The organism is Lysobacter sp. Root690 (genome assembly GCF_001427785.1).
In the GTDB taxonomy this organism is placed as follows: domain Bacteria; phylum Pseudomonadota; class Gammaproteobacteria; order Xanthomonadales; family Xanthomonadaceae; genus Lysobacter.
In genome coordinates, this window is record NZ_LMHM01000001.1 from 611,856 (window position 1) to 669,526 (window position 57,671).

40 protein-coding genes are annotated in these 57,671 nt (G+C 67.4%); 14 read left to right on the forward strand and 26 right to left on the reverse strand.

From position 1 onward, the window contains the following. Nucleotides 1-158 precede the first annotated feature (158 nt). The gene (locus tag ASD86_RS02700; protein WP_056106557.1) at nucleotides 159-968 is read right to left on the reverse strand and encodes a class I SAM-dependent methyltransferase; all 810 of its coding nucleotides are present in this window, start codon (nucleotides 966-968) and stop codon (nucleotides 159-161) included. A 328-nt stretch (nucleotides 969-1,296) separates the two neighbouring features. After that, a complete protein-coding gene (locus tag ASD86_RS02705; RefSeq protein ID WP_056106558.1) occupies nucleotides 1,297-1,686 on the reverse strand; it encodes a VOC family protein in 390 nt (129 codons plus the stop codon). Nucleotides 1,687-1,793: 107 nt separating this feature from the next. Here ASD86_RS02705 and ASD86_RS02710 point away from each other — a divergent pair, with 107 nt between their 5' ends. After that, nucleotides 1,794-2,078: a DUF4031 domain-containing protein gene (locus ASD86_RS02710; RefSeq protein WP_056107080.1), complete on the forward strand. Its 285-nt coding sequence runs from the start codon at nucleotides 1,794-1,796 to the stop codon at nucleotides 2,076-2,078. A 72-nt stretch (nucleotides 2,079-2,150) separates the two neighbouring features. Here the strand turns inward: ASD86_RS02710 and ASD86_RS02715 are convergent, their stop codons facing one another. The 4 genes from ASD86_RS02715 to ASD86_RS02730 all read right to left on the reverse strand — a co-directional run bounded on the left by ASD86_RS02715 (nucleotide 2,151) and on the right by ASD86_RS02730 (nucleotide 8,877). Continuing rightward, nucleotides 2,151-2,780: a LysE family translocator gene (locus ASD86_RS02715; RefSeq protein WP_056106560.1), complete on the reverse strand. Its 630-nt coding sequence runs from the start codon at nucleotides 2,778-2,780 to the stop codon at nucleotides 2,151-2,153. Between the two features lie 422 nt (nucleotides 2,781-3,202). Further along, nucleotides 3,203-6,268: an autotransporter serine protease gene (locus tag ASD86_RS02720; RefSeq protein ID WP_235567639.1), complete on the reverse strand. Its 3,066-nt coding sequence runs from the start codon at nucleotides 6,266-6,268 to the stop codon at nucleotides 3,203-3,205. 426 nt (nucleotides 6,269-6,694) lie between these two features. Further along, nucleotides 6,695-7,357, reverse strand: a complete 663-nt coding sequence (locus tag ASD86_RS02725) for a response regulator transcription factor (protein ID WP_056106563.1) — start codon at nucleotides 7,355-7,357, stop codon at nucleotides 6,695-6,697. Then, nucleotides 7,354-8,877, reverse strand: coding sequence for a HAMP domain-containing protein (locus tag ASD86_RS02730; protein ID WP_056106565.1), 1,524 nt, complete (start codon nucleotides 8,875-8,877; stop codon nucleotides 7,354-7,356). Before ASD86_RS02730 ends, ASD86_RS02725 begins: the two co-directional genes overlap by 4 nt. Before the next feature lie 127 nt (nucleotides 8,878-9,004). Between ASD86_RS02730 and ASD86_RS02735 the strand changes: the two genes are divergently transcribed. The 5 genes from ASD86_RS02735 to ASD86_RS02750 all read left to right on the forward strand — a co-directional run bounded on the left by ASD86_RS02735 (nucleotide 9,005) and on the right by ASD86_RS02750 (nucleotide 15,609). Then, nucleotides 9,005-10,219, forward strand: coding sequence for a DUF418 domain-containing protein (locus ASD86_RS02735; protein WP_056106567.1), 1,215 nt, complete (start codon nucleotides 9,005-9,007; stop codon nucleotides 10,217-10,219). A 369-nt stretch (nucleotides 10,220-10,588) separates the two neighbouring features. Further along, nucleotides 10,589-11,863, forward strand: a complete 1,275-nt coding sequence (locus ASD86_RS02740; protein WP_056106569.1) for an HlyD family efflux transporter periplasmic adaptor subunit — start codon at nucleotides 10,589-10,591, stop codon at nucleotides 11,861-11,863. Next, complete coding sequence (locus ASD86_RS02745) at nucleotides 11,860-14,016, forward strand: peptidase domain-containing ABC transporter (protein WP_056106571.1); 2,157 nt, start codon at nucleotides 11,860-11,862, stop codon at nucleotides 14,014-14,016. Before ASD86_RS02740 ends, ASD86_RS02745 begins: the two co-directional genes overlap by 4 nt. A gap of 79 nt (nucleotides 14,017-14,095) precedes the next feature. Beyond that, entirely contained in the window at nucleotides 14,096-14,269 is a 174-nt protein-coding gene (locus ASD86_RS26355) for a hypothetical protein (protein WP_157476049.1), read from the forward strand. 218 nt (nucleotides 14,270-14,487) lie between these two features. Next, nucleotides 14,488-15,609 carry a hypothetical protein gene (locus ASD86_RS02750; RefSeq protein ID WP_056106573.1) on the forward strand — a complete coding sequence of 374 codons (1,122 nt, stop codon included), beginning with the start codon at nucleotides 14,488-14,490 and terminating at the stop codon, nucleotides 15,607-15,609. A 53-nt stretch (nucleotides 15,610-15,662) separates the two neighbouring features. Here ASD86_RS02750 and ASD86_RS02755 read toward each other — a convergent pair whose 3' ends face one another. Further along, on the reverse strand, nucleotides 15,663-16,724 hold the full coding sequence (locus ASD86_RS02755; RefSeq protein ID WP_056106575.1) for a lipid A deacylase LpxR family protein: 1,062 nt from the start codon (nucleotides 16,722-16,724) through the stop codon (nucleotides 15,663-15,665). Between the two features lie 350 nt (nucleotides 16,725-17,074). Further along, on the reverse strand, nucleotides 17,075-17,476 hold the full coding sequence (locus tag ASD86_RS02760; protein ID WP_056106577.1) for a DUF3224 domain-containing protein: 402 nt from the start codon (nucleotides 17,474-17,476) through the stop codon (nucleotides 17,075-17,077). A gap of 352 nt (nucleotides 17,477-17,828) precedes the next feature. On the opposite strand from ASD86_RS02760, the gene ASD86_RS02765 reads away from it, so the two are divergent. Both ASD86_RS02765 and ASD86_RS02770 read left to right on the forward strand, forming a co-directional pair. Further along, nucleotides 17,829-20,045 carry a TonB-dependent receptor gene (locus tag ASD86_RS02765; RefSeq protein WP_056106579.1) on the forward strand — a complete coding sequence of 739 codons (2,217 nt, stop codon included), beginning with the start codon at nucleotides 17,829-17,831 and terminating at the stop codon, nucleotides 20,043-20,045. A gap of 1 nt (nucleotide 20,046) precedes the next feature. Then, nucleotides 20,047-21,432, forward strand: coding sequence for a PepSY domain-containing protein (locus tag ASD86_RS02770; protein WP_056106582.1), 1,386 nt, complete (start codon nucleotides 20,047-20,049; stop codon nucleotides 21,430-21,432). 221 nt (nucleotides 21,433-21,653) lie between these two features. Here the strand turns inward: ASD86_RS02770 and ASD86_RS02775 are convergent, their stop codons facing one another. From ASD86_RS02775 to ASD86_RS02810, 8 genes are all read right to left on the reverse strand, one after another. Continuing rightward, the gene (locus tag ASD86_RS02775; RefSeq protein ID WP_056106584.1) at nucleotides 21,654-28,253 is read right to left on the reverse strand and encodes an autotransporter domain-containing protein; all 6,600 of its coding nucleotides are present in this window, start codon (nucleotides 28,251-28,253) and stop codon (nucleotides 21,654-21,656) included. A gap of 715 nt (nucleotides 28,254-28,968) precedes the next feature. Then, on the reverse strand, nucleotides 28,969-29,394 hold the full coding sequence (locus ASD86_RS02780) for an organic hydroperoxide resistance protein (protein WP_056106586.1): 426 nt from the start codon (nucleotides 29,392-29,394) through the stop codon (nucleotides 28,969-28,971). Between the two features lie 139 nt (nucleotides 29,395-29,533). Further along, complete coding sequence (locus tag ASD86_RS02785; RefSeq protein ID WP_056106588.1) at nucleotides 29,534-30,007, reverse strand: MarR family transcriptional regulator; 474 nt, start codon at nucleotides 30,005-30,007, stop codon at nucleotides 29,534-29,536. A 203-nt stretch (nucleotides 30,008-30,210) separates the two neighbouring features. Then, nucleotides 30,211-31,254, reverse strand: coding sequence for a serine hydrolase domain-containing protein (locus ASD86_RS02790; RefSeq protein WP_157476111.1), 1,044 nt, complete (start codon nucleotides 31,252-31,254; stop codon nucleotides 30,211-30,213). 153 nt (nucleotides 31,255-31,407) lie between these two features. Further along, nucleotides 31,408-32,235: a M15 family metallopeptidase gene (locus ASD86_RS02795; RefSeq protein ID WP_082577991.1), complete on the reverse strand. Its 828-nt coding sequence runs from the start codon at nucleotides 32,233-32,235 to the stop codon at nucleotides 31,408-31,410. Further along, on the reverse strand, nucleotides 32,174-33,709 hold the full coding sequence (locus ASD86_RS02800; RefSeq protein WP_235567640.1) for a serine hydrolase: 1,536 nt from the start codon (nucleotides 33,707-33,709) through the stop codon (nucleotides 32,174-32,176). Before ASD86_RS02800 ends, ASD86_RS02795 begins: the two co-directional genes overlap by 62 nt. 116 nt (nucleotides 33,710-33,825) lie before the next feature. Then, entirely contained in the window at nucleotides 33,826-36,798 is a 2,973-nt protein-coding gene (locus tag ASD86_RS02805; RefSeq protein WP_056106590.1) for a TonB-dependent receptor, read from the reverse strand. A 45-nt stretch (nucleotides 36,799-36,843) separates the two neighbouring features. Then, nucleotides 36,844-38,385 (reverse strand): transglutaminase-like domain-containing protein, encoded by a 1,542-nt coding sequence (locus tag ASD86_RS02810; protein WP_235567641.1) that lies wholly within the window; start codon nucleotides 38,383-38,385, stop codon nucleotides 36,844-36,846. A gap of 325 nt (nucleotides 38,386-38,710) precedes the next feature. Between ASD86_RS02810 and ASD86_RS02815 the strand changes: the two genes are divergently transcribed. The 4 genes from ASD86_RS02815 (at nucleotide 38,711) to ASD86_RS02830 (ending at nucleotide 43,168) form a co-directional block, all read left to right on the forward strand. Then, nucleotides 38,711-40,126 carry an SH3 domain-containing protein gene (locus ASD86_RS02815; protein WP_056106594.1) on the forward strand — a complete coding sequence of 472 codons (1,416 nt, stop codon included), beginning with the start codon at nucleotides 38,711-38,713 and terminating at the stop codon, nucleotides 40,124-40,126. A 121-nt stretch (nucleotides 40,127-40,247) separates the two neighbouring features. Beyond that, on the forward strand, nucleotides 40,248-41,354 hold the full coding sequence (locus ASD86_RS02820; RefSeq protein WP_036113525.1) for a dipeptide epimerase: 1,107 nt from the start codon (nucleotides 40,248-40,250) through the stop codon (nucleotides 41,352-41,354). Between the two features lie 101 nt (nucleotides 41,355-41,455). Beyond that, on the forward strand, nucleotides 41,456-42,304 hold the full coding sequence (locus ASD86_RS02825) for a MurR/RpiR family transcriptional regulator (RefSeq protein ID WP_056106596.1): 849 nt from the start codon (nucleotides 41,456-41,458) through the stop codon (nucleotides 42,302-42,304). Nucleotides 42,305-42,439: 135 nt separating this feature from the next. Continuing rightward, entirely contained in the window at nucleotides 42,440-43,168 is a 729-nt protein-coding gene (locus ASD86_RS02830; protein ID WP_056107091.1) for a hypothetical protein, read from the forward strand. Nucleotides 43,169-43,415: 247 nt separating this feature from the next. Here ASD86_RS02830 and ASD86_RS02835 read toward each other — a convergent pair whose 3' ends face one another. The 9 genes from ASD86_RS02835 to ASD86_RS02875 all read right to left on the reverse strand — a co-directional run bounded on the left by ASD86_RS02835 (nucleotide 43,416) and on the right by ASD86_RS02875 (nucleotide 54,455). Next, on the reverse strand, nucleotides 43,416-45,248 hold the full coding sequence (locus ASD86_RS02835; RefSeq protein ID WP_056107093.1) for a DUF885 family protein: 1,833 nt from the start codon (nucleotides 45,246-45,248) through the stop codon (nucleotides 43,416-43,418). 171 nt (nucleotides 45,249-45,419) lie between these two features. Beyond that, a complete protein-coding gene (locus tag ASD86_RS02840) occupies nucleotides 45,420-46,778 on the reverse strand; it encodes a lipase (RefSeq protein ID WP_162253597.1) in 1,359 nt (452 codons plus the stop codon). A gap of 225 nt (nucleotides 46,779-47,003) precedes the next feature. Further along, complete coding sequence (locus ASD86_RS02845; protein ID WP_056106600.1) at nucleotides 47,004-48,218, reverse strand: Xaa-Pro peptidase family protein; 1,215 nt, start codon at nucleotides 48,216-48,218, stop codon at nucleotides 47,004-47,006. After that, on the reverse strand, nucleotides 48,215-49,804 hold the full coding sequence (locus ASD86_RS02850) for an aldehyde dehydrogenase family protein (protein ID WP_056106602.1): 1,590 nt from the start codon (nucleotides 49,802-49,804) through the stop codon (nucleotides 48,215-48,217). Before ASD86_RS02850 ends, ASD86_RS02845 begins: the two co-directional genes overlap by 4 nt. A gap of 1 nt (nucleotide 49,805) precedes the next feature. Further along, nucleotides 49,806-50,717 carry a dihydrodipicolinate synthase family protein gene (locus tag ASD86_RS02855; protein WP_056106604.1) on the reverse strand — a complete coding sequence of 304 codons (912 nt, stop codon included), beginning with the start codon at nucleotides 50,715-50,717 and terminating at the stop codon, nucleotides 49,806-49,808. A gap of 63 nt (nucleotides 50,718-50,780) precedes the next feature. Next, complete coding sequence (locus ASD86_RS02860; RefSeq protein ID WP_056106606.1) at nucleotides 50,781-52,166, reverse strand: FAD/NAD(P)-binding oxidoreductase; 1,386 nt, start codon at nucleotides 52,164-52,166, stop codon at nucleotides 50,781-50,783. After that, a complete protein-coding gene (locus ASD86_RS02865) occupies nucleotides 52,159-52,416 on the reverse strand; it encodes a 2Fe-2S iron-sulfur cluster-binding protein (protein WP_056106608.1) in 258 nt (85 codons plus the stop codon). The genes ASD86_RS02860 and ASD86_RS02865 overlap by 8 nt, the downstream gene beginning before the upstream one ends. Next, nucleotides 52,413-53,513 (reverse strand): FAD-dependent oxidoreductase, encoded by a 1,101-nt coding sequence (locus ASD86_RS02870; RefSeq protein ID WP_056106610.1) that lies wholly within the window; start codon nucleotides 53,511-53,513, stop codon nucleotides 52,413-52,415. The genes ASD86_RS02865 and ASD86_RS02870 overlap by 4 nt, the downstream gene beginning before the upstream one ends. 3 nt (nucleotides 53,514-53,516) lie before the next feature. Then, on the reverse strand, nucleotides 53,517-54,455 hold the full coding sequence (locus tag ASD86_RS02875; protein ID WP_056106612.1) for a 4-hydroxyproline epimerase: 939 nt from the start codon (nucleotides 54,453-54,455) through the stop codon (nucleotides 53,517-53,519). Nucleotides 54,456-54,619: 164 nt separating this feature from the next. Here ASD86_RS02875 and ASD86_RS02880 point away from each other — a divergent pair, with 164 nt between their 5' ends. Continuing rightward, the gene (locus ASD86_RS02880) at nucleotides 54,620-55,315 is read left to right on the forward strand and encodes an AraC family transcriptional regulator (protein ID WP_082578048.1); all 696 of its coding nucleotides are present in this window, start codon (nucleotides 54,620-54,622) and stop codon (nucleotides 55,313-55,315) included. 94 nt (nucleotides 55,316-55,409) lie between these two features. Then, nucleotides 55,410-56,246, forward strand: coding sequence for a hypothetical protein (locus ASD86_RS02885; RefSeq protein ID WP_056106616.1), 837 nt, complete (start codon nucleotides 55,410-55,412; stop codon nucleotides 56,244-56,246). Between the two features lie 118 nt (nucleotides 56,247-56,364). Here the strand turns inward: ASD86_RS02885 and ASD86_RS02890 are convergent, their stop codons facing one another. After that, complete coding sequence (locus ASD86_RS02890) at nucleotides 56,365-57,429, reverse strand: arginase family protein (protein WP_200957167.1); 1,065 nt, start codon at nucleotides 57,427-57,429, stop codon at nucleotides 56,365-56,367. Between the last annotated feature and the right edge of the window lie 242 nt (nucleotides 57,430-57,671).

Here is a 57,671-nt window from a genome sequence, read left to right on the forward strand (position 1 = left end):
TACAAGCGTCGCAGCGCTGGAAGGGGAGTCTGAAATCAGGCTCAAGCGAGAGGCGAAAAAGCAGAGTCAATGGCGACGGCGACAGCAACTGTGGTTAGGCCATTGCGCCAGACCTGCAGCAACAAGTTTCGTTAGACAGGCGCGAACACCCGGTCCGTTTAGAACCGATACCTCACCACCCGCCCCAGACTGCGCAACCAGCGCGAACGCCCGTACACCTTGAACAACCAACGTTGCATCCACGGCAGCGCCTTCATTTCAGGCAATTCCGCATAATCCGGTTCGTCGACCAACTGCAGCCGCGGATGCCAGGTGTCCAGTTCCGCCGCGCCGGCCGGCCCCCATTCGCCGATGCGCGCCTGGGTCGCGCGGATCATCCGCGCGTTGCGCAACAAGCGCAGCGCGAGACGGCCGTAGACGTCGCACAGCAACTGCCCGCCCTGCGGGAAGCGATCGATCAGGCGCCGCATCAGTTCGCGCGCGCGGTATTCGTCCAGATACGGAAACAGGCCCTCGGCGATCACCAGCACCGGGCGCTGGTTGTCGAGTTTCTCGATCCAGTCCGGCTCCATCACGTTGGTCGCCAGGGTGCGGTAACGACCTAGGCGTTGCGGCAGCAGGTCGCGGCGCAACTGGATAACCTGCGGGAAATCGATGTCGATCCAGTCCACGTCCAGGCTCGGGTCGACCCGGAACACGCGCGCATCCAGGCCGCAGGCCAGGTGCAGCACCAGGGTGTCGGGGCGCGATTGCAACGCGGCGCGGGTCCAGTTGTCGATGATGCGCGAGCGCAGCGCCAGCCCGCGGATGTCGTAGTCGCTCAGGCCGAAGCGCTCGAAGTCGTAATCGATGCGGCGGATCAGGTCGTCGGCCAAGGCGTCGTGCAGGATCGACGGCGTGGCCCGGTTGTCCATGGCCTTCGCGTACAGGGTGATCAGCAAGGTTTCCTGGCTGCCTTCCAGGCGCATCGGACACTCCGGCTACAAGAGGGGCGGCGTCTACCGCGGCAACGCGGCGCCAGTGTGCGACCGGCCGCGTGATGCCGGAGCGTAGAAACGGGTCGGCGCCGCATCGCGCCTATTCAGGGCGATGCCGGGTCCGACCACGCAGTCGTCACATCGTCGGAACGGACGATCGGCGTCGTTACTCCCGCCGTGAGCGCGGGCGGGCGATCCGTGGCGCGGGCGGATCGCTCCGCTCAACGCACCTGTCGTATTCCCGATCGCCGATCACGCGAGGTCGCCGCATCGGCATGCCTGCCGTTTCCGTTCCGCGGACTCATGCGCCCGCACACCGTCATTCGCGCTCGTAGAACTCGATCGGCAACCCGTCGGGGTCGGCGAAGAAGGTGTAGCGACGTCCGGTGTATTCGTCGACGCGCACCTCCTCGACCGCGATCGCCTGCGCCTTGAGCTCGGCCACGCAGGCGTCGATATCGGCGACCGCGAAGGCCAGATGGCGCAGGCCGCAGGCTTCCGGATAGGACGGCCGCGGCGGCGGATCGGGGAACGAGAACAGTTCCAGCTGGCCGCCGTCGGGCAGGGCCAGATCGAGCTTGTAGGAACCGCGCGCCTCGCGGTAGACCTCGGCGAGCACGCGCAGGCCCAGCACCTGGGTGTAGAACCGCTTGGAGCGCGGGTAATCCGAACAGATCAACGCGACGTGGTGGATGCTCGACAGGTGCATGGCGACTCCGGCGAGCGGCGGGGGTTCGCTCGCGACACCGCGATTGTCGGATACTGGGCCGGCCCTGTCGCGGATGCATCGTGCGACGCCCCGTCTTGGAGAACCGCGTGACCGTGTACGTCGACGATGCCGTCTGGCCCTGGCGCGGCGAGCGCTGGGCGCATCTCATGGCCGATACGCTCGATGAACTGCACGAGTTCGCGCAACGCCTGGGGCGGCCGCGGGTGTCGTTCCAGAACAAGCTCAGCGGCTGCCATTACGACGTCACCGCGCAGATGCGCGAGCGCGCGCTGGCGTTGGGCGCGGTCGCGATCTCGCGTCACCGCGACCGGGCCCAGGTGCGCGCGATCATCCAGCGCGCGCGCGATCAGGCCGCCGGCAGGGCGCCATAAGCGACGCGCCCGGTGGCGTGACTAAGTGATCTGTGACGCGCCCGGCGGCGCCTCAAGCGATCCGCGACGCGCTCAGCGGCGGGCGTCGACCGCCATGCGCACGGCCAGCGCCGACAACACGCCGCCCATGATCCAGCGCTGCGCGGCGACCCAGCGCGGCCGCCCGGCGAGGAAATTCGCGATCCCGCCCGCGCCGGCCACGATCAGCGCATTGACCCCGACACTGATCGCGATCTGCAGGCTGCCCAGCGCGAGCGATTGCAGCATCACGCTCTTGTGCGGGTCGATGAACTGCGGCAGCAGCGCGAGGTAGAACATCGCGACCTTGGGATTGAGCAGGCTGGTCAGCAGACCCATCATGAACAAGCGGCGCGGGCTGTCGACCGGCAGGTCGCGGACCTGGAACGGCGAGCGGCCGCCGGGGCGGATCGCCTGCCAGGCCATCCACAGCAGATAGGCCGCGCCGCCGATGCGCAGCGCGTCGTAGGCGTAAGGCACCGCGAACAACAACGCGGTGATGCCGAAGGCGGCGGCGAACAGATAGAAGAAAAAGCCCACGCCGACGCCGGCCAGCGAGGTCAGTCCGGCCTTGCGGCCCTGGCAGATCGAGCGCGAGACGAGGTAGACCATGTTCGGGCCCGGGGTCAGCACCATCACCAGGGCCAAGCCGGCGAAGGCCAGTAATGCCGAAAGTTCGAACACTTTTCTTCTCCGGGAGGGGTCAGGGTGCGTGCGCTGTTGCGCGGCGGGGTCTCATCATCGCCGAAGGCGGGACCGGGGATAAGCCGCGCGGTTCGCAACACTGTGACGTAGCAGCGTCGTGGCTGTGGAAAAAGCAAATCCCCCCTGCCCCCCTTTTTCAAAGGGGGGAACTTCGATGGAAGTGGCTGGGATTTGTAATAGCCCGGGCTGACGGCTGTCCGATGCTTCGCACTCAACCGAAGTCGAACAACCGCAATCCTCGCCGCCCCCACAAAACGGGTTCCCCCCCTTTGAAAAAGGGGGGCCAGGGGGGATTTGCTCTTGCCCGCAAGAACTAAGCGCCCCCCAAAGAAAAAGCCGCGACGGCCCAAACCGTCGCGGCTTCCTCATCGCTCACTACCGCCCACGAACGGGCGCCAACCTCAGAACCGCAATGAATACCGCGCGTTGATGCCGTGATCGTGCGCCTCATCGGCGATCTGACCGCTGTAGTTCAACTCCAGCAACCCATTGGCGCTCAAGCGCGCGGCGATGCCGGCTTCGAGCAAGGTCGCCTCGTCGGCCAGCGGCGCGCCCTGCACGGTGAACGCATTGGCGCCGCGCCAGGCAACCGAAGTCTCCGGGTTCAGATCGCCGCTCGCATGACGACGGCCCAGGCCGCCGCGCAGGCTCAGCCAGCTGTCGTCCTGCTGCGAACCCTTGAGGTTGACGTTGAACCGCAGGCCCACGGTCGACAGATTGACCCGGCTGTCGGCGCCGCGGCCGGTCAGCGCGGCGGCGCCGCCGGTTTCCTGGAAGCCGTCGCTGCTCACCCGCACCTGGGCGAACTGCGCATACGGTTCGAACTCCCAGGCGCCGGCGTTGAAGCGGTAGCCGCCTTCAACGAAGCCCTGCTTGCTGTCGGCGTCGTACGACGCGCGGGTGCGGTCGCTGAAACCGTTGAAGCCGATGCGGCGCTCCAGGTCGACGTCCTGACGGGCGAAGGTGAAGCCCGCGCTCAGGCCGAAGCCGCCCCAGTTCTGGCCGGTGTAGATACCGATGTGACGGCTCTTGACCCGACCCTTGTCGAGACGATCGTCGTTGCTGTCGCTGCGCCCGCTGCCGCCGAGCACGCCGATGCGCCAGCCGCCGTCGAAGCGATAGTCGTAACCGACCACGGTCGCCGAACTGTTGTACTCGTTGCGCGCGGCATTGCCGTCGCCGTCGAGAGTACCGCCGGACTTGATCAGTTCGACCCACGCGCCCTGCGAGGATTCGCCGTCGGCATCGGCGGCGAACGCGCCGCGTCCAGCGCGCGCGCGCACCAGCGCCGCATCGCGGATATGGCGTTGATCGTCGACCATGATCGAACGCAGGCTGGCGAGGCCTTCGCCGCTGAGCGAATCCAGCGCCGCGACCGCCTGGGCCGGGAACAACTGAGTCAACGGCTGCGGAATGCCCTGGCCGATCGCGAGCTGATCGGCCGCGGCCGCCGCGGCGCGCTGGTTGTCGGTCTGCGCCGCCGACGCGAGGCTGGCGCCGCGGGTCACCGCCACGCCGACCTGGTTGGCCGCATAGCTCAGGCCGAACTTGAGGAACGGCGAAAACGCGGTCTGATCGAGCGCGGCGAACTGGCCGCTGACGCCGCCGGCGGCGCTGAGCAGATTGAACGACTGTCCGAGCAGGTACTGGCCCGGCGCGTGATGCACGACCAAAGTACCGCCTTCCAGCGTCGCCTTGCCGCTGACGCTGATCAGGTCGGACTGGCCGCCGGCCGACAGTTCGGCGTCGTAGATCGAGCCGGCCGCCTGGGTGTAGTCGCCCTGCACGCTCAAGGTACCGATCGAATTGCCCGGCGAGACCACGCCTTCGATGCGCGCGTTGCCGACGATGCGGCCGCTGCCGGCGAGGATGCCGCCGCTGCGCACCGCCAGGGTCTGATCGCTGCTCAGGCTGCCGTTGACGATCAACGCGCCGCCGGTGACTTCGGCCGCGTAGTTGTTGTCGCCGGTCAGTTCGAGCACGCCCTGCTGCACGGTCAGGCCGGCGAAGTCGTTATTACCGCTCAGACGCAGCCAACCCACGCCGGACTTGGTCAGGCGACCGGGGCCGCCGATGTCGTTGCGCCAGTCGTCCCAGGCCGCGCCTTCCCACACTTTCGCGCCGCCGGCGCGCTGGTTCATCACCACGTCGGTGTCGACGCGCAACTGGCCCGGACCGTCGATGGCCTTCTTCAGATCGAGCATGCCCCAACCGTAGATCTCGTCCACGCCCGGCGCGCCGATGTCGGTCGCGGTGGTCAGCAGCACGTCACGCACCTGCGCGCTGCTCAGGTACGGAAAGCGTTCGAACAACAGGCCGAGCGCGCCGGTGACGTGCGGCGCGGCCATCGAGGTGCCGGTAAGCAGGCCGTAGTCGTATTCGGGCGCTTCGGCGTCGATCAGGAAACGCAGATAGTCGTCGGTTTCATCGATACGTCCGTCGATGCGGCCGGCGATGATGGTGCTGTCGATGTCGGTACCCGGCGCGGACACGCACCAGTCCTTGCTGAAGCCGCAGATGCTCGAGCTTTCGTCGATGACGTAGCCTTCTTCGCCGTCGCCCGGCAGACGCACATTGGCGACGCTGAGCCAGTACGGCTCGATCTCCTTGTGCCAGCGCGGCAGGGTCGCGGCGATGCTGGCCAGGCCACCGGCCTGATTGCCGGCCGCCCACACCTGGATCAGGTCGGACGCGGGCTTGCCGTCCTTCGGTTGATAGATGCTGGCGAACACTTCGTAGCCCGCGCCTTGCTGCGCGTAGTACGCCTCCAGCTGCGCCTCGGTGGTGTTGCGGCGGGTCGGGCCCCAGCTGTGATTGATCGCGCGCGTGCCCAGTGCCTGCGCCTGATCGAACATGCTTTCGGTGGCCGGGTCTTCCGGATCGGTGCGGTACAGCGGACGCGGACGGTAGAAGCCGTCTGGGTCGAGGCGCCATTCGTTGTAGGTATCGCCGAACACGGTCGCGGCGGTGAGGTCGGCGCCGAACGCGACACCATGAGTACCCGTGCCGTCGCGATTCGCACCGACGGTACCGGCGACGTGAGTGCCATGTTCTTCATACACGAAGCCGTACGGCAGACCCGCGGCGATGAGACGCGCGGCCAACGCCGGCGGCACGCCCGGGCCGAGACCGTAGTACGACTTGCCCGGACGATCGCCGCGGGTCGCGCCGCACGCGCCCAGACCGGCCACCACCGACGGATCGGCGCACTCGGGATCGTTGCTCAGCGCGATGCTGGTGGTGTTGCGGCCGGAAAACTCCGGATGCGCGAGCGCGGTGCCCGAGTCGAACAGGCCCAGGCGTACGCCCTTGCCGGTGAGGCCGCGTGCGTAGGCGTAGTGGGCGTTGATCGCCTCCAGGCCCCAGTCGCGCTTGAATTCCTCGCTGCGCCAACTGTCGGCATCGCCGACTTGGCCCATCGTGTCCTGCGCGAACACCATCGGCGAAGCGGCCAGCAGGCCGCCCACGATCGCCAACGAAAGAAGAGAACGGGTATGCGTGCGGAGCGTGCGCGATTGAATGCGCGTAGCGCGGGTAGTGCCTTGCATCTGTCGATGAACCCCTGTCATGTCGAAGGCGCCGCGGTTCGGCGCCGGCAATGGCTCGATGCGCGTGTCGGCATCGTTGCTGCGTGGATCGCTAGGGCGACCTCTGTAATCACTAACGCAGCTTCACCATCGGCTCCCTACCTCGAGAGCGCGCATTGCTTGCATGACTTTCGACGCTTGCGTGCGATGAACGCGAGCGAGCGCCGACTTTGCCGAATCTGCTTTTTGGCCATAAACCCCGCGCAAACAGGGGTTTTATCGAATGACTCAACACATCGATAGACACGCTCGCCACGAAGGCGACGACACGCATGCGCACCACGATCGAATCGACCGCATGCGCGCTCACAGCGCGTCGTCGGCCTCGCCCGTCATCAATCCGCGCCGCCACGCGAACGCGACCGCTTCGGTGCGATCGGCCAGATGCAGCTTGGCCAGCACATTGCCCAGGTGCGACTTGACCGTCTTCTCGCCGATATTGAGCGCCGCGGCGATGCGCGCGTTGCTGCCGCCCTCGGCGAGCTTGCGCAGCACGTCGAGTTCGCGCTCGGTCAGGCACGCGAACGGGTCCTCGCGCGGTTCGCGCTTGCGCCGCACCGCCTTGAGGATGCGCTGCGCAACGAAGGGATGGATCACCGCCTCGCCGCCGGCGATGCGGCGCAGGGTCGCGAGCAGTTCGTCGCCGAGCATGCTCTTGAACAGCAACGACTGCGCGCCGGCCTCGATCGCGGCGAAGGCCAGATCGTCCTGATCGGTCGAGGTCAGCACCGCGATCGCGCTGCGCGGGCTCAGGCTCTTGATAGCGCGGATCGCGGTCACGCCGTCGACGTCGGGCATCATCAGGTCGATCACGATCAGGTCCGGGGCCAGATCGCGCGCCAGTTCGATCGCCTCGGCGCCTCCGCCGGCCTCGCCGACGACGTCGAAATCGTCGGTCAGCATCAACAGGCTGCGGATGCCCTTGCGCACCACTTCATGATCGTCGACCAACAACACCGAGGTGGTCATGCTTGTACTCCTTGCGGCGGGTCGAGCGTGAACGACACCGTGACCACGGTGCCGCTGGAGGAACTGGCGATGCGGAAACGTCCGCCCGGCAAGGTGCGCGCGCGCAGGCGCATGTTGGCCAGGCCCATGCCGGTGGTTTCGTGCTCGCTGAGCATGAAGCCGCAACCGTCGTCCTGGATGGTCCAACCGTAGCGGTTGCCGGAGTTGTTGAGCACCACCTCGATCCGGCGCGCGCCGCTGTGGCGCAGGCTGTTGGAGGCGGCCTCGGTGGCGATCAGCAACAGCTGCCCGGCGTGCTGCGGATACTCGCCCAGGCCGCGTTCGGCGACCCCGTCGAGCAACAGCCGCCATTCGATCTCGCTGCCGCCGAGCAGGTGCGAGAAGGTGTCTTCCAGCGCCTTGCGCAGCCCTTGTTCGGCCACGGTTGGCGCCGAGAATCGCTGGATCACGTCGGCCAGATCGCGCTGCAACTGCCCGGTCAGGCCGAGCGCGGCCTTGATCAGCGCGCGCTGGCGCGGATCGCCGCCGCCTTCTCCGGCGTTCTCGCCGGCGCGTTCGTTGAGATGATCGAGCACGCTCAACTGCAGCCCCAGCGCGAAGCTGCGCTGCTTGGCGGTGTCGTGCAGATCGCGCGCCAGGCGGTTGCGTTCCTCGGCCACCGCCAGCGCCTGGCGCACCTGGATCACTTCGCCCAGCGCATCGGCCATGCGATCGAACCGCTGCGACAAGCGGCCGAACTCGTCCAGGCCGTTGTCGTGGATGCGCGCGTCCAGCTCGCCCGCGGCCCAGGCGTCGGCGGCGCTTTCGGCGTGACGGATGCGCCGGGTCAGCAAGGTCGCGACCGCGATCGCCGACATCGCGCTGATCACCACCAGATAGATCATCAGCCCCTCGAACGCGCCCGAATCCATGCGCATGAAGCTCGCCAGCGAACCGCCGGCATGCTGGCCGACGCTCAAGGTCGCACCCGGCCGGTCGGTCAACGGTAAGGCGACGACGCTGATCCAGTCGCCCTCGCGCTCGTGCCGGCGCGGCACCGCGGCGCGGGTGGTCGCGGCTTCGTGTTCGCTGTCTTCCAACACCTGCTGCAGCGGCGCGCTGGGCCGCGCCGGAAACTGACAGACCCGGCCGTCGCGATCGCGGTAGCGGATCGCGATGCGGCCGTCGGCGGTGCCGCCGGCGAAACTGTACGAGGCCATCCATTTGGCCGAATCCATGCCGACGATCCGCACCAGCAACGCCTGCACCAGCGCCTCGCACTGCTCCGGCGCGACCCGGGCCTGCTCGGGCAGCGGGCCCAGACGTTGCAGTTCGCGCCGCATCGCGCTTTCCAGCAGCGGCGGCGCCATGTGCGCGCGCACCTCGCGGCGCTCCAGGTACAGGCCGAGCAAGGACAGCAGGCCGGTGCTGACCCACGAGGCGATCAGCATCGACAGCAGGCATTTCCAGAACAGCCCGCTCCACCAGCGCCGTACCGGTGCGCGCGCGGCAGGCATCGGGCGTGCGGCGGTATCGTTCATGCGCTCAGTATTCCAGTTTCCACGCGCGGCGAATCCGCCAAACGTCCCGGTCGCGTCCCAACGGCGGCCCGATGCGCGCGAGCGAGACCGCGCGGAGCATGGCGCAGCCTTCCCTTCGCCTCACGCCATGCCTTCCTCGTCCCGCGATGCGCAGCGCATCGAACATCTCGACGCCCTGCGCGGATTCGCCCTGTTCGGCATCCTGATCGTCAACATCGGCGTGTTCGCCTCGCCCTGGTTCGGCCTGGGCGCGGCCGATCCGGCCTTCGATGCGCCATCGGACCGCATCACACATGGGCTGATCGCGGCGCTGTTCGAGATGAAATTCTATCTGCTGTTCTCGTTCCTGTTCGGCTACAGCTTTCAGTTGCAGCTCGATTCGGCGCGGCGCGCGGATGCGGCGTTCGTGCCGCGCATGGTCCGGCGCCTGCTCGGTCTGTGGTCGATCGGCCTGATTCATGCGGTGCTTCTGTTCCATGGCGACATTCTCAGCACCTATGCCGTGCTCGGCCTGCTGCTGTTGGCGATGCGCGACAGCCCCGAGCAACTCGCATGGCGCCGCGCGATCCGATTGATCGGCATGACAGCAGCGGCCTGGGCTGGTCTGGCATTGCTGCTGTGGATCGGCGGCGACACCCGGCCTGCCGATGCCGATGCCGCGGCGCTCGCGCGAGCCGCGCAGGCCGTGCAATCCGGCTTCACTGGCGATCCGGGCGAGGTGATCGATGCGCGCCTACACGAACTGGGTTCGACCGCGATCGTACTCGCCTGCCTGCAGGCGCCGTGCGCGCTGGCGATGTTTTTGTTCGGATTGATCGCCGGCCGTCGCCAGGTGCTGGCGCGACTGGATCGCTATCAACCGTTGCTGCGTCGTGTGCGGTGGTACGGACTGAGCATCGGCCTGCCTGCGGCGCTGGTGTTCGCGGCGATCACCGTGCTCGCGCCGGGCGGGCCGCTGGAACTGCTCGCGCTCGCCCTGAGCGTGTTGACCGCGCCGTGGCTGAGCCTGGCCTATGCCGCCTGGGCAATGGCCGCATTCGACAGCGCACATGGCCGCCGCGCGGTCGCGGCTTTGGCGCCGGCGGGCCGCATGGCGCTGTCGAACTATCTGCTGCAGTCGCTGGCGTGTGCGTTGGTATTCACCGGTTACGGCTTCGGCTTGATGGGGCGCGTGTCGCCACTGGGCTGCGTGGCGATAGCGGTCGCGCTGTTCGGCGCGCAGTTGTGGCTGAGCCGTTGGTGGTTGCGACGCCACGCCTATGGGCCGGTCGAGTGGCTGTTGCGCGCGCTCACCATCGGCCACTGGCCGCGACTGCGCAAAGGCCTGCCCGATTCGCGATGAGCCGCGAATTCGCGCGGCGCTTTGGTGAGAGGCCTTTCGGCTCAACGCTTTCCTCCACGAACTGGATAAGCCCGCATCGGATCGATCGAACAATCCCGGACTGAAGCGCTTTGCGCAATGACGCCATGCAACGCAACGATTTTCCTGCATGGGCATATGAATGCGGCAGCGATGTACCGCCGATCGAATGACCCTTGTCATCTGTCGCGCAAACCGTGACCGACTTCGACAATGCCGTGTGGCCCGTCCCGCGGTCATGTACGACACTCAACGGCCGAACCTGATCGACCGGAGTGCGCGCAACGCCCGTGATCGCCTGGACTCGCCCGAACGCATCCATCGCGCGCGCAGCGCACGGCTGACGTCTTCATGCACGAAGACCTGTTCAGACGCGAAATGCTCGACGCCAGGAAACAACGCTGGCTCGGCAGCATCCGCTTGCCGGTTTCACGCATGGGTTGGCCGATGGCCGCGCTCGCGACGGCAGCCTTGATCGCGTTGCTGGGCCTGCTCGGCTTCGGTCGCTACACCCGCAGCGAGAGCGCGAGCGGCCAATTGATTCCGCGCGGCGGTCTTTTGAACATAAGCGCGCCGGCCGGCGGCCGCATCGCGCGCAGTCACGTGGTCGAAGGCCAAACGGTCGCGCGTGGCCAGACCTTGCTGGAGATATCGGCCGAACTCGACAGCCCGGCGCTGGGCGCCGGCGTCGGCCAGGCGGTCGGCGCCGAACTGGCGTTGCAACGAGAACGTTTGCTCGCCGAGCGCGACGCGATCGAACGCGAACGCGGCCGCGACACCGACTCCTTGCGCCAACGCATCGTCGACTCGCAACGCCGCCTCGACCTAGCCGACGCGCAACTGCAGTTGCGCCGCGAACAAGCCGCGCAGGCCGAACGCCTGTCGCAACAGGTGCAACCGCTGCGCGCGGCCAAGCTGCTCAGCGACGTGCAGTGGCAGCAATACGAAACCACCCGTATCGACAGCCTGAGCCGGGTCCAGGACGCGCAACGCGAACGCCTCGACGCCGCGCGCGAACTCACCGACGCGCGCGCCGCGCTGGCCGATCTGCCGCGGCGCCTGAGCGAACGCCGCGGCCGGATCGAACGCGAACTGGCCGACATCGCACAGGACGACGCCCACAACGAAGGCCGTCGCCGCATCGCCGTGCTGGCGCCACGTGCGGGCCGGATCAGCGGCTGGGCGCTGACTGAAGGCCAGACGATCGATGCGGGCCAACGGCTGTTCTCACTGCTGCCCGAACGCGCACCGCTGCAAGCCGAACTGTGGCTGCCCGATCGCGCAATCGGCCTGATCGCCGCCGGCACGCCGGTGACCTTGCGCTACCCGGCGTTTCCGTATCAGACCTACGGCCTGCAGCGCGGCCGGGTCGCGCAAATCGCGCGCGGGCCGCTGTCGGCGCAGGACATCCGCGAGCGCACCGGCCGGCCCGCCGATGCGCCGGCCTGGCGCGTGCTGGTCGATCTGGACCGGCAGGAGGTCGCCAGCCACGCGCTGCAGGCGCAGATGCGGGTCGACGCGGAACTGCAACTGGAACGGCGGCGGCTGTATGAATTCCTGTTCGTGCCCAACGTGTCCGCGCCGCGCGGGCTCGCGCTGACAACGACGCAAGGCGACGCGCCATGAGCCGCACTCGCGCGCTGCCGGTGATCCAGCAGAACGAATTGGCCGAATGCGGCCTGGCTTGCCTGGCGATGATCGCGATCCACCACGGCCACGACATCGACCTGGCCAGCCTGCGCCGCCGTTTTCCGGTGTCGCCGCGCGGCGCGACCCTGGCGCGCCTGATCAAGATCGCCGGCGCGCTCGGCTTCGACACCCGCCCGCTGCGCGCCGAGATCGAACACCTCGCCGACCTGCAACTGCCGTGCGTGTTGCATTGGGATCTCAATCATTTCGTCGTGCTCAAGCGTATCGCCCGCGGCCGCGCCGAACTGCACGATCCGGCGCGCGGCGCGGTCTCGCTGCCGCTGGCCGAATTCGGCCGCCACTACACCGGCATCGCCCTGGAACTGTCGCGCAAGCCCGATTTCGCGCCGATGCGCGAACGCCAGCGACTGAGCCTGCGCGGACTGGCCGGACACATCGTCGGCCTGCGCCGCGCCGGCCTGCAGATCCTCGCGCTCGCGCTCAGCCTGGAAGGCTTCACCCTGCTGCTGCCGTTGGCGATGCAATGGGTGATCGACCGGGTGCTGGTATCGGGCGATGTCGAACTGCTGCATCTGCTCGGCATCGGCTTTCTGACCGTGGTGCTGTTCCAGTCCGCGATCACCGCCATGCGCGGCTGGCTGATCGCCGATCTGGGCGCGTCCTTGAATTCGCAATGGCTGGCCAATCTGTTCGGCCACCTGATGCGGCTGCCGCTGGATTTCTTCGAGAAACGCCACGTCGGCGGGGTGATGTCGCGCTTCGTTTCGGTGCAGGCGATCCAGCAGACCTTGACCGGCAGTTTCGTCGAAAGCCTGCTCGACGGACTCACCGTGGTCCTGGTGCTCGGGCTGCTGCTGTTCTACAGCCCGCCGTTGACCGCGCTGGTGCTGGCCGCGTTCGCGTTGTACGCCGGCCTGCGCTGGCTCGCGTTCCGGCGCCTGCGCCGGCTCAAGGAAGAACAGCTGATCCAGGTCGCTCAACAGCAGAGCCTGCTGATCGAATCGATCCAGGGCGTGCAGACGATCAAGCTCGGCAACAAGCAGGACGAACGCCGCGCGCGCATCGCCAATGCCAGCGTCGAAGTCGCCAACCGCGAAGCCGCGATCAGCCGCACCACCGCGGTATTCTCGGCCTTGTCCAAGCTAGTGTTCGGCGTGCAGCGCGTGCTGCTGATCTGGATCTGCGCCTGGCTGACCCTGCAGGGCCGGTTCACCGCCGGCATGATGGTGGTGTTCGTCGCCTATGCCGATCTGTTCGCCACCCGCACCGGCAGCCTGATCGACAAACTGGTCGATCTGCGCCTGCTCGGCCTGCACGGTCAGCGCATCGCCGATATCGCGCTGGAAGCGCCGGAACCGCATGTGCATACCGACTACGCCGGGCCGGCGCCGCGGCCGCGGATCGAGCTGGAAGGCGTGAGTTTTCGCTATGCCGCCGACGAGCCGTGGATCCTGCGCGATTGCAGTTTCAGCATCGAAGCCGGCGAATCGGTTGCGATCGTCGGTCCGTCGGGTTGCGGAAAGACCACCTTGGCCAAGCTGATCCTCGGCCTGCTGCGGCCCAGCAGCGGCACGATCCGCATCGGCGGTGTCGATATCCAGCGTTACGGGCTGGCCGCATACCGCGAGTTGTTCGGCGCGGTGATGCAGGAAGACGTGCTGTTCGCGGGTTCGATCGCGCAGAACATCGCCTTCTTCGATCCGGCCGCGAGCAGCGAACGCATCGAGGCCGCCGCGCGCGCGGCGCGCATCCACACCGACATCGCCGGCATGGCGATGGGCTACGAAACCCTGGTCGGCGACCTGGGCTCATCGCTGTCGGGCGGGCAAAAGCAGCGCGTGCTGCTGGCGCGCGCGCTGTACCAGCAACCGGCGATCCTGCTGCTCGACGAAGCCACCAGCCATCTCGATGTGGCGCGCGAACACGAGATCAATCGCGAGATTTCCTCATTGCGCATCACCCGCATCGTCATCGCGCACCGACCCGACACGATACGCAGCGCCGATCGCGTGATCGCATTGCGCGACGGCGTGAGTGAATCGATTACGAACAAGGAATTCGCATCGCCGATCGTGTCGCGCATTCACGATGAAACTGCGATGGCGATGGGGAAAACACGACTTTCTTAGTTGCTAGCATCCACGTTCGTGCCGACGCCGGGACGGCCTTCCAACTCTTCTCGGCAATCACGTTTCAGGAGAACGCTTCATGAGCAAGCAAGACGCGAATCTGCCTCAGAACGACACCGCCCGTCCGCTCGCCCGCATCGCGGCGCGCGAACTTTCGCTCGACGAAATCGCCGCGATTTCCGGCGGCAAGGGCGACACGACCCACGCCACCGGCCCGAACGGCGACGATCCGGGCGATCCGGACCTGGTGTGATTCGATCCGCTGTGATCTGACCTGCCGTGATCAGACCTGCTGTGAGCAGACATGCTGTGATCGGATCGGAACACAGCGATCGAATGCGTAAGGCATCGATGGACTCGCGCGCGAGCGACGTGCGCGTAAATCGAAGCGACTGCGCGAACTTCGGCACGCCCCGCCCGTCGGGGCGTGCTGTTATCAACCAAATCGCGACCGGACCGAGCCATCGCCGCATGCCCTCTCATCGCCGCCCGCTGATTCTTTCTTCCCTCGCCCACGACATCCACGCCTCGGCTGCGCGCTGGGCGCTGCAAGCCAGCGGCATCGACGCCACCTGGGTGACCTCGCTGGCCGAGTCCGAACTGGGACCGATGTCGCTGCACTGCGACGCCGGCAACGGCCTGCGCATGAGCGGCGCGCTCGACCACGATCGGGTCGGCACGGTCTGGTATCGGCGCCCGCGCAATCCCGAAAACTTTCCACGCGCGCATAGCAGCGACGCGCCGTTCCTGCGCGGCGAATGGGGCCGCTTTCTCAAGAATGTTTACGCACTGACCGATCAGGGCGCGGACCGTCTGTGGGTCAATCGTCCCGCGGCGGCGGCCATGGCCGAGAACAAACTCGTGCAGTTGCGCGCCGCGCACCGCTGCGGGCTGCGCTTTCCGGCCACGCTGGTGTCGCACGATCCGCACGAGATCCGCCGCTTCGTCCAGCGCCACGGCCGCGTGGTCTACAAACCGTTCATGACCCACACCTGGAAGGACGCCGAGACCGGCCGCATGTTCAGCACCTATGCGCGCATCGTCGAACCGGCGATGCTCGAGGACGACGCCAGCCTGCTGCACTGCCCCGGCATCTATCAGGTTTACGTCGACAAGCGCTGCGACCTGCGGGTGACCGCGATCGGCGATCGCTATTTCGCCGCGCGCCTGCATGCGCAGCACGACGGCGGTTTCGTCGACTGGCGCGTCGGCCAGGCCGTGCAGGGCTTGCGCGCCGAACCCGGCGAGTTGTCGGCGTCCGACCAGGCCAAGCTGTCGATGCTGATGCGCGAGCTCGGGCTGGTGTTCGGCTGCATCGACCTGGCGATCGATGCCGACGGCGAAGCGCATTTCCTGGAAGTGAACCAGGCCGGGCAATTCCTGTTCGTCGAGGACTTGCTGCCGTCGCTGCCGCTGCTGCGCGCGATGAGCGCGATGCTGGCCGAAGGCCGGCCGGATTATTCGCTGGCGACGATCGCGCCGGTGTCCTACGCCGACTATTGCGCGAGCGAGGAGCACCGCGCGTGGTGGGCGCAGGCCAGCGAGGCCCTCAAGGATCGCAGCCCGGCGGCGGCGGGCATCACCCTGGAGTAGCCGCGAGTCGCCGAAGGTCCGCTCTCGCGACTTCGCGGCATCCAACGTGGGCGTCAGAACGCCCGGCTGATCGTCACGCTGCCGAACACCGGCGTCTGCTTCTGTCCGTCGAACTCGCGGGTACGGTTGTAGCGCGCCAGCGCCAGCTTCCAGCGCCCGCGCATCAAGGCCACGCCGTAACCGATCTCGCCCACGAACGAGCGCTTGTCGACACTGTGGCTGTCGCGGAAGGTGTTGCCATCGAGGGTGATGTCGCGCACCACCCAGCGCACGTCCGAGGTCACGAACACATGCGCGGCGAACGGCCGGTTGCCGGTGTTGTAGTGCCGGGTCGGCGCGGTGTTCTCGCCGGCCGGGCGCAGCGGCGTGCTGCCGAAGTCGTCGGGCAGGCGCAGGCCGAAACGCAGTTCCGCGCCGACATTGGCGTAGGTGGTCAGATTGCCGAAGCTGCCGCCGTAATGAGTGATCGCGTCCCAGCCCCAGGCGCCGTTGTGCGCGTCGCCGGCCGAATAGCGGTTCATGCGTTCGTGGACGATCCGGAACACCGGCTCGTCGTGCAGTTGGTTGTCCCAGCCCTTGAAGGTCTCGTCGCCCAGCGCCTTGTGGACCGCGTCCTGCACTTGCTTGCCCAGGGCCGACGGCCCGACGATGCCGAACTGCAACTGGGTGGTCTGCAGATAATCGCCGTTGCGCGCGTTATAGCCCAGCCCGAACAGCAGCGCGGCGGCGTACGGGCGATCGTCCGGAATCAACTCGCGGCGGCTGAAATCGGTCGGGGTGAAGATGCCCTGGGCGAAGGTGGCGATCATGTTGCGCTGCTCGAAGCCTTCGGGCTGCAGCGCATCGAGATGGCGATTGACCCAGCGCGCGAGCCGCGGAATGCACGGATCGTCGGTGTAATCGGCCAGGTTCGGCGACACCAGGGTCAGTTGCACGCCATTGCTGTAGCCCTGGTCCTGGCCGCCGAACAAATCGTTGTCCAGTCGCAGGTTGACGGTGGGCGGCAGGCGCGTGTGGCCGTTGGTGCAGGCCTCGCGGCCGTCGGCGCGGGCCTGGCCGCAATGCATGAGAGCAGCGGCGAACAGGACGCAAAGCGGCAATGCAGTGGAGCGCATGGGCGGGTTCGGCAGTCTGAGCCGCGGCGCCGGCGTGCGCGCAGCGGACGATTGGTAGGAGCGGCGGGACAACGGAGACCGGCCGCCTCGACGGAGATCGGCCTCCCATTCCCGCGCGCGCTGGACCACGGCGGATCGGCGCCAAAGTTCGCACAGATCGTGAGCGCTGCGGCTTGCAGGGTTGTGACGGATTGTCCCGCAAATGATACTTGAGTCGATCGGCGGCGCGATGGCCGCGACGACAGCCGGTGCCAGGCCATGGCGCCCGAGACATGAGTGCAAAGTGTCGGGGCCGACACGGCGGCCCACAAAACACCTTTCACCCAAGCCCAGGCCGCGAGAAACGCGAGTTACGACATCGGCGGCAATTCGTACTCGAACGAATAGAAATGCGCCCCGCCCTCGCGGATCTCGATCTTCATGCTGCCGGTCAGCCCGCTGAGCTCACCGCTGCCCGAATCGGGCACCACGGTCACGATCAGATTCGGCGCGCCGCGATCCATCAGCCCGCGATGCAACAACAGGAAACTGCCGCTGCGCCCGGCCAGACGGCCTTCGACTTTTTCCAGCGCGACATAACCGGCCGAGCCCTTGACCGGGGTCATCGCCGCGAGCATTTCGCCGCGGCTGGCGGCGTCCAGCTCGCCGTGGAATTGCTTGTCGATCGACATGCGGCCGAACTTGCCTTCGGCTTCCTCGTGGACCGGCTGCGGGCTCAGTTTGACGTTGAACGGGCCTTCGATGTGCGGCATGGCGATGCTCCAAGGGGCGATGGGCGCGAGCGGCTCGCGCCAGGCGTTGCAGATTAGGCCTTCGTTTCGGTCTCGCCTAGCGCACAGAGTAGAAGAGGCGTTGAGCGGAGCAGGCACGCGACCGGCGCGGCGCCGCGGCTTGCGTATCGGCACCGACACAACCCTGGCGCCGGCTCACTGCGGCAACTTGCCGCAGCCCGGTGCACGGCCTCGCCGCTAGCATCGTGCGCTTGTCCGCCGTCGTCACGACGGCCGCCCCTTGGTCTTCCAGTCGCGCCGCGTCCCGGCCGGTCGCGTCCGCGCGGCTACGACGCGGCACCGCCCGCTCTTATCGCCCCGCATGCACATACCGATGTCCCGTTCGCTCAGTTCGCTCCGTTTCATCGCGCCGGCCGCTTCGCTGCTGAGCTGCGCGCTGCTGGCCTGCGCCGCATTCGACGCGGCCGCGGCGAGCGCAGCCGAAGCAGTCGCCGACGCCGATCCCGGCACCACCCTCGACGCCGTGCGCGTACACGCGCAGCGCGACGGCAGCCGCGACGCCTCGGTCGCCACCGCCAGCCGGCTGGGCCTGGACCCCGACGAACTGCCCGCCACCCTCGACGTGCTCGACCGCGACGACATCCAGGCGCGCGGCCTGCGCGACAGCGTCGAGGTGCTGCGCGCGATGCCCGGGGTGATGGCCGGCAACCTGCCCGGGCAACCGGGCGTGGCCTCGATGCGCGGCTTCGCCAGCGGCGCGGTGTCGTATTTGTTCGACGGCGTGCGCCTGACCAGTTCGGGGTTCTCCTCGCGCAACTGGGACAGCTTCAACTTCGAACGGGTCGAAGTGCTCAAGGGCCCGGCCTCGGTGCTGTATGGCGAAGGCGTCTTGGCCGGCGCGATCAACTTCGTGCCCAAGAGCGCGCAACTGGACGGTCGCAGCGGCGAAGTCCTGCTCGGTTACGGCAGTCACGACAGCGCGCGACTGGGACTGGACGGCAATCTGCCGTTGAGCGACACGCTGGCGGTGCGCGGCGTGCTCAGCGCCAATCGCTCCGACGGCCACGTCGACGACACCGCGTCGCAGGCCCAGGCCTTCAGCGGCTCGTTGCTGTGGCAACCGCGCGACACGCTGTCGGCGCGGGTCGCACTCGATTACCAGCGCGACGATTTCGACACCGCCTATTTCGGCGCGCCGCTGGTGCCGTTGGCGGTCGCCGCCGATCCCAGCGGTTTGGTCGATAACGACGCGGGCTTGGTCATCGACCGCGCCGCGCGCGATCGCAACTACAACGTCGGCGACGGACGCATGGATTCGCGCTCGTACTGGCTGCGCACTCGCGTGGATTATCAGCTGAGCGAGCAATGGTCGCTGCGCAACGAAGCCAGCGGCTTCGACGCGCGACGCCGCTGGGACAACAGCGAGGACTTCAGCTACGACCCGACCAGCGGCCTGCTCGCTCGCAGCAGCGCGCGCATCCATCACCGGCACAAGGTCTGGAACGAACGCCTGAGCCTGCGTCACGACGGCCGCATGGGCGGGCGCCGGCATCTGTTCGCGGCCGGGTTCGAATACAGCGACACCGATTTCTTCAACCTGCGTCGTTTCGGTCAGGCCGCGCCGGTCGATCTGCTCGCGCAGGATCGCGGCGAATTGCCCGCCGACAGCGCGGCCGCTTACCGCGACGGCCGCAACGATTTCAGCACCCGCGTGCGGGTCGCGGCGGTGTTCGTCGAAGACGCGTTGAACCTGAGTCCGCGCTGGCTGCTGGTCGGCGGCCTGCGCCACGAACGCATCGCGTTGAACCGGCACAACCTGGATCTCGACAGCGGCCTGAGCAGCCGCTTCGATCGCGACTTCAGCCCGACTTCGTGGCGCCTGGGCAGCGTGTTCGACCTGGGTCCCGGCACCCAGCTGTACGCGCAATACAGCAGCGCGGTGCTGCCGGTGAGTTCGCTGCTGACCATCAATCAGCGCAACAACGCCTTCGACCTGAGTCAGGGCGATTCGATCGAGGTCGGCATTCGTGCCGCATTATTCGAGCAACGCCTGCATCTGACCGCGGCCGCGTATCGCCTGCGCCAGGACGACATCCTGACCCGCGATCCGTTGCAGCCGCAGATCAGCGTACAGAACGGCCGCCAATCCTCGCGCGGGATCGAGTTCTCGCTGAGCGCGCAGGCCACCTCGCGCCTGCGCATCGACGCCAACGCCGCGCTGCTGTCGGCGCGCTTCGATCGCCTGATCGAAGCCGGCGGCGCCGATCGCGGCGGCAATCGCCCGTCCAACGTGCCCGAGCGGACCGCCGGCGTTGACCTGTTCTACCGCGCCGACGGATCGCCGCTGAGCTTGAGCCTCGGCCTGCGCCATGTCGGCGACTTCTACACCGACAACGCCAACCGCTATCGGGTCCGCGCCCACACCGTCGCCGACGCCTCGGCTTCGCTCGATACCGCGCACGGCCGCTACACCGCGCGGGTCCGCAACCTCACCGACGCGTTCTATGCCGACTGGTCCGGCTACAGCGCGAGCCAGGTTTACCTCGGCGCGCCGCGCTCGCTGGAACTAAGCTGGTCGAGGTCGTTCTGAGATGAGCGGGGCCAACCCACATCAACGGCTCGGCCGCGCGTCCTACCGCGCGGTGTGGCGCTGGCATTTCTATGCCGGCCTGTTCGTCGCACCGCTGCTGCTGATCCTCGCGATCACCGGCGCGATCTATCTGTTCAACGATGAGATCGAAGACGCCGTACATGCTTCGCTGCGTTTCGCACCGCAACGCGAGGCCGACCTGCCGATGTCGCGACTGATCGACGCCGCGCAACGCGCGCATCCCGGCGCGGTCACCCGCATCGACCTGCCATCCGATCCGCGGCGCACCGCGCAGGTGTTCGTGACACCCGTGCAGGGCGAACCCTTGCGCATGTTCGTCGATCCTGGCACGGCGCGGGTGCACGGCGCATTCGTCTACACCCGCACCCTGGTCGGATTCGCCGACACCATGCATGGTTCCTTGATGCTTGGCCGCGTCGGCGATGCGATCGTCGAACTGGCCGCGTGCTGGGCGCTGCTGCTGATCGCGACCGGCCTGTACCTGTGGTGGCCGCGCGAGCGCGGTTGGCGCCATGCGCTATGGCCGGACTGGCGCGCGCGCGGTCGGGTGTTCTGGCGCGGCCTGCATTCGAGCGTCGGCGCCTGGGTCGCGGCGCTGATCGTGTTCCTGATCCTGACCGGCCTGCCCTGGGCCGGCGTGTGGGGCGATCTGTTGCGCGCGGGCACTCAGCAACTCGGCATCGGCTATCCGGCCGAACATCGCCATCACGGCCCGGCGGCGACGAAACCGACGACCACGGTGGCCGAGGCGATCGGCGAAACCCCGTGGACCTTGCGCGATGCGCCGATGCCGGCCTCGATCCATGCGCACCATGCGCATGATGGCGCGAGCGCGATCCGGTCCGATATCGGCATCGATGCCGTGGCGCGCGTATTGGCCGTGCAAGGTCTGCGCGGCGATTACCGACTGTCGTTGCCGCAGTCCGACGATGGCGTCTACACCGCAGTGGTGTATCCGAACCGGCCGCAAGGCCAATACACCGTGCATATCGATCGCTACAGCGGCGCGGTGGTCGGCCGGACCGGTTTCGCCGATTACGGCTGGGCCGCGCAGGCGGTCGAGCTGGGCGTGCAGTTGCACATGGGCAATTACTTCGGCCGCGCCAATCAGATCGTGATGCTGCTGCCGTGCATCGGCATCGTGGTGCTGAGCATCAGTGGCGTGTGGATGTGGTGGCGAAGACGACCGCGCGGGCGCCTGGGCGCGCCGTCGGGGCCGTCGCCGACGCAGTTGCGCACGATCGCGATCATCGCGCTGGCTTGCGGCGTGCTGTTCCCCTTGCTCGGGGCGTCGCTGTTGCTGGTGGTTGCGATCGATCGCTGGGTGATTGCGAGGATTCCGCGGCTTGCGGCGGCGATGCGGTGAGGATGGCTGAAGTCTCGCCAGGGCTGAAAGCTCTTCGCAAAGAACGCTCCCGCAAAGATCGGACCAAAAAACATCGCCGCGAACGCGGCGATGCGGAGGTCCCTGCGAGTGATTTCGTGGCCAGTGCAATCGTCGTTCGATAAAGCAACTACCGACTTCGGTCCAGCGCACCGAAGCCGGTAGCGCCACCCGTCCGGCGGCGCCGGTGCATCCGGCCCGGCTTATTGAGCCCGGGCCGAAGCCTCGTCGCACCACGTCGTCGGCTGGGTCATCGCGCCCGACGGAGGGGCGGGTCGCGATGTCGCGGCGGCGAGTCGCGGCGCGGGACGCCGCTTGCTCGCCTGGGTTGCGGTGCCGCGCGAGGCGACACGCTGGGTCTTGGAGATCGGTCGCGCGCCACGCGGCTTGGCCTTGGCCTTCGCCACCGTTCGCGGCGCCGCGGCCTTGGCGGCGGGACGAACCTTGCACTGTCCGAATGCGGCAGGTTGCGCGGCACTCTGAGTCGAAGCACCGGCCTCGGATGCGGCCACCGCACCCGCGGCAGCGCCGGCCGACTGCGCGGCATGGGCTGCCGACGCAGTCGATCCGGCCGCCGCCGCGGTAGCCGCTCCCGATCCACTCGCCCCTGATGCTGAAGTATTCGCGGCCGCTCCCGCCAAACCGGCCGAACGTTCGGCTGAAATCGCCGCGGCCGCGGTGCCTGCCGCGGCCGCGGCCGCGGCCGCCGGACCGGCCGAATGCGAGCCCGAGCGCGCCGCGCCCGACACTGACGAAGACGATGCGGCCGGCAACGGACCCGCGCCGGAAACCGCGGAAGAAGCCGCCGGCGCGCCCGGATCGCGCGCCGACGCCGCATCGACCGAACCACCGCGATCGATGGACACACCATCAACCGAACCGCGATCGGCCGACGCCACACTCGTCGTCACCGGCGCCGCGCGCGCCGCCGCGACCGCCGACGAACCGCCCCAACCCAGCCGCAGACCGATATTGAGCGAATGCGCGCGATCGTCGCTGCCGATATCCCCGCGGTACTCGATAAAGCCGCTGCTGACCGGACTCATCCGATACGCCAAGCCCAGACCGACGTTCCAGCGATTGCGTTCGGCCGCGAACCCGCTCACCCCGAAGCCCGGCACGGTCGCACCGGCGAAGGCATTGCGCGCGAACGGCTGATCGTCCTGCAGATCGTGCAGATAACGAATGTCGGCGGTCGGCGTCAGCTTGCGCGCGGCGCTGCCGGGCACGCTGGAGAAGCGCACACCGATGCCGGCGGTGGTGGTGTCGAAGCTGCCGGTCGACACGATCAGGTTCGCGTCGCCCGCGCCCTGCTCGGTGAATGTCGCCGATTCGACCTTGTTGTAGTACACGCCGAGCAACGGCTCAACGCGCACGCTCGCGCCGTCCCAGCGCCAGCCGGCTTCGAGCATGGCGTACACGCCGTCGTTGCTGAAATGCGCATCGCTGCGGCGATTGAACGTGCCCACCGCGATCTCGCGCTCGGCGTCGAAACTGGCGTAGCTGTAACCGGCCGCGCCCTGGGTCCAGAAGCCGCCGGGCGCATACAGCCAGTGAATGCCGACGTTGAACAGATCGCCGTCGACCTTGTCGTCGCGGCGGTCGGTTTCCATCTTCGAATGGGCCATGCCGATGTGGCCGCCGAAACGGAAGTGTTCGCCGGGCGAGCCTTCCAGGCCGATCGCGATGCCGCCGACGGTGTTGTCGATGCCGTCCAGGCCGTCGCCGTCGAATTCGGCGCGGCCGCCGTACGCGGTCGCCCACACCGTGCCGAACGTGCTTTCGTCCTCGGTGCCGGCATCGCGCGCGCGATCGAGTTGACGCGCCACGCTGCGTTGCATCTGCTCGGCGTTGTAACGCTGAGCGCTGGCGATCGAAGCGTAGGTCTCGCCGCTGAGCGTGTCGAACGCGCGCGGCGCCTGCGCGGCGCTGAGCCCGCGCGCGGCCGCGACCAGGGTCGGCAACTGGGGCGTGGCGGCATCGGCGATCGCCTGCAGGGCGTTGGCCACCGATTGCTGATTGCCGCTGAGCCCGGGGAACTGATTGAAGCGGATGCCGGTGCCTCCGGCATCGTGCTCGCTCAGGCGCAGAAACACGTCGTTGCCGATCGTCACCAGGCTCGCGTCGAGGAACGGCAACGCGGTCTGGCTGACGCCGCTGAACGCACCGCTGAGCGTGCCGGCATCGACGATGCGGTAATCGGTCACCGGCGCGTAGCTGCCGGCTTGCGGAATCGCCACCACCTGGCCGCCGTTCAAGGTCGCCGTGCCGGCGACGATCACGCTGTCGGTCGCGCCCGCGCCGTTCTGGCGCACTTGCAGGCTGGCGCCGGGATTCACGGTCAGGCTGGCGACATTGAGCGAAGCGCCGACCGCGCCGGTACCCGCCGCCGCGCCGCTGCCGCCTGCAACGCCCGACGGCGCTAGCACGCCGCCGAGAGTCAACGAACCGGCCAGTGCGCCATCGCCGATCAACGCGCCCCCCGCGGCGACGTTGGCATTGCCACCGAGGTTGCCGTTGAGCACGAGGTTGCCGCCGACCGAGGTGTTGTCGAACGCGCCGGTCGCGCCGCTCGGCAGGATCAGCGTGCCGCCCGCGCCGACGCCGAGATTTTCGAAACCGCTCAAAGCCGCGCCCGGCAGCGTGCCTTCGCCGCTGCCGGCGACCGAGAACGTATCGCTGCCAGCACCGGCGTTGATCGCGCCGGTGATACCAGCCAGTTGCGTCGGCGAGGCGTTCAACACATCGTTGCCGCCGCCGAGATTGACCGCGCCTGCGACTGCCCCGGTCACGCTGAGATTGTCGGCCCCGCCGCTGAAATTCGCGGTCGTGCCCGCAGCCGAGGCGAGCCCGGCGGTGATCGGATTGGCGACGTTGAGCGTGCCACCCTGGATCGACAGGCCGCCGGTGAAACCGAGCACCGCGCCGTTGAGTCCGAGCGCGCCGCTGCCGGTCTTGATCAACGTGCCGCTGCCGGCGACCGTGCCGTTCAAGTCCAGCGCGTTCGCGCCGACGATGCTCAAGGCACTGCCGGCGCCGATATTGACCGCATTGGCGAGCGCAAGTCCGGGCAAGGCGGCGCTGAGATTCGCATTGCCGCCGATGTTGAGCGCGCCGCTGCCGAGCGCGCCGGCATTGCCGAGCGCCAAGGTGCCCGCGCCGAGATTGAAGCCGCCGCTGAAGCTATTCGCCGCGCCCAGTGACAAGGTGCCGGTGCCGTTAAAACCCAGACTGCCGGCGCCGCCGATCGCGCCGCCGAGGCTGAGATCGTTGCTGCCGCCGATGCCCAGCTGCGCGCCCGCGGCGAGGTTGATGCCGTTGCCGAGCGCGATGCCGGGCGCGGTCGCGGTCAAGCCCGCGTTCGCGCCGACGTTGAGCGCGCCAGTGCCGAGCGCGAGGTTGTTGCCGACGCCCAGCGTGCCCGCGTTGAGCGCGACGCCGCCGGCAAAGGTGTTGGCGCCGCCGAGGTTCAACGCACCGGTGCCGCTCATGGCCAAGCCGCCTGCGCCGCCGATACCGCCGCCGAGCGACAGATCGTTGCCACCGTTGATGCCCAAGGTCACGCCGGCGCCGAGATTGACCGCGTTGCCCAACGCGATGCCCGGCGCGCTCGCGTTGAGATTTGCGTTGCCGCCGACATTGAGCGCGCCGCTGCCGAGCGCGGTATTGGCGCCGACGCTCAGCGAGCCGCCGCCGAGGTTGAAGCCGCCGCTGAAGCTGTTGCTGCCGCCCAGGCTCAGGGTCGCCGGGCCGTTGAAACTCAAGCCGCCCGCGCCGGCGATCGCACCGTTCAAACCCAGGTTGTTGGCGCCGCCGAGGTTCAAGGCCGCATTGAGATTGATCGCGTTGCCCAGGTTCACCGCCGCGCCCGCGTTGAGCGTGGCCGCGCCGTTGACCGCGAGCGCGCCGCTGCCGAGCGCGGTGTCGGTGCCGACGTTGAGCGTACCGGCCTGCAGATCCAGCCCGCCGCTGAAGCTGTTGGCGCCGTTGAGCGACAACGCGCCCGCGCCGGTCTTGATCAGCGAACCGCCGCCGGCGATCGCGCCGCCCAGGCTCAGATCGGCCGCGCCGCCGAGCGACAGCCCCGCGCCCGCGCCGAGATTGATCGCGTTGCCGAGATTGAGCGCCGCGCCGGTGCTGGCCATGCTCGCATTGCCGGTAACGTTGAGCGCGCCGGTGCCGAGCGAGGTGCTGCCGCCGAGCAGCAGATTGCCCGCACCCAGCGACACCCCGCCGCCGAAGCTGTTGGCGCCACCGAGGGTGAAACTGCCCGGACCGTTGATCGACAAACCGCCCGCGCCGCTGATCGCGCCGCCGAGATTGAGCGCATTCGCGCCGCCCAGGCCCAGGGTCGCGCCCGCGCCGAGGGTGACGTTGTTGGCCAACGCGATGCCCGGCAGGCCCGCGCTCAAGTTCGCGCTGCCACTGACATTGAGTCCGCCCAGACCGAGCGCGAGATTGTTGCCGACACTCAAGCTGCCGCTGGCCAGATCGACGCCGCCGGCGAAGCTGTTGGCGCCGTTGAGCGCGAGCGTGCCGCTGCCGTTGAACGCAAGCCCGCCCGCGCCGCTGACCAATCCGCCGAGCGCGATATTGTTGGCGCCGCCGATGCCCAGGCCGGCGTTGAGCACCACCGCGTTGCCGAGATTCACGCCGGCATTCGCGTTCAAGGTCGCCGCGCCGTTGACCGTCAACGCGCCCAGTCCGAGCGAGGTGTTGGTGCCGACGCTCAGGCCTCCGGCTTGCAGATTCACGCCGCCGGCGAAGTTGTTGGCGCCGCCGAGCGTCAGGTTGGCCGCGCCGTTCTTGGTCAAACCACCCAGGCCGTTGAGCGTGCCGTTGAGCGCGAGATTGGCGCTGCCGCCGATGCCGAGCCCGGCGTTGAGGTTGAAGTTGTTGCTCAGGCTCACCGCCGCGTTCGCGTCCAGATTGCCCGCACCGCTGACCGTGACCGCGCCGCCGCCGAGCGCGGTGTTGTTGCCGACCACCAGCGCGCCGCCGCCGAGATTGAAGCCGCCGGTAAAGGTGCTGGCGCCGTTGAGCGTGAGGCCCGGCGCGCCGGCCAGACTGATGCCGCCCGCGCCGCTGATGCCGCCGTTGAGGGTCAACGCACCGCCGCCACCGCCGGCGCCGAAGTTCAAGGTGTTGTTGAGCACGATCGCGTTATTCAAGGCGACGCCGGCCGCGCCGGTCAGCGAACCCGCGCCATTGACCGTCAACGCGCCGGTGCCAAGCGCGCCGCTGTTGCCCAGATCGATCGAACCGGCCTGCAGGACGGTGCCGCCGCTGTAGTTGTTGCTGCCGGTCAGCGATAGCGCGCCGCTGTTGAGGGTGAGACTGCCGGCGCCGCCGATGTTGCCGCCGAGGGTCAGCGCGCCCGCGCCGTTGAGGGTCAACGCGCCGTTGAGTTGCACCTGATTGGCGAGCGTGCCGCTGAACGAGGTGTTGAGCGTGGCCGGTCCGCCGACCAGGAACAGACCGGTGCCGAGCGAATTCGCGTTGCCCAAGGTCAGGCCGCCGCCATTGAGGGCGAGCCCGCCGCTGAAATTGTTGTTGCCGAGCAGCGACAAGGTGCCCGCGCCGTTCTTGATCAGACCGCCGGCGCCGCTGACCGTGCCGCCCAGACTCAGCGCGTTCGCGCCCTGCACGATCAACCCGCCGGTCAGATTCACGTTCTGCGCGAGCGTCAGACCGGGCAGCGAGGCCTGGATCGCGCCGCCGTTCGCGGTCAACGGGCCCAGGCCGAACGACAGCGCGTTGTCGAAGATCGACAGGCCGCCGTTGAGCGTGGCGCCGCCACTGACCACCGCGCCGCTCAAGGTCCAGGTGCCGCTGTTGACGGTGAGGTTTTCGAAATTGAGGTATTGCAGACCGGAGATCGAACCGGTGCCGCCGGTACCCGAACCCGGACCGGCGACGGTGTTCTGCAGCACCAGGGTATCGCTGCCGCCGATGCCGGCATCGACCGTGCCGGTCGCGGCGAAGGTGAGCAGACCGGGCGGCAAGGTCGGGGTCGGCACGCCGACCGGCGGCAACGGGATCAGCGGATTGGCGAGCGAGGAACCGGTCACCGCGACGAAGGTGTCGTTGCTCAGGGTGGTGCCGAGCGAGACGCTGCCGTTGATGGTGCCGGCGTTGACGAAGGTGTTGCCGCCGCTGCCGGGGCTGGCGAAGGAAACCCGCCCGATGATAGTACCGGTGTTGGTGAAGTTGACGTTGCCGCCGCCGTAGATCGCCACCGCGATCGAATTGGCCGGATCGAACAGGCCCAGCGCGCTGACGCCGATCGTGCCCGAATTGGTGACCGTGGTCGTGCCGCTGTTGGCGACCACCATCGCGGTACCGAGCAGGCCGAAGGTGCCGTCGAAGGTGCCTTCGATCGAACCTTGGTTGTTGACGGTGACGTTTCCGTTGGTCGGCGCGATCAGATTGCCGATGGTCAGCGCGCGCGCCAGCACCAGCGAGCCGGCGGCGTTGGCGTCGATCGCGCCGAGGTTGTTGAGGGTGATGTTGTTGCCGCCCAGGGTCATCGCGGTGCCGCCGGGCAGCGTGCTCATGATCGCGCCGGACTGCACGGTGACGTTGAGGTTGTTGGCGCCGCTCAGGAACGAATTGGGATTGGGCGGCAGCAGGATCGGCACGCCGGTGCAACTGACGTTATCGCCGTCCACCGGCACGGCCGGTGTGCAGGCCGCGGTGGCCTGGCCGCTGTAGAACTGCAGCGCGATCAACAAGGGAATCGCTTGCGCGACGCCGAGGCTCAGGGGATGAAAGCGAAGACGACGTTGCGCGCGTGCGGGCATGACCGATCCTCCGATAGCCGATCAAGGACTCGGACGGGACGGTCGAAGGACGAGAACCTTCGGCTATGGCGGCATCGCGCCGCGTCGCGTCCGTGCAGCGGCGGCCAGGGCGATCAGGGCCCCGACATCCGACAGCGACGAGTGGTTTCGACAGCGTTACAAAGCGAGCCGGCTCGTGATTAGAAGAGAACGAAACCCCGATGCAAGTCTGGGCAATCGCTTAGCAATTTATTAGCGCGGAGCTGCCGTGCAACTCACAAACGATCACCTGAAGCTGAGCGCATTCATGGTGATGTACGAGGCTCACGCATGCTCACCAAGTGTCATGGGTGGGCTAAGAGATCGCGTTGTTATTTTCCCGACGCCTTTGGCTTTTGCTGCTGCCCCCTCTGAAATAGGGGGACGGGGGATTCGCTTCGCCTACGTATTTTCCAAGCCGTCATTCCCGCGAAGGCGGGAATCCAGTGACTTTAGCGAAGACCATCCTGTGCCGACGCGTTTGTCCATTTCGCGGGATGTCTGATACGCGGCTCTTTCGCACGAAAGGCCCTGGATTCCCGCCTTCGCGGGAATGACGACCGTGAGCACGACCAGTAGGCGAACCTGGCACGGCAAACGAAAATGGCCCGGATGCTTGCGCATCCGGGCCTCGGAGCAACTGGCGCTGCTAGTTAGTCGTAGCCGCGCTATGGCGGGGACACGACCGCCGCCGAGATCAAACCAGAGTCAAAGTCACATCAATATTGCCGCGGGTCGCGTTGGAATACGGGCAGACCACATGGGCCTTGTCGATCAGCTCCTGCGCCTGTTCGCGCGGCAGGCCCGGCAGCGAGATCTTGAGCTCGACTTCGATGCCGAAGCCCGTCGGGATCTGGCCGATGCCGACGCTGCCGTCGACCGACGCGTCGGCCGGGAACGCGATCTTCTCGCGACCGGCGACGAACTTCAGCGCGCCGATGAAGCAGGCCGAGTAACCCGCCGCGAACAGCTGCTCGGGGTTGGTGCCTTCGCCGCCGGCGCCGCCGAGTTCGCGCGGCGTGGTCAGCTTGATGTCGAGAACGTTGTCGGACGAAACGGCGCGGCCGTCGCGGCCACCGGTGACGTGAGCGTGGGCGGTGTAGAGGACTTTTTCGATGGACATGGCAATGCTCCGTGGACAGGGGATGGTGCGGGGATGAGGTGGGTTGGTACGCGGATGTTCGGTTACTTGTATTTCAATATCTCGCTATTTAATAGCGCGCTATTTCAAAGTTCGAATTCGAAATCGGTCACACGGGCGGTCAACCGTTGCGGATCAGGCTTTCGCGCAGCGACTCCAACTGCGCCTTCAACACCGTGAGCTGCTCGACCGTGCAGCCCTCCAGCGCGCAGGACATGCCGGCCGGTACGCCCTGGGCCTTGGTCTTGAGCGCGCGGCCGGCCTTGCTCAGCTCGATGATGACCTGGCGCTCGTCGCTGGCCGCGCGGGTGCGGGTCAGCAGGCTGGCGGTTTCCAGGCGCTTGAGCAGCGGAGTCAGCGTGGCCGAGTCCAGGAACAGGCGCTCGCCGATCTCCGACACCGTGACCCGGTCGCGCTCCCACAGCACCATCATCACCAGGTACTGCGGATAGGTCAGGCCCAGCTTGGTAAGCAGCTTGCGATACACCTTGTTCAAGGCCAGCGAGGCCGAGTACAGGGCGAAGCACAGCTGGTCGTCCAGCAGCAGGGTCGGCTGCGGCGGCTTGGCGGTGACGGTGGCGGCAGTCTTCTTCATGGCCCGCAATTTACATAGCGCACTATTTAATAGCAAGCACTATCCGCCAGATCCTGCGGTCCGCATCGTTCCACCCGTGCCGCGAATCCCCGGCCGCCCTGCCTTTAGGAGCGGCGTCCTGCTGGATTTCCTTCGGTCACAAGCCGGACCGCGCCACCACCCACACCCGCGCCCCTAAAACCCTGGCACCACCCCACCCATCCTCAAGGCGACCTGACTGCACTCCCCGGCAAATACACTCGCCCAATCGCCAACGCCAACCGATACGGCTCCGGATCATTGCGATTGCTCAGCACCACCACCGTCAACCGCCGCTGCGGCCAGCGCACGATCACATTGCGAAAGCCCATGGTCTCGCCCGAATGCCACAAGGTCTCGCCGGTGATGCGCCAGCCATAGCCGTAACCGACATCGGCCACATCGGTCGGGGTATGCGCGGTGAAGGCGAGCGTGCGCGACGCGTCGCTGAGCAGACGGTCGTCGTACAAGGCCGCGTCCCACTTCGCCAGATCGTCAATCGACGAATAAATGCCGCCATCGCCGAGTACCGCGCTGGTCGAACTCTGATCGGTGCGCACCCACCGGCCCTGCTCATCGCTGTAACCGTAGGCGGGATGCGCCACCTCGGACACGCCGCGCTCATACGCCACCGTGTCGCGCATGCCCAGCGGCAGGAAGATGCGCTCGCGCAGGAAGCTGGCGAAACTCCGCCCCGACGCGCGCTGCACGGTTAAGGCCAGCAGCGCGTAACCGCTGTTGCTGTAGCGATAGCCCTGCCCGGGCGCGAAGTAGGTTCGATCCTGGCCTTCGAGCACATGCAGTACATCGAGGTCGTGCATCTGTCGCTGATCGGCATCGAAGCTCGCCGGCATCACGTCCTCGTAATCGATCAAACCGGACTGATGGCTGAGAATCTGTCGGATGGTGATCGCGTCGGCGGCCTTGGGCAGCGACGGCAACCAGCGCTTGATCGGATCGTCCAGGCCGAGCGTCCCGTCCTGCGCCAGCAACAGCACCGCCGCAGCGGTGAACTGCTTGCTCACCGAGGCCAGGCGGTAATTGGTCTGCGCGCTCGCGGCTTCGCCGGTCTCGACCACCGCCAGGCCGTACCCGCGCCGCAGCAGCGCGTGACCGTCGCGCAGGACCAGCACGCTGGCGCCGGGAACCTGGCCCTGATAATCGCGCATCAAGGTATCGACTTCTCGTTGCAGCGGATCGGCCCCCTGCGCCTGTCGATGCGGCGTCATCGCGCAGGCGCTCAACAGCGCGCCGATACCCAAGCTCGCGATCAAGCGCCGCAACGGCCGATGCATGCCGTGCCCGGAGTTCATGCCGATAGTCACGATCACGCTGCCACCTCATGCAAGGGATGTCGCTGTGCCGGTCCGCGCGGGCCGCGATCACTTCACCGGGAAGTCGAACGCGGTCTCCGGTGTGGGCTCGGGCTTATAGGTGTAATGCCACCACTCCAGCGGATAGTTCTCGAACCCTTCGCGCCGCATCGCCGCGCGCAGCCACTCGCGGTTGCCGCGCTGGATCGCGTTCGCATGCGGCGAATCGGTATGTGCCAGTTCGTCGAAGTAGTCGAAGCCCGTGCCCATGTCCAACAATGCGTAGCGCCCGTCGCGCAGTTCCATCAGGCTCAGGTCCAGGGTCGCGCCGCGACTGTGGCCGGAGGTCGGCGAGATGTAATCGCCAAGCAAGACACTTTTGTCGAGCTTGGGGTAGTAACGCGACTTCGTAGCCTGATCGCCCAGATCGCCGGCCCAGCGCACGAAATCCTGCACCGCGCGCACCGGCCGATAGCAATCGAAGATATGCAGGCGCAGGCCCTGTGGGCGCAACGCGCGCTCGACCCGCGCCAGCGCCTGCGCGACCGACCGGTGCAGATAGCAACCGGCGGCCTCGTAGCCGACCACCGGCCGGCCGACGAAGTTGTCGCTGCCGGCGTAGCGGATCTCCAGCGACATGTCGGGCACCAGCGAGCGAATCTCGACCATGCCCGCAGCCGCCGCATCGGTCGCGATGGATACCTTCGGCGCGACCGCTTGCGCCGCGGACGTGGCGACCAGCGCGGATGCGGTGGCGTCATGGCCCTTCGGCGGAAGCGCATCCGGCGAGCGCACCGCGGCGACGCAACCGATCAGCACCAGCAGCGCGCAGGCTTCAACCGCAATCGCCGATACGCGCGAACGCCAGGTCCTCGTAGTCGTAGCTGAAGTCCGCATCCGGATCGACCTTGCTCATGACGAAAGTGGCGGTGGCGCCGGCACCGGAGAAATCGATCCAGGCCTCGGTGTCGACTTCCTCGGCGTCCCAGTCGATCAGCAGGCGCGGGCCGACCCGGACGATCTTACCGGTCAGCAGCGGCGACTTGCGTGCGGCGAATTGCACATCGCGGTCTCGCCCGCAGACCCGCACCTCGCCGAACCACGGGTCGCGGTAGACGCCAAGATACGCGGCCAGTTCCTTCGACTTGACCGGCTTGCGCGCGGACGTATCCGGCGCGCGGTTGCGCGCGGGCGCCTGCGCCTCGCGCGCGATCGCATCCATGTACCAGGCCGCGTCGCGCGGCGAATCCGGCGCGGTGAAGTGCTGGGTCAACATCTGATCGAACACGCCGCGCGCATCGCCGGCATCGCCGTTGATCAACACCACGAAGCCGCTGCGCTGGTCCGGCAGCAGCGTCACCAGCGAGTACATGCCCATCAAGGTACCGGTATGCGAGACCTTGAACACGCCGTCGACGTCGCTCAAACGCCAGCCGTAACCGTACGCCGCGAAGTGCGTGTTGCTCCATTCGCGCTGGCGCTGCGACACGTTCATCGGCATCTGCGCGCGCCACAGCGCCGCGCGTTGCTCGGCCGACAGCCACGGCTTGCCGTCGGCACCGGCGCGCTGCGGATCAAGCCAGGCGCGCACCCAGGTCGTCATATCGTTGAGGCTGCAGCGCACACCGCCGGCCGGGTCCATGGTCGAAGCGTCGATGCGGGCCGGGTCGCGGCGTACCGCGACATAATGTCCCTCGCGCTGCGAATGCGGCTGAGCCACGTCGCCGACCGCATCGCGATCCCACGCGCCGATCTGGCAACGCGACAAGCCCAGTGGTTCGAACACTTCCCGGCGCAGCACCGTCTCGTACGGCGCGCCGCCCGCGGCCGCGGCGACTTCGCCGGCGACGATATACAGCAGATTGTCGTAATCGTAGCGCGAACGAAAGCTGTGGATCGGCTTGAGATAACGCAGTCCGTGCAGGATATCGGCGCGGCTGAAACTGTTCGGTTCGGGCCACAGCATCAGATCGCCGGCGCCGGCGCGCAGGCCACTGTTGTGGATCAGCAGATCGCGTACCTGCATGTCGCGGCTGACCCAATCGTCGTGCATGCGGAATTCCGGCAGATACTTCGTCACCGGATCGTCCCAGCGCAGCTTGCCGGCATCGACCAGTCGCGCCAACGTCGCGGTGGTCATCGACTTGGTGTTCGAGGCGATCTTGAACGCCGTGTCGGGACCGATCTTGTCGCCCTCGCCCGCCACGAGTTCGCCTGAGGTGCGTCGATACACGACCTCGCCGTTCTCGATCACGCCGATCGCCAAACCCGGCAGCCGATAGCGCGCCTGCACCTGATCGACGATGCGGTCCAGCGCCGCCTCGCGCGTCTCCCGCGCCGACGCCGGCGGAATGGCGAAGACACACGTCAAAAAAATCAGGGCCGTCCACCGCAGTGAGTCGCGTCGCATCGGTGGAGGCCCTGTCGAGGTAGAGAAATCGCGGCCCCGCGTCACGGGGCCCGCCAAGGGGTCGAGAGAACGGGTGCTCAGAAATCCACGGACACGGTCAACTGGGCGTAGCGCGGCGACTGATAGCCAGTGCCGTACAGGTACTGCGGGTTCTTGAAGCCGATGTCCTGTTCGTACTCGTCGTCGACTTCGATCCTGCGCTGCTGGTTGAGCAGGTTGTACACCGCCAGCTTGACCCGCAGATTGGCCTGGGCGAACTGCTGCTGATAGCTCAGGCTGGCGCCCATGTCGAAGATCCACGGCGTGCGCCCGCCCGAACCGCGGCGGCGCAGCTCGTAGGTGCGCTCGGCGAAGTTGTCGGCCTGGCAGTTGGCCACGCACACATAGAAGCTGTGGTAGCTGGTGCCGTCGAACGGGCTGCCCTTGCCGAAGGCGTTGATCGGCCGGCCCGACTGCGCGTTCAAGGTCGCGCCGACCGACCAGTTGTCGTTGATCGCATACGCGCCGCGCAGCTTGATCTGGTGACGGCGGTCGTTCGGCAGCGGGCCGTCGCCGTTCAAGTTCACGAACGGATTGTCGAACGACTCGGTGCGGCCGGTGTTGTCGAAACCGAAGTCGGAATTCGACGGGCCTTCGGCATTGCCCTCGCTCTTGGACCACGTGTACGACGCGTTGAACGCCCACTTGTCGTCCCAGGCGCGATCGAGCATGAACTCCAGCGCGCGATAAGTACGCTTTGGCTTGACCCAGCCGCGCTCGCCGACATAGTTGCCGTCGGCGTCGTACAGGGCCCAACCGGCGCGCGAGGTGTCGATGTTGACGTAACCGTCGTTGATGCCGTCGCAGTTGGTATCGGTGTACAGCTTCACCGACTTGCCGGGATTGCCCATCACATAGCCGATCTCGCCGGGCGAGCCGTTGCACAGGATGCCGTTGGAGGTGATCTCCATATCGTCGATGGCGTTGTGCAGGCGCCGGTAGATGCCGCGCACGCCCCACGACCAGGTCTCGTCGATCATCGACTGATAACCGAGGATGGCTTCGTCCTGGTAGACCGGATCGATGTCGGCGTCGACTTCGCTGCGCAGGTCGCCGACGCTGCCGTCGCCCTGGCTGTTGTCGACCGGGCCGATCTGCTGGCCTAGGACCGGCCGGTAATAGGTCGATCCGTTCTTCTCGAACGCCTCAAGCCCGGCCAGCGCGTAGTAGGTGCGCTCATCGAGGAAGGCACCGGCCTGCTTGACGTTGATCTGGTTGACGATCGGCAGGTAATAGCGGCCCACGTTGCCGAAGATCTTGGAGCGGCCGTCGCCGTTGAAGTCCCAGGAGAAGCCCAGGCGCGGCGCGAGCATGTCGTCGATCTTGATGTAGGTGTTGCCCTCGCCGTCCTTGTTGTCGAAGCCTTCCATGCGCACGCCGGCGTTGAGCATGAAGTCCGGGGTGATCTGCCAGTTGTCTTCGATGTAATAAGCCGAGTTGATCGACTCAAACGTGCCGCTGACTTCCTGCTGGCGCGCGCGCACGTAGGCGTTGACTCCGGCCGGCACCGCCCCGCCGTTCTCGATGGTCGTGCCCGGCGTGGTCGAGTAGATCTGGAAGAACTTGCGCGACGGGCCGGGGTAGAAGCTCTCGTTGTCGGAGGTGTTGACCTCGCGGTCCAGGCCAAAGCGCAGCAGGTGATCGCCGAGTTGCCATTCGAAATCCAGGCGCGCGGCCTCGCGCTTGTCCAGGCCCTGTTCGATCAGCGCCGAGGACACGCAGCCGATCTGCGGCAGGCCCGACACCCGGCGATCCTGCACCGCGTCGCACTCCAGGTCGTTCTGGCTGCTCTGGATGCGGTCGCGCTTGTTCTCGCCGTACAACGCCTTCATCGAGAAGTTCTCGGTGAGGTAGCCGGTGTAGGTCAGCGCCCAGTTGGTGCCGCCGGCCTCGTTGAACTGGGTGTTGATGCGATTGCCGCGGCGGCCGTTGGCCAGGTCGAACTGGTAGTTGTCGGTGGTGGTTTCGTTCTTGTCGGAGAAGGCCAGGAATTCGAGCAGATGCTTGTCGCTGATCTGCCAGTCCAGCTTGGTGCCCCAGAACCCTTTGTCCGACTTGCCCTTGAAGAACGTGCTGCCGGCGTCGTTGGTGTTCTCGGGCTGGTAGTCGCGGAACTCGTACATCGCATAGAAGAACAGCTTGTCCTTCACGATCGGGCCGGACGCATGGACATTGAGATTGGCGCGGTCGTACTGGTCGTGGCTGCGTATGCGGAACGGATCGCCGTCGCGGTCGTAATGGTTTTCGCCCTTCGACTGCAGCGACTTGGGTTCCCATACCAGCTCGGCGCCGTACTTGAACTCGTTGGTGCCCGACTGGGTGACCGCGTTGATCACGCCGCCGGTGGTGCGGCCGAACTCGACCGAGTAACCGCCGGTCTTGACCTGGAATTCCTTGAAGAAGCCGAACGGCACCGAGGAGAACCCGACCCGCTTGTAGAAGTCGGTGACGTTGAGGCCGTTGATGTAGACCGCGTTCTCCGACACCGAGGAGCCGCCGAAGGAAGCGCCGCCGTACTGGCCCTGGATCACGCCCGGCGCCAGCAAGGCCACCGACTGCGCGTCGCGGCCGACCGGGATGCGTTCGATCTCGGCCTTGGTCACGTTGGTCGCCGACTCGGTCGAGCGCACGTCCACCGGCGAGATCACCCGCGTGCCGATCACCTGCACCGCGCCGAGGTTGGTCGCATCGCCGAGGTTGATGTTGGCTTCGTTGCCCAGGCTGACCACGACCTCGATCGGCGCGCCGACCGCGGCGCCGTCCTTGCTCGCCTGCAATTGGTAGGTGCCGATCGGCAGGAACGGGAAGCGGTAGTTGCCGTTCGCATCGGCCTTGACCGTGCGGGTGAAACCGGTGTCGACGCTGCGCACCGTCACTTCGGCGCCGGCGGCCACCCGGCCGGCCAGCGAGCCGTCGGTGTTGGCGGCCAAGGCCGGCTGCACCGCCATCGAAGCAAGGCAGATCCCCATCGCCATGCACAGTGCGGACTTACCCAAGGTCTTGCCTTTCATTGCGTACTGCCTCCCCAGAATGATGTTGAGCGCTGCCGCCGACGCTTAGTCCTTCGTCGTCAGCACTTGCGCGCTGTAGTCGTAATCCCATTGGTCGAAGTAGAGATTTCCCCCTTCCCACTCGACCTCGCCGCGTTGCGAGTCCACCGTTTCGGAACGTTCGTGCCGCTTGGCCGGAACAAACTGCCGGCCGTAGTCGTCGTTGTAGGCGATCCGATACGCATCGAATCCGCCGAAATAGAAATTCGCCAGTTGCGAATCGGGCGAATCGAAGCGGCCGGTGGTCACGTCCACCGGCACCCAGCCGTACGGCGCCAGGTACATCCAGGCCCAGTCGTGCATGTTGGTGTAGCCGTTGTCGCCGAACACCCAACCCGACTGCCAGCGCGCCGGGATGCCGTTGAGACGCAGCAGGGTCATCAGCAGCAAGGTCTGCTGCCCGCAGTCGGCATGGCCGGCGTGCAGGGCGTAGTCGGAGATGTTGGAAATGGTCGAATACTCGCGCGCGCCGGCCCACGGGATGCGGTCGACCGCGGCATAAAGTTTCTGCGCGATCCGATACGGATTGGTTTCGTCGCCGACCACCTCGCGCGAGAACTTGCGCAGCGCATCGGTGTAGACGATGTGCGGTGGGCGTTCGCCGAGATGATCGCGTGTAGCGTCGTTGATCGGCGCGGGCACGACCTTGTCCGGGTCGATGACGCGGTACTGGCCGAATACGGTGAGTTCGTAACTGGTTTCGAATCGGGCCGGCTGCCCGGCCTTGGCGACCTGCTGCATATAGACGGTGCGCATCGCGGTCGACTCGGGCGCGATCGTATGCGTGGCCGGCGTGCTGTTGATAAAGCGAATGGCTTCCTGCTGATGCGGCAACGCGCGCGGATACGGCAGCCAGGCGCGCAGCATCTTGCCGGCCGGCACCGCATCGGCATTCACCGTCAGCGACTGGGTGACGCGCACCCGCCGCGGCGCGGCGTAGCCCAAGCCGTCGCGGATCGCGCCGTCGCGCACTTCGGCCTGATGCGCGTTCAAGGTTTCCATCGGCCCGACGCTGAGCGGCTTGGCGCCCGGCTTGCGACGCGCCAGCGCGGCGGCGTCGAGCCGGAACAGGTTCGACGGCGCGCGCTGAAAGTAGCGCTTGTCGCCGTCGATGATCATGTATTCGAGCAAGCCTCGCCGATCCCACTCATCGAACTCGGCATCGCGCATATCCGGGATCTGTTCGCGCAGCTTGGCCTTGGCCTGGGCTTCGTCGAGGGTGAAATCCAGACGGATGCGACGCATGCGTTCGACTTGCTCGTCGAGCGCGCGGCGCTGGTCGGCATCCAGATTCGGCCGCGCGCGCGCCTGGGCGATGCCGGCGCGTGCGCCTTCGAAGTGGCCGACGTCGATCAAGGACACGATCGCGGCGAGGCGTTCGTCGGCGTCGCGGCGTTGTTCCTGTGCATGCACCGAACCGATCTGCGTGCTCAGCACCAGCGCCGGCAGCGCGAAGATCAGCCCGAGCGCGAGCGCGGCCGCGCGCCCGCGCCGCGAAAACGAGACGATGGCCCGCGCACGGGGAGCGATAAACAGCAGGTCAGTCACGGGATCCATACCTGGTGTCACCCATGCGGGGCCATCGGTTCATGGCTGTGTAACATGAGTGGCACAGGTGGTCAATAAATTATTCCCTATCTATTTTTCCAAGGAAGTATGTATTCTGCGGTTCGACCCGCTGGCGCCCCGTGCGCGACCGGGTCGGTGCCGGACGACCGGCATCGAGCCTGTGACGGCGCGCGGCCGTGCCGCGCAGCCGCCGGAGCATGACGCGATGGGTACCGCTTCAAGCCGCAACCTCGGCGTAATCGCCCGCAGCCATCGCGGTGTCGCGAGCGCGTTCGTTCGCTGCAGTGCAGCACCGCGTTCAGGCGTGAGCATCGCGATATGCATCGCCGCCGCATGCCTGGGCGCGGTCTTGCTGTTGCCGGCCTGCGCCCTCGCCCGCAGCGCGACCGCCGCTCCCGCCTCGGGCATTCCAGCTACCGGCGTGATCGGCATCGAGGAGGGGCAATTGAACGCCGACTACTGGATTCGCCAACAGAGCAAGCCCGACGCGACGATCCTCGACCCGCGAGCGATCGCCGCGCAAAACAAACGCCTGCATGAACTCGATGCATCGGTGCACGACATCGAGCATCTGCCCGCGCGCCTGACCCGGGCGCAGGTGCGTGAGTGGATCGAGGCGATGTCGCAGCCGCGCGAGGAAACCCTGTACGACGAACGCGGCGAGGAAATCCCCGCCGCCACCCTCGCCGCGCTCGGCGACAACCTCGCGCTGGATACGATTCCCGCCGAGCAGGCCACGCGCTACGGCATGGTCGTGCGCCGCGCCGACCTGCGCACCTTCCCGACCCGATTGCGCGTGTTCAACGCCAAGGGCGACAGCGACATCGACCGGTTCCAGGAAAGCGCATTGTTTCCCGGCACACCGGTGGCGATCGTGCATGCCAGCAAGGATGGCAAGTACTGGTTCGTGGTCAGCCCGCTGTACGCGGCTTGGGTCGAGAAGGACCGCATCGCCGAAGGCGCGAAGGCGGCGATCTTCGACTACACCCGCAAGACCCCGTATCTGGTGGTGACCGGCGCGAGCGCGCGCACCGTGCACACGCCCGAGCAACCCGGCGTGTCCGACGTGCAGCTGGAAATGGGCGTGCGCGTGCCGCTGCTCGCCGACTGGCCCAGCGACAAGCCGGTCAACGGCCAACATCACTACGCCTCGCACGTGATCGAGCTGCCGTACCGCGACGATCAAGGCCGCCTGCAATTCTCTCCCGCGCTGCTGCCGCGCGCCGCCGACACCTCGGCCGATTATCTGCCGCTGACCCAGGCCAACCTCGTGCGCCAGGGCTTCAAGTTCTTCGGCGAACGCTACGGCTGGGGCCATTCGTACAACACCCGCGATTGCAGCGGTTTCGTCTCCGAGATCTACCGCAGCTTCGGCGTGCAACTGCCGCGCAACACTCGCGACCAGGCGGTCAGCCCGGCCTATAACCGCATCGATCTCGCCGAAGGCCTGAGCCATGAGGAACGGCTGAAGATCGTCAAGACCCTGGAAGTCGGCGATCTGATCTACATCCCCGGCCACGTCATGATGGTGGTCGGCCACGAAGACGGCTGGCCGTACGTGATCCACGACACCACCGGCATCACCTTCCGCGACCGCACCGGCGAACTGGCGCGGGTCCATCTCAACGGCGTGTCGGTGACCCCGCTGGTGCCGCTGCTGTTCAACCGCGAGCAGCCGACCGTGGACCGGATCACCAGCATTCAACGTATACGTCCTTGAGGCGACACTGCATGCCCGCGACCGCAGCGCCGTGTTCGCCTCATCGGGTCGATCGAACTCCGCCCGGCCCGCCGCGCTCCCATCACCGAATCACGATGAAACAAGCCAAGCCAACGACCACATGAAGATCACCGACATCCGATTCGGCATGCTGCGGGTCCCGCTCAAGACCCCGTTCAAGACCGCGCTACGCACGGTCGACACGGTCGAGGACATCGTCATCACCATCCACACCGACACCGGACACGTCGGATACGGCGAGGCGCCGGCCACCGCGGTGATCACCGGCGACACCCACGGCTCGATCGTGGAAGCGATCCGCAAGTTCATATCCCCACGCCTGATCGGCCAGGAGATCGCCAACCTCAACCGCATCACCGGGCTGATCCAGGGCTCGTTGGAAAAAAACTCCAGCGCGAAGGCCGCGGTCGAGATCGCGGTCTACGATCTGTGGGGCCAGTTGTACGGCGCGCCGCTGTACAAGATGCTCGGCGGCGGCGATCCGGTCATCACCACCGACCTGACCATCAGCGTCGACTACATCGAGAAGATGGTCGCCGACTCGATCGCCGCGGTCGATCGCGGCTTCGAATCGCTGAAGATCAAAGTCGGCAAGGACATCGGCGTCGACATCGAACGGGTCAAGGCGATCTACGCCGCGGTCGAGGGCCGCGCGTTGCTGCGCCTGGACGCCAACCAGGGCTGGACCGCGAAACAGGCGGTGTACGCGCTGCAGACGCTGGAAGACGCGGGCGTGCGGCTGGAACTGGTCGAGCAACCGGTCAAGGCGCAGGACCTGGACGGGATGAAATACGTCACCGATCGCGTCCACACCCCGATCATGGCCGACGAAAGCGTGTTCGGCCCGGCCGAGGTGATCGACCTGATCCGCATGCGCGCGGCCGACATCATCAACATCAAGCTGATGAAGACCGGCGGCCTGTCCAAGGCGATCCAGATCGCCGACATCTGCGCGATGTACGGAGTCGAATGCATGATCGGCTGCATGATCGAGACGTCCATCTCGGTCGCCGCCGCGGTGCATCTGGCGGTGGCCAAGTCGAACGTGATCACCAAGGTCGACCTCGACGGACCGTCGCTGTGCGCGTTCAACCCGGTCGACGGCGGGGTGATCTTCAACGAGTCCGAAATAACCGTGACCGATGCCCCGGGCCTGGGCATCCGCGAAATCCGCGGGCTCGAACCGCTGACCGCGAGCGCCGCCTGAGCATGCTCGCCGCGGCCGGCTCTCGCGAAGCCCTCGCGCGGCCGGCCGTGAAGCCGGCTACGCTGTAGCCTTCCGCCGCGCCCGGGACCGGACCCCTGCCGATGTCGCCACTGCTCAAGATCCGCTCAGAACGCGACCAGATGTCGGCGATCGAGCGCCGCATCGCCGACTACCTGCTGGAGAACGCGCACCTGCTGCGCGACTACTCCTCGCAGCAGTTGGCCAACGCGCTCGGCATCAGCCAGTCCAGCGTGGTCAAGTTCAGCCAGAAGCTCGGTTTCAAGGGCTATCCGGACCTCAAGTATTCGATCGGCGAGGCGGTCGCGCGCGGCGACGGCCACGACGACAACGGCGCCGCCGTGGCCGCGCCGAGCGATCCGCATGCCGCCCTGGCCGAGCGTCTGTGGCACGGCAAGGCCCGCGCCGAGGAGGAAACCCGGCTGATCAATCCGCCCGATCGCATCGACGCGATCGCCGAACTGATCCAGGACGCGCGCCGTGTCTTCATCATCGGCCTGGGCGAGGACGGCATTCCGGCGCGCGCACTGGCGATGAAGCTGGCGATGATCGGTATCCTCAGCGTCCACCATTTCGATCCGGTGCTGATGGCCGCGAGCACCGCGACCGCGAGCGCCGACGACGTGCTGTTGGTGTTCTCCGAGCAGGGCAAGCTGACCTCGCTATGCCATCTGGCGCGGACCTTCGGCGAAGCCGGCGGCAAGGTCGTGTCGGTGACCCGGCACACGCCCAACCCGCTGCGCGCGCATGCGGATTTCTCGCTGCTGGTGTCGGCGCACGACGAGCGCGCGCATGTCGAGCCGCTGCTGTACCAGTCGGCGCTGCAGCACCTGCTCGACCTGATCTTCATTCTGCTGTGCGAACGCGGTCAGGGCCGCCTGAGCCAGCTCGACAGCAACGCCGAACGCATCCAGGACATGCTCGATACCTGAGCGCGGGGATGCGATGGCCAGCGAGGACGCGACATGGGCGGGATCGACACGCTGCACCGATCGAACGACGCGGCGAACGCGGCGAAGGGCCTGCGCCGATACTTCCACCTCGCCCTGTTCGCGATAGCCGCCGCCATGACCACCGCCTGCACCGGCCTGCGCACCGACCAAGTCCCCGACGGTCCGGCGCAGGCGCAGCAACTCGTGCTCGTCACCACCGCCGACTGGGACGCGAACCAGGGTCGGATGCAGCGCTTCGAACGCGCGGGCGGGCAATGGCACGCGGTCGGCGACGCCGCCGCGGTCACCATCGGCCGTGCCGGTTCGGCCTGGGGTTTAGGCCTGCACGCGCCGCAGACCGACGGACCGAGCAAGCGCGAAGGCGACGGCCGCGCGCCGGCCGGGATGTTCCGCATCGGCACCGCGTTCGGTTACGCCGACGATGTCGCCACCGCCCTGCCCTATGCGGCGATGAGCGCGTCGGATTACTGCATCGATGTCAGCCAGTCGCCGCTGTACAACCGCATCGTCGATGCCGACGAGGTCGGCGCGGCCGCGATCGAAGGCTCGACCGAACCGATGCGCCGCGACCTGCACGCCGACGGCGATCAACGTTATCGCCAAGGCTTCGTGATCGAGCACAACGCCTCTCGCGTGCCCGGCGCGGGCAGCTGCATCTTCGCCCACCTGTGGAAAGCGCCCGGCGAAACCACCGCCGGCTGCACCGCGATGGATGATGCGCGCATGAGCCAGTTGCTGGCGTGGTTGCGGCCGCAGGCGCAGCCGGTGTTCGTGCTGTTGCCGCGGGCGGAGTATCAAAAGCTGTGGAAGTCGTGGGGGTTGCCGCCGCAGGCGGATGGGTGATGAGCCACGCGGGTTATCGTTTTCAGGCGCGACGCCGCGAATTCTTTCTTCGATCGTGAGCTGCGATTGCGGCATCACCGCCGGGTCGTTGGTTCATCGTCAGCGCGATGGCGCGGTCGCGGCTTGCGCCGCTCCTACAGTCGGATACGCAGCCGCAACCCACTACCTGTAGGAGCGGCGCGAGCCGCGACCGCGACACCGCGCCCGGCGACGCAGGCACGATGCCGAACTCGCGGCCCGCTTCGCCTCAAGAGGCAGCCTTACCCTTGCCCGCCTTCTTCTCCGCAGCCTTGGCCCGGCTCTCCTCGATAAACCGATCCACCCGCCGCTCCAGCACCGGCAACGGCACCGAACCCAGCGCCAGGATCGCGTCGTGGAACGCGCGGATATCGAAATCCGATCCCAAGGCCTTCTCGGCCTTTTCCCGCGACCGCACGATGCTCATCTCGCCCAGGTAATACGACAGCGCCTGCCCCGGCCAGCCGATGTAACGATCCACCTCGGTCTCGATCTCGTGCTCGCTCAGCGCGGTGTTGTCGCGCAGGAACGCCTGCGCCTGTTCGCGCGTCCAGCCCAGGTGATGGATGCCGGTGTCGACCACCAGCCGGCTCGCGCGCCACATCTGATAAGTCAGGTAACCGAAGTAATCGTAGGGCGTGTCGTACAGCCCCATCTCGATGCCGAGTTTCTCCGAGTACAAGGCCCAACCCTCGCCGTAGGCGGAGATATAGGTGTAACGGCGGAAATCCGGCAGGCCTTCGTGCTCGGCCGCGAGCGAGGTCTGCAGCGAATGACCCGGCGAGGATTCGTGCAAGGTCAGCGCCGGCAGATTGAACAGCGGGCGCGACGGCAGGTCGTAGGTGTTGAGCAGGTACACGTCGCGACCGCCACGGCCGGCGGTGTAGAACGGCGCCAGATCCGGCGGCACCGGACGGATCGCGAAACGCTGACGCGGCAACAGGCCGATGTAGTTGCCGATCTCGCCGTCGACGCGCTTGGCCAGCCACGAAGCGCGCATCAGCAGCTCGTCGCCGGTCTTGGGATAGAACTTGGGATCGGTGCGTAGGTAATGCAGGAATTCGGGGAACGTACCCTTGAACCCGGTCTTGACGATGGTCTCGTCCATCTGCGCGCGGATCTTGGCGACTTCCTCCACGCCGATCTTGTGAATCTCCGCCGGCGACAGATCCAGCGTGGTGAACTCGCGGATCTTCGCGCGGTACAGCGCCTTGCCGTCGGGCATCACCTCGGCCGCCAAAGTCGTGCGCGCCTGCTGCATGTATTCGTTCTGCATGAACGCAAGCAACTTGCGATAGGCCGGCAGCACCGATTCGTCGATCGCCTTGGCCGCCTGCGCGCGCAGCCGCGCCTGTTCGGCCGCGGGAATGTTCGCCGGCATCTGCTTGAACGGGGTGTACAGCAGATTGTCCTCGAGCTTGGCGTCGACCACTTCCTTGATCGACACGTCGCGGCCGGTCAGAGTCACCCGCGGCACGCTGTAGCCGCGCTTGAGGCCGTCGCGCATGTTGCTGATCTGATCGTCGAAGTAACGCGGGATGTCGCGCAGCTTGCCGATGTAGCGTTCGTAGCCGACGACATCGCGAATCGGCCGGCGCGCGCCGAAACCCAGGTTGGTCCAGAACGCGCTGTCGCTGTTGAACGGCATTTCCCAGTCGCGCAGCCGCTGGTTGGCGAGCAGGCTCTGGATCTGCTGGCGGAACACTTCGTAGTTGACCTGATCCTCGTCGCCGAGCGCGGCCTTGTCGATCGCGTCGAGCTCGCTCATCACCTGCGCCCAATAACGCTCGCGCATGGCCTGGGTGGCCAGATCGACCTTGGGCAGGCGCGAGGCCGGCTGACCCTGCACGTCCTCGTCGTCGCCGCCGGCGAACTGGGCCTGACGCCACTTCCATTCGCGCGTGTACAGCGCCTTGAAGCGCGTGGCGGCCTCGCTGCTCGCGGTGATCGCGGCGGCGGCGGCCTGCGTGGGCGTCGCTTCGGCGGCGACGGCCGGGGTCAGGTTCAGGCCGAGCGCGAGCGCGGCGGTCAACACAGCCAAGGGCGCGGCGGACAGGTGCATGCGGGCGTAGCGGGAGCGGTTCGAGGTCATCGCAAGACTCGGATGGGTTGCGGACGGGTGTCGGCCATCATGCGGCAAAGCGCGCGGCCGCGGATGTGCCTGAAGTGTCTGCCGCTGGCGGCAATGCGGGGGCGATGCGGCGGCGGACCGAGGTCGCGCCGCCGCGGCCGCTCACGGCACCAGTTCGAAATTCGGATACGCCGGATGCGGCGCGTCGAACATCCAGGTCGGCCGATGCTTGAGGTGCAGATCGAAGAAAGCCCGCACATACGCGCGCGAACCGGCCACCGACTCGGCCGCCGGCATGCTGCCGTTGGCCAGTTGCAGGAAGCCCGCCGGCGCCGCATCGCTTAGTCGCGGCACGAACGCGGGGTAGTCGCTGAAGCTGAAATGCAGGCCGAGCGGCAACTGCACTTCGCGCTTCCAGCCGCGCTGATTGCTCCAGAAATCGACCCACGAGCGATCCTGCTCGCCCACCGGCCGATGCGAATAACCGGCCGCGCCCATCAGCAGAAAGGGTTTGTCGAGACCGAATCGCGCCGCACGGGTCGGGCCGTAAGGCAGATCCTGAGGCGGGCCGTAAGTGGTCGACAGACGGCCGTCGAAATCGATGCCGGCATCGAAGCGGCGATCGAAGAACATCGTCTCCGCCGCGGTGGTGCCGCCGTAGGAATGGCCGAAGAAACCCACCCGCGACAGATCCAGGCCGCCGCGGAAACCGGCCGGCAGGCGCCGGTGTTCGGCGTCGGGATTGCGGCCTTGATTCATCGCGCTCAGGGCATCGAGCACGAAGCGGCTGTCGGCGACGCGGGTATCGAGCCACATCTGGGTGGATTCCACCGTTTCGGTGAGCTCCACGCCGCGCGCGACGCGTCCGCCGGGAAACGCAGCGAAAAACGCTTCGTAGGTGTGGGTCATCGACGCGACCACGTAACCGTGACTGGCCAGGTCGTCGACCGAGGCGCTGTAGAGTTCGCGGAAGAACTGCAGGCCCGGCGAAAACAACACCACCGGCCAACCGCGCGGCGAGGGCTTCAAGGCCGCGCCCTCGATCGCCGGGCGGCGCGCGCCGGCCCAGTCGATCGATCCGGGAACGAAGCCGTAATCGTCGTACAACGCTTCGATGTCGCCGACCAGCGCCGGGTCGATCCAGGCCGCGCGCGGCCCTTGCGCGTGGGGCTGGATCGGATAGGCGATGGTCACCATGATTTCGCGCGGCCCGCCGACGAAGAGATCGATACGTGAACGGTCGACCAGATGCACGATCGCGGTGCCGACGCGGTACGGGCCGGTGGTCGGCGGCAAATCGAATCGCTTGGGCGCGCTCGCAACGTGGCCCGGCGACGGCGACGCTGATGTCGCCGATGCCGGCGCGCACAACGCGGTCAGCATCGCCAGCGACAACATCGCCGTCGCAGCGATGCGGGTGCCGGCACGGGCGATGCAATGCAATCGCGTGCGCAGTGTCGCCGTCGACTCCATCGCGGCGACGCGGGTCGAGCCTGGGTCTGATGATCTGAAGCCGAGCATGCCAACCTCCTGGGTAGCGCACGGCATCCGGCCGTGCGGCGGAATGCACAGGCTGGCAAGGCCCGGATCGCCGGCGCACGTGCCGGACGGCCCTGCGGCCTGGCTCAAACCATGACCTGGCGCGCAGAAGCGCGATCGGCCGCCGGCGATGCGCCGAAGCCGCCGCGCGGGTTCCGAGGCGCTCGCTTCGCTGTGTCGAGTCGAGGCGCGAGCGCCCGAACCGGACTAATCCGCGAACGGCCGATCGATCGCCAGCGACGGCGGCGTGAACCAGGCCGCGCCGTCTTCGGTGACGTAGAAATGGTCTTCCAGGCGCACGCCGAAACGATCGGGTACCACGATCATCGGCTCGTTCGAACAGCAGTTGCCCGGCTCCAGTCCGCGCGTATTGCCGCGCACCAGATACGGCGCTTCATGCACGCTCATGCCGCAGCCGTGACCGGTGCGATGCGGCAGCCCGGGCAAGCGGTAATCCGGCCCCAGGCCGCCGTGTTCGAGCACCTCGCGCGCGGCGCGATCGACCGCCTCGCCGCTGACGCCGGGACGCACCGCGGCGAACGCGGCCTGTTGCGCCGCCAGCTCCAGGTCCCAGATCCGCTGCTGCTGCGCGTCGGCGCGTCCACAGATGTAAGTGCGGGTGATGTCGGACTGATAGCCCTGCACCGCGCAACCGGTGTCGATCAGCACCAGCTCGCCCTCGCGCAGAGTCTGTTCGCCGGGAATGCCGTGCGGATACGCGGTGGCCTGGCCGAACTGGACGATGCAGAAGGTCGAGCCGTTGTCGGCGCCGAACGCGCGATGCGCTTCGTCGATGAAGCGGCGCAGTTGGGTGGTGGTAACGCCGGGGTCGGCCAGACTCGCGGCGAGGCGATGAGCCTGCAGGGTCATCGCGGTCGCCTGTTTCATCAACGCCAACTCGGCCGGGGTTTTACCCGCGCGGCAGCCATCGACGATGATGCTTGCATCGCTGAGTTCCAGCGTCGGCGCGGCCGTGCGCAGGCCGGTGAAGATCGCGAACGCCGCCGCCGGGTCCAGCGCCAGCCGGCTCGCGCCGCGGCTGCGCAGTCCGTCGACGACCAATGCGTACGGGTCTTCGTGTTCCTCCCAGTATCGCGGTTGCGCCGGGATCTTCAGCTCGTGGGCGAGCGAGCCGGCTTCGAACCCCGGGCAGATCAACAGCGGATCGCCGTCCAGGGTCAGCAGCATCGCGACCAGGCGCTCGCTGGCGCCCCAGGTGATGCCGGTGAAGTAACGCAGCGACGTGCCGGCGCCGATCAACAGCGCATCGCGTCCGTTCGCGCGCAGCAAGGCGCGCGCGCGCTCGATGCGCTGCTGGTATTCGCGCTCGCCGATCGCCGGCGCGCGCTGCGTCCATGGGCTCAGTTGAGCGCGCGCCTGCTCCAGGCTCAGGCCGCCGATCTGCGATGCGCCGCGATTCATACCGATGCTCCGATGTCGTCCGTTCGCCATTGTCCGTCGATGCAACGCGCCACGCCGCCGGGATTGCGATCGCGCAGTTCCGGCGGCAGCAATGCATCGTCGATCTGATCGTAGCAATGCAGCGCGGCGAAGCGGCGGATCGCCGCCGGCAGGCCGACCGAGGTGAAGCCCGGATGGCCGGTGCTCGGATACGGCCCGCCATGATTCATCGCCGCGCTGACCGCGACTCCGGTCGGCATACGGTTGCCGATTAGCCGTCCAACGCGCGGCCGCAGTCGCGCGGCCAATGCGGCTTGCACGTATGAATCGTCGCCCGAGGCATAGATCGTCGCGGTCAGATTGCCTTCCAGGTTTTGCGCGATCGACAACATGTCGTAGTAATCGTCGCGCGTGCGCACGATCAGGCTGGCCGGCCCGAACGCCTCGCCGCGCAGGCGCGCATCGGCGATGAAGGCTTCTGCGTCGACCGACCACAGCGCCGGTTGCACCCGATAACCCGCGCCGGTCGATTCGGCGCCGCCGCCGACCAGGCTCGCGCCGGCCGCCCGCCATTGCGCCGTCGATTCGCCGAAGTGATCGGCCACGCCTTGCGAAAACAACACCCCGGTCGGTGCCTGCGCGAACAAGGCCGCGGCCGCGTCGACGAAGGCATCGCCGAGTTCGCCGCGCGCGACCACCACGACCCCGGGATTGGTGCAGAACTGGCCGGCACCCATCGTGCAGGACGCGAAGAACTCCTGCGCCAATGCCGCGCCGCGTTCGCGCAAGGCGCCGGGCAGCACGAACACCGGGTTGATGCTCGACAGTTCCAGATACGCCGGCACCCCGGCCGCATCCGCCGCCGCCTTCAACGCCAATCCGGCGCGCCGACTGCCGGTGAACGCCAGCGCGCCCAGACGCGCGTCACCGGCTAGTTGCAGGCCCAGTTCGGGCGGCAGGTGATACAGCACCTGCAAGGTCGCGGCCGGCAAGCCGGCCTGGGTCAATGCGCGATGCGCGAGTTCGGCCAGACGCTGGCTGGTCGCCGGATGCGAGGGATGGACCTTGGCGATCACCGGGTTGCGCGCCGCGATCGCCGAAGCGAAATCGCTGCCGGCCACCGCGTTGAAGGCGAACGGAAAATTGTTCGGCCCGAACACCAGCACCGGCTTGTGCAGCGGCGCCAGATGGCTGCGCAGGCCCGCGGCGGTATCGATCGTCGGCTGGGTCCAGGAACGCTCGCGTACCGCGCGCGCGGCCTGGCGCAACTGCCCAGTGGTGCGCGGCAGTTCGACCTTGGCCAGGCGCGGCTCGATCGGCAACGCGGTTTCCAGATGCGCGAGCGCGACCAGATCGGCCGCGTCGTGCTCGATCGCCAACGCATACGCATCGAGGAAGTCGACGATTTGCTGCGGATCGCACGCGGCCAGTTCGTCGGCGACCGCCGCGGCCGAGGCCAGCGCGGCCTCGACATCGCCCGCGCCGGATATCGGAAACATCGGTCCGACCGCTTCGCCGAGCGTCGGATCGAAGGCGCGGAAATCGCCGCCGGCATCGCGCGATGCCTGCCAGCGGCCCTCGATCAAAACCGGCGAGCGCGCGCTCATCTCAGCGCCCCGCGTTCGGCTGCACGGCGATCGCGTGTTCGATCACCGCCAGCGCCGCCGCGCGTTCGGCGCCGTCGAGCACCAGTCGCGGCGCGCGCACGCGCTCGCTGCCCAGGCCGACGCGCTCTTGCACCAGCTTGATCAGCTGCACGAACTTCGGCACGGTGTCCAGGCGCAGCAGCGGCAGGAACCACGCGTACAGCTCGGCGGCCGCGGGCGCACCGCCGTCGCGGGCGAGTTCGAACAACTGCACGGATTCCTTCGGATAGGCGTTGACCAGGCCGGCGATCCAGCCGGTCGCGCCCATCGCCACGCCTTCGACGATCGCATCGTCCATGCCGACCAGCAGATCGAGACGATCGGCGAGCAAGGCGCGGATCGCCGCGAACCGGCGCACGTCCGCCGAGGATTCCTTGACCGCCTGCAGATTCGGGAACTGCGCGGCGAGTTCGGCGATCTGCTCGGGCACGAAATCGGTCTTGTAGGCCACCGGGTTGTTGTAGAGCATGCACGGCAGATCGGTCGCGGCGATCACCGCGCTGACGTGCGCCTTCATCTCGCGCCAGTCGGTTGAGTACACATACGGCGGCAGCACCATCAGGCCGGCGCAACCGATCGCCTGCGCTTCGCGCGCCAGCCGCACCGCTTCGTCGGTCGACAGCGCGGCGATGCCGGGAATCACCGGCGCGCGGCCGTTCAAGGCCTTGACCAGGGTGCGCAGGATCGCGAGCTTGTCGTCGAAGCTCAGCGTCGCCGCCTCGCCGAGCGAGCCCAGCGGCACGATGCCGACGCAGCCGGCGTCGATCAGGGTGTTGGCGTGGCGGCCGAGAAACTCGTGATCGATCGAACCGTCGGCGTTGAACGGCGTGGTGATCGCGGGGATGACGCCGCGCCAGAAGCTTGCGTTGGCCATGAGGTTGGTTCCTTGTGTTCGGGAATGAAGGGAAGGCGAAGGGAAGGACGAAGCGGGATCGGGCTAAGGCTTGGATTGAGCGGCCGACTCGCCCTCGGAAGAAAAAGACCCGGCGAGGCTGGCCAACCGGGTGGGGAAGACCGGCGGTCGCGCGCCGTGCGCGGTCGTGGCCGGTGTCGGGGGAAGCGGATTCGGATTCAGATTAGAATTCGGATTCGGATTCGCCGCGTTCGCGGCCGCGAGCGCGTTGTCGAACACCCGCAACTCGGCCAGCGCCGCGCCGCAGATGCGGCCCTGGCAGCTGCCCATGCCGCAGCGGGTCGCGAGCTTGGCCGCGCGCCAGGCGCGATGACCATGCAATTGCGACAGGTTCACGTCCTCGCAGCGGCAGACCACGGTCTGCGGCGTCGCGGCGAGATGGATCTGCTCACGCAAGGCGAAATGGCGCGGCAGCAGTTCGGCGAAGGCGCGGGCGTAATCGCGGCGCACGCGCAATGCTTCGGCCTCTTTGTCGGCGCCTGCGGCGAAACAGCCGGCCATCGCGCCTTCGATGCGCGCGGTGTCGACGCCGCCGATACCGCAGGCTTCGCCGGCCGCATACACATCGGCCACGCTGGTCATCAGGCGGGTGTCCACGCGTACGTGTGGGTGCCGGTCCTGCATCGTCAATTCGCAGCCAAGCTGTTGCGCCAATTCGGTGTTGGCCACCAGGCCGTAACCGACCGCCAGGTGATCGCAAGCGATGCGTTCAACGCCGCGCGCGCTTTCGATCTCGACCTCAGTCACGCGCTGATTGCCCGATGCGCTGCGCACCCAGGTTCCGCTGCGATACGGGACCCCGGCCAGACGCGCGCGCAGGCCCGCGGCCTGGACCAGCTTGGATGGCCAGCGCCACAACTGCATCGCGAAGCCGCGCAGTTGCGCGGCCGGCGCTTGTTCGCAGATCGCCAGCACCTGCGCGCCATGCGCATGCAGCGTCGCCGCCGCGGCCAATAACAGCGGACCGCTGCCTGCGACCAGCACTCGCTTGCCGGCGATCGGCCAGCCTTGTTTGACCAGCGCCTGCAATGCGCCGGCGCCGGTCACGCCCGGCAAGGTCCAGCCCGGAAACGGCAGCAGCAGTTCGCGCGCACCGGTCGCCAGCACCAGGGCGCGGTAATGCAGTTCCATCGCCGTACCGGCGTGTTCGATCAATACGTAGCCAGGCCGCGCCGCGACCACGTGCGCCTGTTGCAGGCAACGGACAGCGGGTTGCGCCGACAGTTCGGCGAAGGCTTCGCGCGCCGCCGCGACCGCCGGCTTGCGCAGGTCCTGCCGCCACACTTGTCCGCCCACGCGCGGCTGCATGTCGACCATCACCACCTTCGCGCCGTGCGACGCGGCCGCACACGCCGCGGCGAGTCCGGCCGGACCGGCGCCGATCACCAGCACGTCGCAGCGCTCAGTCATCGCAACGCACCTGCATGCCCTCGCGCGCGACGGTCAGGCAAGCGCGCTGATGCGCGACGCCGTCGATCGTCACCCGACATTCGAAACACACGCCCATGCCGCACAAGGGCGCGCGCGGCTCGCCCGAGCGCGAGCGGCGAAAACGCAGCGCGACCTCGCTGCGGGTCGCGATTGCCGCGGCGACGCTGGCCCCGGCCGGCACCTCGACCGCGACACCGTCGATATGCAGACACACGTTCGGCGCCGTCATTGCAACACCCGCGCCGGCAGGAACGGCAACGGATCGATCGCCGGTGCGCGGCCGAGCATTTGATCAATCAGCAACTGCGCGGTGCCCAATGCGGTCGTCACGCCCAGGCCCTCGTGGCCCGCGGCGACCCAGGTGTGCGCGCGATCGGCGACCGCGCCGATATACGGCCGGCCGTCGAAGGTGGTCGGGCGGAATCCCGTCCACACCCGCAGCGCCTGCAATTCGCGCAGCATCGGCACGAACGCGAATGCGCGTTCGAGCATGCGCCGCAGCATCGCCGGCGACACCTCGCGATCGTCGACGCCGAACTCGCGCGAGGAACCGATCAGGATCTGCCCGGTCGGACGTGGCTGCACATTGAATGCGACGCTGCTGTCGGCGTCGCCATGCGCGCTATCGGCATAGCCCAACTCCAGCAACTGGTGCCGCACACGGCCCGGATAGCGTTCGGTGATGACCAGGTGGCCCTTGCGCGAACGCATCGGCAACTGCGGCAGCAACTCGGGCAAGGCGCAGCCGGTTGCGACCAACACCGGACCAACCAGTTCGGCGCCATCGTCCAGCCGCACGCCGTCGGCGCTCAACGCGACCGCGCGCCGACCCAGCACACAGCTCGCGCCACCCTCACGCGCCAGGCCGAGCAGATGCAGCGCGACCCGCGGCGGATACACCACCGCCTCGTCGGCCACCAGCATGCCCCCGCACAGACCCGCGACCAGCGCCGGTTCCAGGCGATACAACTCATCCGCATCGATCTGTCGCGCGTCCACGCCGGCCGCGGCCAGTCGCGCGATCTTGGCCGGAACGCTGGCGAACTCGCTCGCCTCGCGCGCCACCCACAAGGTCCCGCAGCGGCTGAATTCGGCCTCGGGCAAGGTCGCGAAACGCTCCCACAGGCCCAGCGAATAACGCGATAAGGCCAGCTCGGCCGGATCGTCGTCCATCGCCACCAGATGCCCCATCGCCGCCGCGGTCGCGCCGCCGCCGACCGCGCCGGATTCGACCACGGCCACGCGCAGCCCCTCGCGCACGGCGAGTTCGGCGCAGGCGGTGCCGACGATGCCGGCGCCGATCACGATGAGGTCGAAGGCCGCCATCGCTCAGCGCGCCACCACGCCCCAGGCGAAGGGGTCGTTGTCGTCGATCAGCAATTGCGCGCGCGCGGTGATGTAGGCGCTGCCGGTGATGGTCGGCAGCACGCCGTGTTCGCCGAGGCGATAACGGCCTTCGAACACGCTGCCGAGCACGCTTTCCTGCCGCCACACCGCATCCGGCGCGAGCTTGCCGTCGGCGGCCAGGCACGCCAGCTTGGCGCTGGTGCCGGTGCCGCACGGCGAGCGGTCGTAGGCCAGACCAGGACACAGCACGAAATTGCGTCCGTCGATGCCGGGCGTGGCCGACACGGTTTCCAGTTCGATGTGATCGATCTCGGCGCCGTCGGCGCCGGTGATCCCGGCCGCGACCAGGGCGTGGCGGATCGCTTCGGCGTACGCGGTCAATTCGCGTTGCGTGGCCAGCGAAATCTCGCGCGTGGTCTTGGCGATGTAGAACCAGTTACCGCCCCAGGCGACATCGCCGCTGACTTCGCCGTAGCCGTCGACCTGCACGCTGACATTAGTGGCGTGACGACGGCTTTCGACGTTGTCGACCGAGACGCTGCCGTCTTCGTGCAATTCCGCGCCGACCGTTCCGACCGGCGTTTCGATCCTGTGCCGGCCCGGCGCGATCCGCCCCAAGTGCTGCAAGGTGCGCACCAGCCCGATCGTGCCGTGCCCGCACATGCCCAGGTAACCGACGTTGTTGAAGAAGATCACACCCGCGCAGGCATCGGCCGCCTGCGCCGGCAGCAACAGCGCGCCGACCACCGTGTCCGAGCCGCGCGGCTCGCAGGCGATCGCGCTGCGCCAGTGATCGAACTGCGCGCGGAAGCGCTCGCGCTGTTGCGCCAGGCTGCCGGCGCCGAGATCGGGGAATCCGGAGATCACCACGCGGGTGGGTTCGCCGCCGGTGTGCGAGTCGATGATGTCGAGGCTGTGCATCCGTCCATGCTCGCGGCCAGGGCCGGTCGCGGTCTAGCGCAGCTTGCCGGCGGCGGATGCGGAATTCGGCATAATCGCCTCAACCCGCTCCAGCCGTGTCCGCCGCCATGCCCTCGCCCACCGCCAGCCTCAACGACGCTTCGGTCCGCATCGACGCCGGCCTGATGCAGACCTTGTGCGACGCGTTGCCGGACGTGGTGTTCTTCGTCAAGGACGCCGCCGGCCGCTACACCCACGCCAACCTGACCCTGGTGCGGCGCCTGGGCCTGAAGCGACGCGAGGACGTGATCGGCCGCGCGGTCGCCGACCTGTTTCCCGCGCGCCTGGGCGGACGCTATGCGCTGCAGGATCGGCGCGTGCTCACCGGCGACATCATCGAAAACCAACTGGAAGTGCATCTGTACCCGAACCGGCAACCGGGCTGGTGCCTGACCGGCAAGCGGCCGTTGCCCCTGTCCGACGGCGGTTGCGGACTGGTCGGCCTGTCGCGCGACCTCGGCGCGCCCGACGGACGCGACCCCACCTACGAACGCCTGCGCCGGGTCACCGAACACATGCAGCAGCATTACGCCGGCCCGCTGCGCGTCACCGCGCTGGCGCAGTTGGCGAACCTGTCGGTGGCGCAACTGGAGCGGCACTTCCAGCGAGTCTTCCAACTGACCCCGCAGCAGAGCTTGACCAAGCTGCGTATCGAAGCGGCGATGCACCATCTGCGTGGCGACGCCAGCATCGCCCAGGTCGGGCTGGCCTGCGGTTTTTCCGATCAAAGCGCGTTCGCGCGGCAATTCAAGGCGACGGTGGGGATGGCGCCGCGGGATTACCGGACCTTGCAGGCCGACCTCGGCGCATTGGCCGACTGATGCGCCGGCCCGATCCGATGCCCGACCAAACGGGTTGACCCGGCCGGGTGCGGCCTCGATCATCCGCGCAGGTCTTCGATGTCGGCCGTGGTCTATGCAAACGGACGATTGGCAAACGCTGGACGAGAATTTCGATGCCAACGACATCGCCGCGCAAGGGCCGATCGCTCGACTGACCCTGCACTCCATGGGCAGCCTGACCACGACGCGCAGCAAGTTGTTGCGCACGCTGCCGTCGCTGCGACAACTCAATCTCAATTGCGACGTCAGCCGCGCGTCGATACGCGACGTACTGGCCATCGCCGGGCTGCGCGAACTCGACGTCCTACGCATCCTTCCGAATGGCCGGCCCGGCGGCTTCGCTCGGGCGAAGGACCTGCGTGTCTTTCGTGAGCTGACGGGTTTGCCCGAAGTGGATCTGCTGGACGTTGCGCGCTGTCCGGGCCTGATCGAACTCGGCATCCAGAGTTCGCGACTCACACCGCGATCGTTCGATGCATTGATGGGACTGAGTACGCTGCAAACTCTGGACGTCGAAGCGACGCCGTTCGACGATGCGATGGCGGCGCAACTCGCGCGCTTGCCGGAGCTGACCAGTCTGCACGCCGGGCGGACCGCGATTTCGCGAGCCGGTCTCGAGGCGATCTGCGAGTTGAAGCAGATGCGCGAGCTGGACCTTTGGGCGATCTCGCTGAGCGTGGACGATCTGTATCTGCTGCGCGGCTTGCCGGCGCTGGAATACCTGTCGGTCGGCAGCTCCCAGGGCTATGAGCCGATTCTGATCGAATCGTTGCTGCCACTGCTGGATCAGCTGCCGAACTTGCGGCGACTGTGGCTTGATGGTGTGGCGGTTCCCGATTCGGTGAAAGCGCAGCTGACGTCGCGGTATTCGGGTTTCCGGGTGACTTGTTTCGCTTCGAGTCTTGAATGATTCGCGGCAAATAGGGCGAATAGGGCAGGCGCTGAATTCGCTCGACCGATAGACCGCTCGGCGACGCGATCATGGGCGGAACGGGCTCCAGCTCCCGCGTCGCCCGAACGCTGCCCGCTCACTCGCGCAACCGCCCACTGTCCTCGAACGCGCCCACCACCGCATCGCTCAATCGACGCGCGAGCATTCCATCCGGGTCCAGCTCCGGATCGAAGATCGTCAACTCCATGCCAATCGCCTTCGGGCTGGCGAGCAACGGCGCCAACAGCGCGCGCAGTTGTTCGAAATCGAGACCGTCGGGGTTCGGCGAGTCCACCGCCGGCATCACCCGCTGCGCGAGCACGTCGGCATCGACGTGGATCCAATAGCCTTCGGTCGGCATCGCCTCCAGGCGGGCGCGCGCGCGATCTCCGGCCTGCCGCGCGCCGTCGCGATGGATCGTATCGGCGTCGATGCTGTGTATTCCGGAGCGCTCGAAACTTTCGAAGTCGTAGTCGCGGCGGTCGTCGTCGGTGGTCACCAGGCCCAGATGGACCACATCCTCGCCGCGGAAATACGGCGACTGCCCGCGCAGATTCGACAACGCCGCCGGCCCGTGTCCGGTCGACAGGCCCAGGTCGAGCCCGGCCGCGGCGAAGTGGCCCTGATAGCGCCGGCGATCGCGCACGAACGAGAAATCGTCGTGCGCATCGACGAAGGCCAGCCCGTAGCGGCCGTGTTGCTTCAAGGCCAGGCCGCTGCCCAGCAGCACGCTGCAATCGCCGCCGAGCATCAGCACGAACCGCTTGCGCTGCAGCCACGGCGACAGGCGATCGGCGAGGGTCTGGCTGTAGTCGGCGATCGCCGCACCGTTGCGAAAACCGATCGTGTGATCGGGCTCGGACGAATACGCCGGCGCCTCGACCCGGCCGCCATCGTGCGCGCGCAAACGCCGCAACAGACCGGTTGCGCGCAGCGCGTCGGGCATGCGCCGCACGCCAGGCTCCACGCCGGGTCGCGGCGGGCGCAGGCCGAGATTGCTTGGCGCATCGATAAGCACGAGGAACGGCGCGATCGGCATGGCGGACTCGGGTTCGGATCGGATGGATGCGGCCGACGCGCCGGACGGCGTGTCCGCGCAGGCAGTGAGCGCCGCGCACAGCAGCCAGGCGCCGGACAGCCACCGCTCGCGGGCATGACGCATCGTCTTAACCTTTAAATCGTTTTTCAGAGGTTATTTAGTTTCTTCCAAACCTGTCAATTTGTTTTTAACAGTTACCGACCGACGGTCGTCGTCGGACTGGCATCACGGCGCAGCGGCAACGCCCGCGCGGTGCGGTAGCATTTCCGCCGATCCGCGCCGACCGGCGTCATCCAGGACAATCGATGGCTATCGCACTGAATCGGCGCGCAGCGCCACGGCTCGGATCGGCGCTGGCTGGGCTG

Coding starts and splice junctions, on each gene's coding strand:
- ASD86_RS02700 (WP_056106557.1), bottom strand. CDS start 968: ATGCGCCTGGAAGGCAGCCAGGAAACCTTGCTGATCACCCTGTACGCG.
- ASD86_RS02705 (WP_056106558.1), bottom strand. CDS start 1,686: ATGCACCTGTCGAGCATCCACCACGTCGCGTTGATCTGTTCGGATTAC.
- ASD86_RS02725 (WP_056106563.1), bottom strand. CDS start 7,357: ATGACCACCTCGGTGTTGTTGGTCGACGATCATGAAGTGGTGCGCAAG.
- ASD86_RS02730 (WP_056106565.1), bottom strand. CDS start 8,877: ATGAACGATACCGCCGCACGCCCGATGCCTGCCGCGCGCGCACCGGTA.
- ASD86_RS02735 (WP_056106567.1), top strand. CDS start 9,005: ATGCCTTCCTCGTCCCGCGATGCGCAGCGCATCGAACATCTCGACGCC.
- ASD86_RS02740 (WP_056106569.1), top strand. CDS start 10,589: ATGCACGAAGACCTGTTCAGACGCGAAATGCTCGACGCCAGGAAACAA.
- ASD86_RS02745 (WP_056106571.1), top strand. CDS start 11,860: ATGAGCCGCACTCGCGCGCTGCCGGTGATCCAGCAGAACGAATTGGCC.
- ASD86_RS26355 (WP_157476049.1), top strand. CDS start 14,096: ATGAGCAAGCAAGACGCGAATCTGCCTCAGAACGACACCGCCCGTCCG.
- ASD86_RS02750 (WP_056106573.1), top strand. CDS start 14,488: ATGCCCTCTCATCGCCGCCCGCTGATTCTTTCTTCCCTCGCCCACGAC.
- ASD86_RS02755 (WP_056106575.1), bottom strand. CDS start 16,724: ATGCGCTCCACTGCATTGCCGCTTTGCGTCCTGTTCGCCGCTGCTCTC.
- ASD86_RS02760 (WP_056106577.1), bottom strand. CDS start 17,476: ATGCCGCACATCGAAGGCCCGTTCAACGTCAAACTGAGCCCGCAGCCG.
- ASD86_RS02765 (WP_056106579.1), top strand. CDS start 17,829: ATGTCCCGTTCGCTCAGTTCGCTCCGTTTCATCGCGCCGGCCGCTTCG.
- ASD86_RS02770 (WP_056106582.1), top strand. CDS start 20,047: ATGAGCGGGGCCAACCCACATCAACGGCTCGGCCGCGCGTCCTACCGC.
- ASD86_RS02775 (WP_056106584.1), bottom strand. CDS start 28,253: ATGCCCGCACGCGCGCAACGTCGTCTTCGCTTTCATCCCCTGAGCCTC.
- ASD86_RS02780 (WP_056106586.1), bottom strand. CDS start 29,394: ATGTCCATCGAAAAAGTCCTCTACACCGCCCACGCTCACGTCACCGGT.
- ASD86_RS02785 (WP_056106588.1), bottom strand. CDS start 30,007: ATGAAGAAGACTGCCGCCACCGTCACCGCCAAGCCGCCGCAGCCGACC.
- ASD86_RS02790 (WP_157476111.1), bottom strand. CDS start 31,254: ATGACGCCGCATCGACAGGCGCAGGGGGCCGATCCGCTGCAACGAGAA.
- ASD86_RS02795 (WP_082577991.1), bottom strand. CDS start 32,235: ATGCGGACTTCAGCTACGACTACGAGGACCTGGCGTTCGCGCGTATCG.
- ASD86_RS02805 (WP_056106590.1), bottom strand. CDS start 36,798: ATGAAAGGCAAGACCTTGGGTAAGTCCGCACTGTGCATGGCGATGGGG.
- ASD86_RS02820 (WP_036113525.1), top strand. CDS start 40,248: ATGAAGATCACCGACATCCGATTCGGCATGCTGCGGGTCCCGCTCAAG.
- ASD86_RS02825 (WP_056106596.1), top strand. CDS start 41,456: ATGTCGCCACTGCTCAAGATCCGCTCAGAACGCGACCAGATGTCGGCG.
- ASD86_RS02830 (WP_056107091.1), top strand. CDS start 42,440: ATGACCACCGCCTGCACCGGCCTGCGCACCGACCAAGTCCCCGACGGT.
- ASD86_RS02835 (WP_056107093.1), bottom strand. CDS start 45,248: ATGCACCTGTCCGCCGCGCCCTTGGCTGTGTTGACCGCCGCGCTCGCG.
- ASD86_RS02840 (WP_162253597.1), bottom strand. CDS start 46,778: ATGCTCGGCTTCAGATCATCAGACCCAGGCTCGACCCGCGTCGCCGCG.
- ASD86_RS02845 (WP_056106600.1), bottom strand. CDS start 48,218: ATGAATCGCGGCGCATCGCAGATCGGCGGCCTGAGCCTGGAGCAGGCG.
- ASD86_RS02850 (WP_056106602.1), bottom strand. CDS start 49,804: ATGAGCGCGCGCTCGCCGGTTTTGATCGAGGGCCGCTGGCAGGCATCG.
- ASD86_RS02855 (WP_056106604.1), bottom strand. CDS start 50,717: ATGGCCAACGCAAGCTTCTGGCGCGGCGTCATCCCCGCGATCACCACG.
- ASD86_RS02860 (WP_056106606.1), bottom strand. CDS start 52,166: ATGACTGAGCGCTGCGACGTGCTGGTGATCGGCGCCGGTCCGGCCGGA.
- ASD86_RS02865 (WP_056106608.1), bottom strand. CDS start 52,416: ATGACGGCGCCGAACGTGTGTCTGCATATCGACGGTGTCGCGGTCGAG.
- ASD86_RS02870 (WP_056106610.1), bottom strand. CDS start 53,513: ATGGCGGCCTTCGACCTCATCGTGATCGGCGCCGGCATCGTCGGCACC.
- ASD86_RS02875 (WP_056106612.1), bottom strand. CDS start 54,455: ATGCACAGCCTCGACATCATCGACTCGCACACCGGCGGCGAACCCACC.
- ASD86_RS02880 (WP_082578048.1), top strand. CDS start 54,620: ATGCAGACCTTGTGCGACGCGTTGCCGGACGTGGTGTTCTTCGTCAAG.
- ASD86_RS02885 (WP_056106616.1), top strand. CDS start 55,410: ATGCAAACGGACGATTGGCAAACGCTGGACGAGAATTTCGATGCCAAC.
- ASD86_RS02890 (WP_200957167.1), bottom strand. CDS start 57,429: ATGCGTCATGCCCGCGAGCGGTGGCTGTCCGGCGCCTGGCTGCTGTGC.